The sequence below is a fragment of the Exiguobacterium sp. MH3 genome (assembly GCF_000496635.1).
Taxonomy (GTDB): Bacteria; Bacillota; Bacilli; order Exiguobacteriales; family Exiguobacteriaceae; genus Exiguobacterium_A; species Exiguobacterium_A indicum.
Window position 1 is genome coordinate 1,151,429 of the sequence record NC_022794.1, and the last position, 57,671, is coordinate 1,209,099.

General features: G+C 47.6%; 60 protein-coding genes and 1 riboswitch (2 of these 61 running past the window's edge). Of the genes, 45 read left to right on the top strand and 15 right to left on the bottom strand.

The features are described 5' to 3' along the window. On the bottom strand, nucleotides 1-696 hold the 5' portion of the coding sequence (locus U719_RS05780) for an NAD(P)-dependent oxidoreductase (RefSeq protein ID WP_023467807.1). Its footprint begins 186 nt before the window's first position; only the first 696 of its 882 coding nucleotides appear in the window; the start codon lies at nucleotides 694-696; its stop codon lies beyond the left edge, outside the window. Beyond that, nucleotides 693-2,438, bottom strand: coding sequence for an ABC transporter ATP-binding protein (locus tag U719_RS05785; protein WP_023467808.1), 1,746 nt, complete (start codon nucleotides 2,436-2,438; stop codon nucleotides 693-695). Before U719_RS05785 ends, U719_RS05780 begins: the two co-directional genes overlap by 4 nt. 124 nt (nucleotides 2,439-2,562) lie before the next feature. Between U719_RS05785 and U719_RS05790 the strand changes: the two genes are divergently transcribed. From U719_RS05790 to U719_RS05805, 4 genes are all read left to right on the top strand, one after another. Then, nucleotides 2,563-2,994, top strand: coding sequence for a YaiI/YqxD family protein (locus U719_RS05790; protein ID WP_041255052.1), 432 nt, complete (start codon nucleotides 2,563-2,565; stop codon nucleotides 2,992-2,994). Nucleotides 2,995-3,077: 83 nt separating this feature from the next. Further along, nucleotides 3,078-4,712, top strand: a complete 1,635-nt coding sequence (locus U719_RS05795) for an ATP-binding protein (RefSeq protein WP_023467809.1) — start codon at nucleotides 3,078-3,080, stop codon at nucleotides 4,710-4,712. Nucleotides 4,713-4,744: 32 nt separating this feature from the next. Continuing rightward, nucleotides 4,745-6,499, top strand: coding sequence for an EAL domain-containing protein (locus U719_RS05800; RefSeq protein ID WP_023467810.1), 1,755 nt, complete (start codon nucleotides 4,745-4,747; stop codon nucleotides 6,497-6,499). 61 nt (nucleotides 6,500-6,560) lie between these two features. Next, nucleotides 6,561-6,842, top strand: coding sequence for a hypothetical protein (locus U719_RS05805; protein WP_023467811.1), 282 nt, complete (start codon nucleotides 6,561-6,563; stop codon nucleotides 6,840-6,842). A 72-nt stretch (nucleotides 6,843-6,914) separates the two neighbouring features. On the opposite strand, the gene U719_RS05810 is transcribed toward U719_RS05805, so the two are convergent. Next, nucleotides 6,915-7,880: a DUF4003 family protein gene (locus U719_RS05810; protein WP_023467812.1), complete on the bottom strand. Its 966-nt coding sequence runs from the start codon at nucleotides 7,878-7,880 to the stop codon at nucleotides 6,915-6,917. Nucleotides 7,881-7,934: 54 nt separating this feature from the next. Further along, nucleotides 7,935-8,450, bottom strand: a complete 516-nt coding sequence (locus U719_RS05815) for a DUF1836 domain-containing protein (protein ID WP_023467813.1) — start codon at nucleotides 8,448-8,450, stop codon at nucleotides 7,935-7,937. A 112-nt stretch (nucleotides 8,451-8,562) separates the two neighbouring features. Here U719_RS05815 and U719_RS05820 point away from each other — a divergent pair, with 112 nt between their 5' ends. The 4 genes from U719_RS05820 (at nucleotide 8,563) to U719_RS05835 (ending at nucleotide 12,076) form a co-directional block, all read left to right on the top strand. Beyond that, nucleotides 8,563-9,210, top strand: a complete 648-nt coding sequence (locus U719_RS05820) for a hemolysin III family protein (protein WP_023467814.1) — start codon at nucleotides 8,563-8,565, stop codon at nucleotides 9,208-9,210. Nucleotides 9,211-9,328: 118 nt separating this feature from the next. Beyond that, nucleotides 9,329-11,053, top strand: a complete 1,725-nt coding sequence (locus U719_RS05825) for a M3 family oligoendopeptidase (RefSeq protein WP_023467815.1) — start codon at nucleotides 9,329-9,331, stop codon at nucleotides 11,051-11,053. A 42-nt stretch (nucleotides 11,054-11,095) separates the two neighbouring features. Next, nucleotides 11,096-11,794, top strand: a complete 699-nt coding sequence (rpiA, locus tag U719_RS05830; RefSeq protein ID WP_023467816.1) for a ribose-5-phosphate isomerase RpiA — start codon at nucleotides 11,096-11,098, stop codon at nucleotides 11,792-11,794. Between the two features lie 21 nt (nucleotides 11,795-11,815). Continuing rightward, nucleotides 11,816-12,076, top strand: a complete 261-nt coding sequence (locus U719_RS05835; RefSeq protein WP_023467817.1) for a hypothetical protein — start codon at nucleotides 11,816-11,818, stop codon at nucleotides 12,074-12,076. A 147-nt stretch (nucleotides 12,077-12,223) separates the two neighbouring features. Here the strand turns inward: U719_RS05835 and U719_RS05840 are convergent, their stop codons facing one another. After that, on the bottom strand, nucleotides 12,224-12,793 hold the full coding sequence (locus tag U719_RS05840) for a hypothetical protein (RefSeq protein WP_023467818.1): 570 nt from the start codon (nucleotides 12,791-12,793) through the stop codon (nucleotides 12,224-12,226). Between the two features lie 1,778 nt (nucleotides 12,794-14,571). On the opposite strand from U719_RS05840, the gene U719_RS05855 reads away from it, so the two are divergent. Continuing rightward, a complete protein-coding gene (locus tag U719_RS05855; RefSeq protein WP_023467821.1) occupies nucleotides 14,572-15,126 on the top strand; it encodes a hypothetical protein in 555 nt (184 codons plus the stop codon). A 151-nt stretch (nucleotides 15,127-15,277) separates the two neighbouring features. Here U719_RS05855 and U719_RS05860 read toward each other — a convergent pair whose 3' ends face one another. From U719_RS05860 to U719_RS05865, 3 genes are read right to left on the bottom strand one after another with little or no spacing between them, the layout of a single operon-like run. Continuing rightward, nucleotides 15,278-15,682, bottom strand: coding sequence for a DUF350 domain-containing protein (locus tag U719_RS05860; RefSeq protein ID WP_023467822.1), 405 nt, complete (start codon nucleotides 15,680-15,682; stop codon nucleotides 15,278-15,280). A 13-nt stretch (nucleotides 15,683-15,695) separates the two neighbouring features. After that, nucleotides 15,696-15,863, bottom strand: coding sequence for a hypothetical protein (locus U719_RS16925; protein WP_023467823.1), 168 nt, complete (start codon nucleotides 15,861-15,863; stop codon nucleotides 15,696-15,698). Nucleotides 15,864-15,918: 55 nt separating this feature from the next. Further along, the gene (locus U719_RS05865) at nucleotides 15,919-17,034 is read right to left on the bottom strand and encodes a diguanylate cyclase (RefSeq protein ID WP_023467824.1); all 1,116 of its coding nucleotides are present in this window, start codon (nucleotides 17,032-17,034) and stop codon (nucleotides 15,919-15,921) included. A 239-nt stretch (nucleotides 17,035-17,273) separates the two neighbouring features. On the opposite strand from U719_RS05865, the gene U719_RS05870 reads away from it, so the two are divergent. The 5 genes from U719_RS05870 to U719_RS05890 are packed head-to-tail and all read left to right on the top strand — an operon-like array spanning nucleotide 17,274 to nucleotide 22,102. After that, nucleotides 17,274-18,713 (top strand): GntP family permease, encoded by a 1,440-nt coding sequence (locus U719_RS05870; protein WP_023467825.1) that lies wholly within the window; start codon nucleotides 17,274-17,276, stop codon nucleotides 18,711-18,713. Between the two features lie 25 nt (nucleotides 18,714-18,738). Then, the gene (locus tag U719_RS05875) at nucleotides 18,739-19,440 is read left to right on the top strand and encodes a CoA transferase subunit A (protein ID WP_023467826.1); all 702 of its coding nucleotides are present in this window, start codon (nucleotides 18,739-18,741) and stop codon (nucleotides 19,438-19,440) included. Between the two features lie 13 nt (nucleotides 19,441-19,453). Continuing rightward, entirely contained in the window at nucleotides 19,454-20,116 is a 663-nt protein-coding gene (locus U719_RS05880) for a 3-oxoacid CoA-transferase subunit B (RefSeq protein ID WP_023467827.1), read from the top strand. Nucleotides 20,117-20,121: 5 nt separating this feature from the next. Then, nucleotides 20,122-20,898, top strand: a complete 777-nt coding sequence (locus U719_RS05885) for a 3-hydroxybutyrate dehydrogenase (protein ID WP_023467828.1) — start codon at nucleotides 20,122-20,124, stop codon at nucleotides 20,896-20,898. Between the two features lie 13 nt (nucleotides 20,899-20,911). After that, entirely contained in the window at nucleotides 20,912-22,102 is a 1,191-nt protein-coding gene (locus U719_RS05890) for an acetyl-CoA C-acetyltransferase (RefSeq protein WP_023467829.1), read from the top strand. 58 nt (nucleotides 22,103-22,160) lie between these two features. On the opposite strand, the gene U719_RS05895 is transcribed toward U719_RS05890, so the two are convergent. Next, complete coding sequence (locus U719_RS05895) at nucleotides 22,161-23,096, bottom strand: DUF2268 domain-containing protein (RefSeq protein WP_023467830.1); 936 nt, start codon at nucleotides 23,094-23,096, stop codon at nucleotides 22,161-22,163. A gap of 280 nt (nucleotides 23,097-23,376) precedes the next feature. Here U719_RS05895 and brnQ point away from each other — a divergent pair, with 280 nt between their 5' ends. The 11 genes from brnQ (at nucleotide 23,377) to U719_RS05950 (ending at nucleotide 36,098) form a co-directional block, all read left to right on the top strand. Further along, nucleotides 23,377-24,717 carry a branched-chain amino acid transport system II carrier protein gene (brnQ, locus tag U719_RS05900; RefSeq protein WP_023467831.1) on the top strand — a complete coding sequence of 447 codons (1,341 nt, stop codon included), beginning with the start codon at nucleotides 23,377-23,379 and terminating at the stop codon, nucleotides 24,715-24,717. Between the two features lie 153 nt (nucleotides 24,718-24,870). Next, the gene (locus tag U719_RS05905) at nucleotides 24,871-25,191 is read left to right on the top strand and encodes an antibiotic biosynthesis monooxygenase (protein ID WP_023467832.1); all 321 of its coding nucleotides are present in this window, start codon (nucleotides 24,871-24,873) and stop codon (nucleotides 25,189-25,191) included. A gap of 134 nt (nucleotides 25,192-25,325) precedes the next feature. Next, on the top strand, nucleotides 25,326-26,804 hold the full coding sequence (locus tag U719_RS05910) for an AraC family transcriptional regulator (protein ID WP_023467833.1): 1,479 nt from the start codon (nucleotides 25,326-25,328) through the stop codon (nucleotides 26,802-26,804). A 326-nt stretch (nucleotides 26,805-27,130) separates the two neighbouring features. Further along, nucleotides 27,131-28,825 carry an IucA/IucC family siderophore biosynthesis protein gene (locus U719_RS05915; RefSeq protein WP_023467834.1) on the top strand — a complete coding sequence of 565 codons (1,695 nt, stop codon included), beginning with the start codon at nucleotides 27,131-27,133 and terminating at the stop codon, nucleotides 28,823-28,825. Then, nucleotides 28,782-30,407, top strand: coding sequence for an IucA/IucC family siderophore biosynthesis protein (locus U719_RS05920; protein WP_023467835.1), 1,626 nt, complete (start codon nucleotides 28,782-28,784; stop codon nucleotides 30,405-30,407). Before U719_RS05915 ends, U719_RS05920 begins: the two co-directional genes overlap by 44 nt. Further along, nucleotides 30,394-31,590 (top strand): AMP-binding protein, encoded by a 1,197-nt coding sequence (locus U719_RS05925; RefSeq protein WP_023467836.1) that lies wholly within the window; start codon nucleotides 30,394-30,396, stop codon nucleotides 31,588-31,590. Before U719_RS05920 ends, U719_RS05925 begins: the two co-directional genes overlap by 14 nt. After that, nucleotides 31,578-31,829, top strand: a complete 252-nt coding sequence (locus U719_RS05930) for a phosphopantetheine-binding protein (protein WP_023467837.1) — start codon at nucleotides 31,578-31,580, stop codon at nucleotides 31,827-31,829. The genes U719_RS05925 and U719_RS05930 overlap by 13 nt, the downstream gene beginning before the upstream one ends. Then, a complete protein-coding gene (locus U719_RS05935; RefSeq protein ID WP_023467838.1) occupies nucleotides 31,822-32,820 on the top strand; it encodes a DUF6005 family protein in 999 nt (332 codons plus the stop codon). Before U719_RS05930 ends, U719_RS05935 begins: the two co-directional genes overlap by 8 nt. Then, nucleotides 32,768-33,595, top strand: coding sequence for a sugar phosphate isomerase/epimerase (locus tag U719_RS05940; RefSeq protein WP_023467839.1), 828 nt, complete (start codon nucleotides 32,768-32,770; stop codon nucleotides 33,593-33,595). Before U719_RS05935 ends, U719_RS05940 begins: the two co-directional genes overlap by 53 nt. 94 nt (nucleotides 33,596-33,689) lie before the next feature. After that, the gene (locus U719_RS05945; protein ID WP_023467840.1) at nucleotides 33,690-34,802 is read left to right on the top strand and encodes a glycerol dehydrogenase; all 1,113 of its coding nucleotides are present in this window, start codon (nucleotides 33,690-33,692) and stop codon (nucleotides 34,800-34,802) included. A 147-nt stretch (nucleotides 34,803-34,949) separates the two neighbouring features. Further along, nucleotides 34,950-36,098, top strand: a complete 1,149-nt coding sequence (locus tag U719_RS05950; protein ID WP_023467841.1) for an FAD/NAD(P)-binding protein — start codon at nucleotides 34,950-34,952, stop codon at nucleotides 36,096-36,098. A gap of 224 nt (nucleotides 36,099-36,322) precedes the next feature. Here U719_RS05950 and U719_RS05955 read toward each other — a convergent pair whose 3' ends face one another. Next, nucleotides 36,323-37,060, bottom strand: a complete 738-nt coding sequence (locus U719_RS05955) for a peptidoglycan DD-metalloendopeptidase family protein (protein WP_023467842.1) — start codon at nucleotides 37,058-37,060, stop codon at nucleotides 36,323-36,325. 326 nt (nucleotides 37,061-37,386) lie between these two features. Here U719_RS05955 and U719_RS05960 point away from each other — a divergent pair, with 326 nt between their 5' ends. The 8 genes from U719_RS05960 (at nucleotide 37,387) to U719_RS05995 (ending at nucleotide 42,479) form a co-directional block, all read left to right on the top strand. After that, nucleotides 37,387-37,848 (top strand): NUDIX hydrolase, encoded by a 462-nt coding sequence (locus tag U719_RS05960; RefSeq protein WP_023467843.1) that lies wholly within the window; start codon nucleotides 37,387-37,389, stop codon nucleotides 37,846-37,848. An 88-nt stretch (nucleotides 37,849-37,936) separates the two neighbouring features. Next, nucleotides 37,937-38,812: an SDR family oxidoreductase gene (locus U719_RS05965; RefSeq protein WP_023467844.1), complete on the top strand. Its 876-nt coding sequence runs from the start codon at nucleotides 37,937-37,939 to the stop codon at nucleotides 38,810-38,812. A gap of 13 nt (nucleotides 38,813-38,825) precedes the next feature. After that, nucleotides 38,826-39,014, top strand: a complete 189-nt coding sequence (locus tag U719_RS05970) for a hypothetical protein (RefSeq protein ID WP_023467845.1) — start codon at nucleotides 38,826-38,828, stop codon at nucleotides 39,012-39,014. 152 nt (nucleotides 39,015-39,166) lie between these two features. Beyond that, nucleotides 39,167-39,547: a GntR family transcriptional regulator gene (locus U719_RS05975; protein ID WP_023467846.1), complete on the top strand. Its 381-nt coding sequence runs from the start codon at nucleotides 39,167-39,169 to the stop codon at nucleotides 39,545-39,547. Next, on the top strand, nucleotides 39,540-40,217 hold the full coding sequence (locus tag U719_RS05980) for an ABC transporter ATP-binding protein (RefSeq protein ID WP_023467847.1): 678 nt from the start codon (nucleotides 39,540-39,542) through the stop codon (nucleotides 40,215-40,217). The genes U719_RS05975 and U719_RS05980 overlap by 8 nt, the downstream gene beginning before the upstream one ends. Beyond that, complete coding sequence (locus tag U719_RS05985) at nucleotides 40,214-41,029, top strand: hypothetical protein (protein ID WP_023467848.1); 816 nt, start codon at nucleotides 40,214-40,216, stop codon at nucleotides 41,027-41,029. The genes U719_RS05980 and U719_RS05985 overlap by 4 nt, the downstream gene beginning before the upstream one ends. 55 nt (nucleotides 41,030-41,084) lie before the next feature. Next, nucleotides 41,085-42,107 carry a hypothetical protein gene (locus U719_RS05990; RefSeq protein ID WP_158408685.1) on the top strand — a complete coding sequence of 341 codons (1,023 nt, stop codon included), beginning with the start codon at nucleotides 41,085-41,087 and terminating at the stop codon, nucleotides 42,105-42,107. Between the two features lie 78 nt (nucleotides 42,108-42,185). Further along, entirely contained in the window at nucleotides 42,186-42,479 is a 294-nt protein-coding gene (locus U719_RS05995; protein WP_023467850.1) for a hypothetical protein, read from the top strand. Nucleotides 42,480-42,506: 27 nt separating this feature from the next. Here U719_RS05995 and U719_RS06000 read toward each other — a convergent pair whose 3' ends face one another. Further along, nucleotides 42,507-42,995 (bottom strand): DoxX family protein, encoded by a 489-nt coding sequence (locus tag U719_RS06000; RefSeq protein WP_023467851.1) that lies wholly within the window; start codon nucleotides 42,993-42,995, stop codon nucleotides 42,507-42,509. Nucleotides 42,996-43,122: 127 nt separating this feature from the next. Beyond that, nucleotides 43,123-44,307, bottom strand: coding sequence for an MFS transporter (locus tag U719_RS06005; RefSeq protein ID WP_023467852.1), 1,185 nt, complete (start codon nucleotides 44,305-44,307; stop codon nucleotides 43,123-43,125). Between the two features lie 190 nt (nucleotides 44,308-44,497). Between U719_RS06005 and U719_RS06010 the strand changes: the two genes are divergently transcribed. The 8 genes from U719_RS06010 (at nucleotide 44,498) to U719_RS06045 (ending at nucleotide 50,362) form a co-directional block, all read left to right on the top strand. Next, the gene (locus U719_RS06010; RefSeq protein ID WP_023467853.1) at nucleotides 44,498-44,923 is read left to right on the top strand and encodes an OsmC family protein; all 426 of its coding nucleotides are present in this window, start codon (nucleotides 44,498-44,500) and stop codon (nucleotides 44,921-44,923) included. Next, entirely contained in the window at nucleotides 44,920-46,140 is a 1,221-nt protein-coding gene (nagZ, locus tag U719_RS06015; protein ID WP_035398024.1) for a beta-N-acetylhexosaminidase, read from the top strand. The genes U719_RS06010 and nagZ overlap by 4 nt, the downstream gene beginning before the upstream one ends. Before the next feature lie 56 nt (nucleotides 46,141-46,196). Then, a riboswitch (TPP riboswitch) is annotated at nucleotides 46,197-46,299 on the top strand. Nucleotides 46,300-46,381: 82 nt separating this feature from the next. Continuing rightward, a complete protein-coding gene (locus tag U719_RS06020; protein WP_023467854.1) occupies nucleotides 46,382-46,975 on the top strand; it encodes a thiamine phosphate synthase in 594 nt (197 codons plus the stop codon). After that, nucleotides 46,972-47,916: an FAD-dependent oxidoreductase gene (locus U719_RS06025; RefSeq protein WP_023467855.1), complete on the top strand. Its 945-nt coding sequence runs from the start codon at nucleotides 46,972-46,974 to the stop codon at nucleotides 47,914-47,916. Before U719_RS06020 ends, U719_RS06025 begins: the two co-directional genes overlap by 4 nt. Next, nucleotides 47,913-48,113: a sulfur carrier protein ThiS gene (thiS, locus tag U719_RS06030; RefSeq protein ID WP_023467856.1), complete on the top strand. Its 201-nt coding sequence runs from the start codon at nucleotides 47,913-47,915 to the stop codon at nucleotides 48,111-48,113. The genes U719_RS06025 and thiS overlap by 4 nt, the downstream gene beginning before the upstream one ends. 2 nt (nucleotides 48,114-48,115) lie before the next feature. Then, complete coding sequence (locus tag U719_RS06035) at nucleotides 48,116-48,880, top strand: thiazole synthase (RefSeq protein WP_023467857.1); 765 nt, start codon at nucleotides 48,116-48,118, stop codon at nucleotides 48,878-48,880. Continuing rightward, nucleotides 48,877-49,884, top strand: coding sequence for a ThiF family adenylyltransferase (locus tag U719_RS06040; protein WP_023467858.1), 1,008 nt, complete (start codon nucleotides 48,877-48,879; stop codon nucleotides 49,882-49,884). Before U719_RS06035 ends, U719_RS06040 begins: the two co-directional genes overlap by 4 nt. 121 nt (nucleotides 49,885-50,005) lie before the next feature. Then, complete coding sequence (locus U719_RS06045; RefSeq protein ID WP_023467859.1) at nucleotides 50,006-50,362, top strand: hypothetical protein; 357 nt, start codon at nucleotides 50,006-50,008, stop codon at nucleotides 50,360-50,362. 121 nt (nucleotides 50,363-50,483) lie between these two features. Here U719_RS06045 and U719_RS06050 read toward each other — a convergent pair whose 3' ends face one another. Next, nucleotides 50,484-50,858, bottom strand: coding sequence for a hypothetical protein (locus U719_RS06050; RefSeq protein ID WP_023467860.1), 375 nt, complete (start codon nucleotides 50,856-50,858; stop codon nucleotides 50,484-50,486). Between the two features lie 402 nt (nucleotides 50,859-51,260). On the opposite strand from U719_RS06050, the gene U719_RS06055 reads away from it, so the two are divergent. Genes U719_RS06055 through U719_RS06070 form a run of 4 tightly spaced genes read left to right on the top strand, consistent with a single transcriptional unit; the run spans nucleotide 51,261 to nucleotide 56,969 of the window. Then, nucleotides 51,261-52,382 carry an exonuclease SbcCD subunit D gene (locus U719_RS06055; RefSeq protein WP_041255354.1) on the top strand — a complete coding sequence of 374 codons (1,122 nt, stop codon included), beginning with the start codon at nucleotides 51,261-51,263 and terminating at the stop codon, nucleotides 52,380-52,382. Beyond that, nucleotides 52,364-55,369: an AAA family ATPase gene (locus U719_RS06060; protein ID WP_023467862.1), complete on the top strand. Its 3,006-nt coding sequence runs from the start codon at nucleotides 52,364-52,366 to the stop codon at nucleotides 55,367-55,369. The genes U719_RS06055 and U719_RS06060 overlap by 19 nt, the downstream gene beginning before the upstream one ends. A 13-nt stretch (nucleotides 55,370-55,382) precedes the next feature. Then, nucleotides 55,383-56,174, top strand: coding sequence for an aminoglycoside N(3)-acetyltransferase (locus U719_RS06065; protein WP_023467863.1), 792 nt, complete (start codon nucleotides 55,383-55,385; stop codon nucleotides 56,172-56,174). Nucleotides 56,175-56,231: 57 nt separating this feature from the next. Beyond that, nucleotides 56,232-56,969 (top strand): Bax inhibitor-1/YccA family protein, encoded by a 738-nt coding sequence (locus U719_RS06070; RefSeq protein WP_023467864.1) that lies wholly within the window; start codon nucleotides 56,232-56,234, stop codon nucleotides 56,967-56,969. A gap of 218 nt (nucleotides 56,970-57,187) precedes the next feature. Here U719_RS06070 and U719_RS06075 read toward each other — a convergent pair whose 3' ends face one another. Both U719_RS06075 and U719_RS06080 read right to left on the bottom strand, forming a co-directional pair. Beyond that, nucleotides 57,188-57,541 carry a hypothetical protein gene (locus tag U719_RS06075; RefSeq protein ID WP_023467865.1) on the bottom strand — a complete coding sequence of 118 codons (354 nt, stop codon included), beginning with the start codon at nucleotides 57,539-57,541 and terminating at the stop codon, nucleotides 57,188-57,190. 128 nt (nucleotides 57,542-57,669) lie between these two features. Then, nucleotides 57,670-57,671, bottom strand: a 2-nt sliver of a protein-coding gene (locus U719_RS06080; RefSeq protein ID WP_158408686.1) for a LysR family transcriptional regulator. It continues 877 nt past the right edge of the window; a 2-nt sliver of its 879-nt coding sequence is all that appears in the window; the start codon falls outside the window, past its right edge — the gene reads right to left on this strand; only part of the stop codon is in view: it crosses the right edge, with 2 bases visible at nucleotides 57,670-57,671.

A 57,671-nucleotide genomic window follows, 5' to 3' on the forward strand; every position in this document is an offset into this window, starting at 1 on the left:
GAAGAAACCAGGTGAGTAGTTTTCAGCGATGACGCGCGGAATCAAGTTCTCAAGACTCCAGCTACCGGCAGAACCAGATTTGATCGTCTCGATGAATTGCGTCGGGTCAATCCCGGACCGCGTGACGAACAACAGCATCTCCGCTGTTCCGATCATCGAGCCGGCAATCGCGATTTGGTTCGCGAGTTTCGCTGATTGTCCTTTACCAGGACCACCGAAGAGTGAAATCGATTTTCCCATCGCTTCGAATAATGGCTTCGCTTGCGCGAACGCTGCTTCTTCACCACCGACGAGAATAGCGAGTGTCCCGTTCTTCGCACCGAGGTCACCACCTGTGACAGGTGCGTCCAGTGCCTGAAGACCGCGTGCTGCCGCTTCCTTCGCGATGCGTTCTGCAAGAGCCGGACTGGATGTCGTCATGTCAATCAGAATCGTTCCTGGTGCCGCATGATCGAGGATTCCGTCTTCGAAGTAGATCTGCTCGACGTCTTGCGGATAACCGACGATTGAGATGACGACGTCGACATCCGTGACGACGTCTTGAATCGTATCGACGATTTCGACACCATCCGCTTCAAGGACAAGTCCTTTTTCTTTCGTACGATTGTATCCTTTGACTGTAAAACCTGCCTTGCGCAGATTGCGGACCATGCCTTGTCCCATGACACCTAATCCGATGAAACCGACTGTCTTCATACGTGATTCCCCCTTGCACGTTCCGTGCCGATGAATTGTTGCGTTACGAGCTTATTATACAATGGATTGTCGACGACAAGACGATCATGTGTCCCGATGCCGGAAATCCGACCATCTTCAAGGACGATGATTTGATCGGCATGACGAACTGTCGCGAGACGATGGGCGATAACGAACGTCGTCCGTCCGACCATCAATCGCTCGAGTGCTTCCTGAACGACCCGCTCGGACTCGGAGTCGAGGCTTGACGTGGCTTCATCCAGCAATAGAATTTCCGGATCTCGGAGGAGTGCACGTGCGATCGCAATCCGTTGGCGTTGACCACCAGACAACTTGACGCCCCGTTCTCCGATTTCAGTCGCATACCCTTCCGGAAAACGTTCAATGAACGTATCGGCATTCGCCATCCGTGCAGCCTCACGGATTTTGTCTTCACTGACGTCTTCTGCAAGACCATAGACAAGATTGTCACGGATCGTTCCCGATAAAACAGGTGAGTCTTGGGCGACATAACCAATCGCTTGGCGCCAAGACGATAGCGTCAAATCAGCGATGGATTGATCTCCGAGTCGAATCTGCCCGGACGTCGGTTGATAGAATCGCTCCAGTATCGCGAATAATGTCGTCTTCCCGGATCCACTCGGACCGACGATCGCTGTCGTCTTGCCGCGTGGTAACGTAAAGCTGACATCCTGGAGGATGGGCGTCTCATTGTATCCGAATGATAGGTGATCGACCGTGACGTCCGTAAACGGACGCGGCGCAACAAGCGCTCCAGGTGCTTCCGGTGTCTCATCGAGAAGCTCGATGATTCGCTCTGTCGCCCCGCGAGCCTTCTGTAACTTCGTGATGAATTCAGTCATCGTCACGAGTGGCGTCATGATTTGGAACAAATAGAGTGAGAAGGCGACGAGTTCACCTGCTGTGATCTGGTTCGTCGCGACGCGGTAGGCACCAAAGCCGATGATCAAGATCAACATCGTCGTCAAGGTGACGTTAAAAATTGGCAACAAAAGGGCTTGGATTCGTCCTTCCTTGACGCCATAGCCATAAAGATTCTCAATGCGAGTTTTCCCACGGTCGAGCTCATAGGATTCAGTCGCTTGCGATTTGACGAGTCGGACTTCACCGAGCATCTCGGCAAAAAAACCGGATAATCCTGCGAGTTCCTTCTGAGTCTCACGGGATATCTTATGAAGCTTCCGCACGAGTGGAATGATGATCAATAGCGTCACGGGTACAGCGATGACCATGACGAGTGTCATTTGCCAGTCGAGGAAGAACAGGATCGTGATCGCCCCGATGATCGAGACGAGTGATGTCAGCAGGCGGACGAGTTGCTCCGACAGCAATTGCTGGAGTGTCGTAGCGTCACTATTGAGCCGAGAGACGAGCTCACCTGATTTCGTCTCATCATAGAACGGAATTGACAAGGTCAACAGGTGTTTCCATAGGAGCGTCCGCAAATTAGCGACGATTCGTTGACCGACGATCTGTAACCAATAGATCGATAAGGCGTTTGCGACGACTTGGACGACGAAGACGATCACAAATAAACTGATCAGCTGCGGAGTCAGTCGATCGACTGTAAAACCGTCAATCAACGTCTTTAAGAACCAAGGAATGGCGAGTGCAGCCAGCGCTTGGATGACGGAGACGGAAACGGCAGCGGATAATAATCCGACCGGGGGTTTCGTTTTTTTCAATAACAGGTAAAAAGATTGGAACGTCGCAGCGTTCATTTCAACACATCCTCTCTTTTCCATTGTCCGAAAGAACGAAGAAACGGTCAAATGGGAAACGCGACTTGACAAGAAATCTTTTGGTTTGTGACACTGATAGTGGAACCAACAAGGGAGGATTCAGATGTCTATTTTCGTAGATGCGGACGGATGTCCCGTTGTCGATCTCGTCGTTCGACACCGACAGGGACGTGACGTCTTTTTAGTTTGTGATACAGCACACCAGGTGATGCGGGAGGGGGCGACGACGATCACGGTCGGACAAGGACCAGATGCCGTCGATTACGCGATCGTCAATCGGATGAAACGCGGCGATCTCGTCGTGACCCAAGACTACGGTTTAGCAGCACTCGTCTTAGCGCGAGGAGGCTTCGCGATCGACCAAAACGGTCGTCAGTTTACGAACGAGAATATCGATCTTTTGCTTCATACACGCCATGTCGGACAACAAATCCGACGAGCGGGTGGACGGACGAAAGGACCGAAAAAACGGACGCGCGATGCGGACCGGGCCTTTGAAGAGGCATTTCGTGCATTAGTGCAAAGAAGCATATAAGGAAGACAGTACTCGAACTGTCGATCAAATAGGGACCATGCTATAATTTGTAACAGGAATGAATTTTGAAAGGAGGATACACGTTGAAACGAATCTTACGCGACCACTCGAAGGACCGTCCTTACCGATTGCGCCAAGGAACGGTTCCAGCATCAGCTGAGGCACGACTCACATCACTCGATCAACGTGAAATCAATCGATTACAACAGAATTTACGAGAAGTCGAACTGAAATTGAAGCAACGCAATGAAATCATGGAAGCGTTAGCGACGCAAAATGTCGAAGCGGCCTGTGAGACCGTCCTGACGATCCTGTTGCAACTGCTCGATGTAAAAGAAGGTGCCATCCTCTTGTACCGTCGTGAACAGTTGAATCATTTCGTCGCGCAAGGCATCGACGAGATGGAGCTGATCGAAAAAGATCTCGATCAATATTCTGTCTTACGTCGGGCGTTCGTCATGCGTAAATCGGTTCAATTACCGATTGGCGATCAGTTCGAATCGGCGATTCCCGTCCAATCTCCAAGTAATGGACAAGTCGTCGGGTTACTTTATATACGTCATGCTTTTCCTCAGTTCAATCTAGAGCAAGTCGGGGACTTACTTGATCTATCACGAAAACTCGGAATGACGCTTGAACGCCATCTATTATTCCATCAGATGGAGCATGAAAAGATCAAGACGTATCAGCTCCTCGACTCGATTCGGGAAGCTGTCCTATACATCGAGAGTAGTGGGGAACAGATCTATGCGAACCAAGCTTTGTTGAACATGTTTCCACCGAAGCTCGTCAATCAAGCGCAAGGATTCCGCCACGCCTACGAACGGGCGACGTCGCTGTTTGAACATGTCGATCAGCCAGACGCACTCCATGACTACATCGGTCAACTGATGAATGGAGATATTCCGGGAGAAACGATCGAACTATCAGCGTTTCGGGGGAACTTGCTACTCAGTGCTTACGCCGAGCGGATTGCGATCGCAAACGTCGAGTGGGGCATGATGCTCGTCTTACGGGACGTGACGAAAGATAAGGAACTTGATCTTAAGCAGGCAGAATTCGTCTCGATCGTGTCGCACGAGTTGCGGACACCGCTCTCTTCCATCATGGGCTTCACGGAATTATTGATGAAACGAGAAGTGGATCCGAAGCGCCAAAAGCGATATTTGCAGACGATTCATTCAGAAACCGTTCGTTTGGCGGAATTGATCAATGACATCTTGGAAATTCAAAAAGGAGAAGATTCGACGCATGGGACTCAAAAAGAACCGCTTGATGTGAAACAATTGATGTTCGAGATGAAACCGATGTTTGATCTCGCGAGTCGCGCGCATCGCATCAGTGTCCAGTTCGATCCAGGCACCTATACGATTTCAGCAAGCAGTGAAAAGATGAAACAGCTGTTCACGAACTTGATCATGAACGCGATTAAATATTCACCTGAAGGTGGCGCAATCCGGATCAAAGGGTCAAACCAGTCGGATCAATTACGGATTGAGATTTCGGACGAAGGGCTCGGTATACCAGAGAAAGCCCTACCTTATATCTTTGATAAGTTTTACCGAGCAGATAACTCGGATACACGTAAAATCGGTGGAACCGGCTTAGGACTCGCGATTTGTCGCATGATCGTGCTTGATCATGGTGGAGCTATTTCCGTCCAATCAACGGAAGGAAAGGGCAGTACATTCATCATTCAACTCCCGCTCGACGCATGACCGACAATCGACTGAGAAAGGAGGAAGACACGGTGAATAATTCACACATTCGTTATGAAGCATTGCATCCGCTCGTCGAAGAGATTCTTGAAAAACTGAGTGAACGGATCGGCGTCAACACGTTGTTTTTTGCATTAAATGATTCATATAGCAACTTTGTCGTCAAGGCGATCAATCAAGAGCGACAATTGATTGAAGAAGGCTCGACCCATGTCTTCCAACACGTTCTCTGTAAGCTGGTCGTCGATGAAACGGATGGAAAGGTTTCAATCAGTGAATTGCTCAACGATCCATTGACGGTCAATCATCCGGTCACGAAAGCACTGGGGAACGGAAGTTTCATGGGAGTGGCAATCAAGAATGCTGAGAATGAGAAGATCGGGACGTTGTGCGCCTTCGACGATCAACCATTCGACTTCAAGGAGCAGGATATTGCACTTGTGGAACATTACGCTGACATCATTAGTAAATCAATCAACGTTGAAACGTATGTCATCAAAGACGCTTTGACAGATGTCTATAACGAACGCTATATGAATCGTTTAATTTCGAGTGTGACGATTCATCCAGCTTTCTTGATGGTCTTGAACCTCGACCGTTTTCATGCGATCAATGCTACGCACGGTTACCGGATAGGGAATGAAGTATTGCGTGAAATTGCAAGTCGTCTAAAATATGTACCGTTACCGAATCATGTCGTCGGACGGATGGATGGTAATGAGTTCGTCGTATTGGCAGAACTTGAGCAAGAGCAAGAATTCGAACAGCATGCAATAGACTATGCCCGCATCGTCACGGAAGCAATCGAGCAACCAATTGTTGGTGTCGCGGACGAACCGATTCACGTGACGGCATCGTCTGGGGTCAGTCTCTTGACGGGTGACATGGCGAGTCGTCAGACGCAGATTTATGCAGCGGAAGCCTTGATGCAACAAGTGAAACACGACGGGAAACGACGGACCTCGTTCGTCAATCCGAACCGGCATGCGGAGCAACACCCGTTTGCATCGGTCCTTGAATCAGAGCTGTCACATGCACTGGAACGGGGGCAGTTCGAACTTTATTACCAATGGATCGTCGATGCCAAACAAGAACATTATGTCGCGGTAGAAGCACTTTTACGCTGGAACCATCCAGTGCTTGGCTTTGTCAGTCCGACGGATTTCATTCCGATTGCTGAGAAGATGGAGATTTTTCCGGACATCGGTCGATTTACGATCTGTCAGGCCATCTTGGACCAACGACGGCTAGAAGAAACGTTTGGTCGTAAGATTTCCGTCGCTGTCAATCTATCGGCAAATCAGTTCGAGTCGGATCAACTCTTTTCCGAGTTAATTCGACTAACAGAAGAGTCTTACTTCCCGAATGAGCGTCTCATTCTAGAAATTCGTGAGGAAGTACTGCAAACACGTCGTCGTTTTGCGATCAAACGCTTGGAACAGTTACGCCAAGCAGGCTATCGTCTGACCGTCGATCACTTCGGTAGTCATTATGCGTCACTCAATTCGTTGTTACGCCTGCCTGTTCAAGCGGTCAAACTCGATCCAATCTTTACGCGTCGACTCGTTCAAAATCAGCTGGAACGCTCGATGATTCGCTCTGTTCATTCCTTGACGTCGACGTTGAACATCGCGCTCGTGATTCAGGAAGTCGAAACGCCGTCTCAGCTGCAGCACATTCAAACGTTAGATGAGTTGTTGTATGTACAAGGATACGAGGTTCATCATCCTCAACCGATCGATCAACTGCTCGTCGAGGACATCATACGAGGGCGTGCTGAGGTTTAACCGTTCTTCAGTCGGGAATACCTTAAAAGGTGGAACAAGTACATTTTAAGGGGGATGCCAAATGGCTGATCAACACGATAAAGAAACGGATCCGATTACTTCAGGTAACCGAATGACGAAGGATGAGATTGCGGGGCGTGATCCGCAGAACCATGCGGAGGTTCCGGAAAAATCGAAGGATGAAAAAGAATCGAAGCATCAAGAGCAAGAACAAGATGCTGAGAAAACAGAACGACCAGACAACGATGCTTCGAGTGAAGAGGCACCCGATTTGTCCCATGCTTCAGATGAAGATGGGGATGTCCAGCCGTCTGATGATGACAACCAACAAGATAAGGAATAACTAAAATGAAAGGCAATCGATGTCCGGCAGAAATGCCGGATACCGATTGCCTTTTTTTGATGGAGTAAAAGATTACTCGCCACCCCCGCCGCCGTCACCACCACCATCAAATCCTCCGTCGATCCCGCCGTCTGTCGCATGGGACGTATCGGTCAAATCAACAGGGAAGAGTAAGAACGGAATCGCGTCGGCGCCGTCCGGTGGGAGAATCGAAGATGGGAAGAGTTGTTGCAGGATTGTTTGTTGACTTAAATACAATCGGATTGCTGTCAAATAGACTAAGTCTTTCCGGTACTTAAAATGTAAATCGGAGCGTAACGCCTCTGCCATCCGTTCGAGTGACGAAGCGTGAACATTTGGATCACCGAGTAACGCAAGCATACCGTGAAACGACAGCGGAACATGGTGTTTACGATGTATCTTACGGGATGCCTCCACTTGTGCGATATAGCGATCCCAATCGTCTTCAGGCAATAAAGCGAATATCAAGGCGACGACATACGTCTGTTGAGCGCGTCCGAATCGCCGTTTGAGTCGTTGATAGACCGTTTCGATACGCGAGGCGAGCTCGTCTAACTCACCGCGTGTCGTAGCGTGAAAATAGACGAAAGAAATCAATAGCGGTGACACGATGAACCGATGTTGTTTTTTGAGGCGTGTGTATAATTGTACCGTTCGTTCAAGTACCACGTCCTGCGGAGTAAGACGGCTGATGAACAGGGCAGTAGAATAGGCATTCAAGGGATGCGACAATCGATGCGATTTAAAATAGCCATGAATCGACATCATCTCAGCAATCCGACTCGGTGTGTGGGCGTCAAAGGCATGAATCTTCGAAGCAAGTAATAATGCCTGGGTGGTTTGTGTATGCAAGCGTATTTTCAAGTCATCTGCTGTCTCAAGCAACACACTTGCGGAAACCTGCTCCGTTCCGATCGTTCGGTCGAATGCCAGTTCGATGAGAATACCATCCTGATAGGTTCTGAATTCTGGTCCGATGTGATCCAGCTGTCGCAAGAAAGTCGTCGCGATCTCCATGACTGTTCCTCCTCTGCCTTTTCTTCTAGTGTATCACGCAGTGAAAGCGTTCTCTTATTTTTTCAGTTGGGTGTCAATCAATTGTTCTGCTGCGCGCCGGTACAAGTTACTCATATGAGCCATCGCTAAGATCTGTTCCAGTGGGTCGGTCGTCGAGGCGGTCAAAGCCTCTTGTTCCGTTACGAAGCGAGATGTATTTTGCTCTGCTAACATGAGATAGTCACGGTAAAATCCTTCAAGATCGAGTTGATCCTGTTCGATCCCTTCGTTCAAGGGCGCGAGAATCGTTTTGATATCATTGATCGAAAACGAACTTTTCAATTGATAAATCAAGCTGATCAGAATCAAGTGTTCCTTCGTATACTTTTTATTCGTGACCGGAAAGAATAATTTCTTTTTGGCATAATTGTTGATCATCGTCTTCGTCAAAATCGTCTCATCTGTACTTCGCGTCGTTTCCTCGAATGTCCGCTCGAACAGTTGGATGACTTGATCCATATAGAGATCGATATTCGGGATATCTTCGAGCTGTAATTGACGATCGTGTCTCGTGTCGTCAGCATGTGTCATAAAAAAACCTCCAAAATCGCTAAAATAGGACTTTCTACTTCTCCATCATATGATAGAATACGTATATAACGCCACGTAGTATTCGAAACTACATATCAGGGGAGGAACGAAAATGAAAGCTTATATGAGAGAACCGATTAATGGATTAACGCATCTTGGAGGGGCTGTCTTTGCTTTTGTCGGGTTACTGGCACTTGTCATCAAGGCATCGTTAGAACGGGGGGCATCACTTGCGATCGTTGCAGCGATTATTTTTGGTGTCAGTATGATGGCACTCTATGCCGTCTCAGCGACCTACCATATGGTGCTTGCGAGCGACCGGGCGATCGCAATCTGGCGTCGGTTGGATCATTCGATGATTTATCTGTTGATTGCCGGGTCTTACGCACCGTTTTGTCTCGTCAGTCTGAACGGTCCGACTGGTTGGGTCTTGTTCAGCATCGTCATGTTGATTGCAGTCTCTGGAATCACCTTCAAATTGGTTTGGTTCAACAGTCCACGTTGGTTATCAACGACGCTCTACATCGGAATGGGCTGGATCATGGTATTTGCGATCACACCACTTGCGCAAGTTTTATCACCGCTCGGCATCGGATTGTTGTTCCTTGGTGGTATCTTCTATACGATCGGTGGCATCATCTATGGGCTGAAGCCACGGATCTTATCGTTCAAACATCTTGGATTTCATGAAATCTTCCATATCTTCGTACTACTGGGTAGCTTAGCGCACTTCCTATGTGTCTACTTCTTCGTCTTATGAGGATGTCCTCCTTCAGTCAATGGCTGAAGGAGTTTTTTTCTGTCTGATGGAAAATACAGGAGAAGTCGAGTGTCCTCACGAATGAAAGAACGAATAGATCACGCATAGGGGGAAAAGCATGAAACACACACGATGGCAATTAGAAAAACTCTACACGATTAACGATGTCAAAGCAGGAATTGCTACGATACAAGCCGCGTTGACGAAACATCCGGCTAATGTGGCAGAACAAGTCGAGCGTTATCAGCAAGTCGCGCGCGACGTCGAGGAATGGAGCGACTTCATTTATTGTCTGTACGCTGAAGATGTCACGCGCTCAGAAGTCCATCCATTGCTCGAAGAGATTGAAATCGTACAAGCGATGGTGCGCAGTGAGGCAGCAGCACTCGATACGAAGATCGCTGCACTGTCACAAGAAGAGTGGGAGGAGCTCGTCACGGGTTCACCGTACGTCTTTTTCTTGAACGAACGCCGTGACATCCAGTCGCGTCGTGCACCACTAGTGCAGGAACAATTGTTGCAGGATCTCGGTGTGGATGGGTTCCAAGGCTGGGGACAGCTTTACAAACAGCGTTTCATGGCATTACGCGTCGACTTGGATAATAAGCAGGTCACGATCGGTCAAGGGCTACACGAAGCGATGTTCGCACCTGACCGTTCGGCTCGTTTAGCGGCAGCGACAGCAGTTGACACCACGTGTGCACAAGAAGCTGACCTGTTTGCGACGATTCTGAACCGGATTGCCGGCTTCAGATTGCAATCCTACAAGATGCGGAACTGGAAGCAACCATTGACCGAGTTGCTTGAGCAGAACCGAATCTCGGAAGCGAGCCTAACAGCGATGATGGAAGCACTTGATCAACACCGCGACCTCTTTCACGCCTATTACGCTCGCAAGATTGCCCAGGCGGAGCGGGTGACGGGAGAATGGCATGATTTTGAGACGAACACCTATCGGTCCACGCGTCACGTTCCGTTTGAGATGGCAGAGACCATCGTCACGACACAATTCAAACGATTGAATCCGCAGCTCGGCGCCTTTGCGGAAAACGTGTTTAGTGAGGGATGGGTCGATGCAGAGAATCGTCCTGGAAAAGCAGAGGGCGGATTCTGCGCTGCCTTTCCGATTGCCAAGGAGAGCCGAATCTTCATGACGTACCGCGACAGTTATCCGGACGTCGCGACGCTCGCTCATGAATTTGGTCATGCCTATCATAATTATTTACTGCAAGACGAACCGTATTTAAATCAAGTCAAAGGAACGAGCATTGCGGAGACGGCTTCGACGTTCATGGAGAATCTCGTCCTCGATGCTGCCATCAAAGAGACGACGGAACGGGAGGAAGTGCTTGCTCTGCTTGAAGTCAAGATCCGAGAAGGGCTGAAATATGCCAGCATCGTTCCCGGGATGTTCCGGTTCGAGCAACGGTTTTATGCGGAACGTCAGCAAGGGACGGTCAGTGCCGAACGGTTAAGTGAACTCCTGCAAGAGGAAGAACGGTTAGCCTATGGTCCAGTATTGCCTGAACCGGCGCGCTATAAATGGATGTACATCAGTCACTTGTTCAATCCGAATCTTGCGTTCTACAACATTCCCTACACGATCGGTTATCTGCTCAGCAATAGTCTGTATCAGACGGTTCAAGCGGATCCGAGTCAATTTTCGGCAGTCTTTGAAGCCGTCATGCATGATTCCGGTCAAGCGACGATTGATGAGATCGTTACACGTCATCTCGGCGCTGATCCGACATCTGTCGCGTTTTGGATGGAAGCTCAGCAACCGCTCGTCCAGGCAATTAAGCAGTACCTGACGTTAACGGAATCCTCTCTCTCCGTCGATTGAAGACGAATCGAAACGGGAACAGAAATGTAGGGAGGGATGCGGATGTATGAACAGGAGAAACAATTAGTCGCTGAGGAAGCACTAACTTACGTGAAAGATGGGATGATAGTGGGTCTTGGGACGGGTTCGACGACGGAACGGTTCATCGAGGCGCTCGGTCCACTTGTGCAGGCGGGACTACAGATTCAAGGCGTGGCAACGTCACTTGCGACGGTCCGACTCGCGGAACAGTTACACATTCCGTTGATCGACTTGGAAGAGGGAATGGAAATCGATGTGACGATCGATGGAATCGATCAAATTGACGGACACTTCCAAACAATCAAAGGTGGTGGCGGTGCACTATTTCGCGAGAAAATCGTCGCACTGATGAGTCGAGAATTGCTCTATCTGACCGATTCCTCGAAGTTCGTCCATCATTTAAGCGGACCGTTACCGGTCGAACTGGATCCGTTTGCGTTACCGTATGTGCGGCAACGGTTGCGTGATAAGCATGTCTTAGCAACGCTACGCGTGAAAGACGATCGTCCCTTCGTTACAGATGGAGGTCACGTGATTCTTGACGTCGATGTATCAGCCATCTCGGACGTCCGAGTATTCGCAAAAGAAGTGAAGAGCTGGTCGGGTGTACTCGAGACCGGTTACTTCGAGCGACAGCCCGATCATGTGCTGACGGTCGAAGAGGGCAAGGTCAAACGTATCGCGCATCCACGACTGCGTGACGGTGGTGGGTTGGTTTAAGGAAAGAAAGAAGGAAACCGTATGGGCTTGAAAAAACGATATTTATTCGGAGCGGGTGTCATTGCCGGTGCGAGTCTACTGTTGTTCAGGAAGCGGGAACAGAGCACACAGACCGATGCGTTACGAGACTATTTAGCGCATCTCGATCAGGATCCGAGTCCAGATGCTACGAAAGACCCGGATGAGGTCGGATTGACGAAACTGGATTCGATCTATCGGTCGGAGTGGCAAGCGAATGGTTTTCCACGTTCGCGAACGGAGCTAGAGGAGCTTGAAAAATAACAGCAATTAGCTATTAGGTATTTAAACGGCTTGAGTCCAGGATTTGAACGGGCTCTAGCCGTTTTAATTGTAGTTGCAATAACATAGCTGTATATTTAGAAAAAGTTTTTTAGAATATAAAAGTTTTTTTAATGAATTAGTAGCTCTTTAAACAAAGAAAATCAATTCATCTAACTTCTCTTGTAAGGATTTTGGGGTATACATCGGATCATTAGACATCAAGCGGAATGTGCCATATACGTCTTCCGAAATAAGAACTGTAACACATTCCCTTTCGCTGTTCTCAGTTATAAAAAATCTACCATCTGTTATAAGGGCTTCACCACTCGGAATCTCTAAATTATCGCCTACCGAAAATAAAGTGATATCTCCCATGCGTTCAGTGATTATATTGATTAAGAAAAAACATTTTTTAAATTTTTGAATGCTATCAACGTCTATTTTAGCGAATTTATAGCTATCTCCTTCACCTAGCCAGTGGATAGATAAATTCTGATCTTGGCAGTATTCTGTGACATTTTCCTCGATAAAATAATGAAATCTCATGTAGAAATACAACATATTGATTTGCATTTTTTTCGAAATGAACCGTAGCGATGTTTCATCCATGTTTCCTAAAAAATCCGCGTAATAATCTTCAGGAAAAGAACTATTAGATTTAATCGGTATGCATTGATTGGTTTCGATATCATTTAATGTTTGCAGCTTAATTTTCATTCATTTCTCCTTGCGTATATTTAGTTGAAATGGTGATGTGTTATATCAGGTTGAGGCTTTTTTGTTCGAAAATAATAAAGCTTACGTATAGAATCTATAATGTATAGTATGGAAAAGGAAATAATCATGCTGATCCGTGAGGTAGATATGTGAATAAAGGACTATTAATACGATGTTATATTGCTTGTTTTATACTGTTTATCACGACAATGCTAATTGGTCGCTATGAACTCAACACAAATATTTTTATGATTTTAACATTTGGAGTTATTCTGCTCGTACTTAATTTACCTATCCGGGAGTTGGATCGGTATAACAGACAATCGTTATCTTACTGGGCATTTGTTTTCAAAATGATAACAGGTGCTATTTTAGCGGCTGTTGTATGTTTTTCCGTTATGGTGATGATTACTCCGTAAATCATTTTACGTATCTATCCATTACAATGATGTTTGAAAAGCTAATCATGTACTGTACATATTGAATTCGTTCTTTACTCGAAACATTCATCTCAATAGCGTTAAAATGACCTGATTGCTACATCAGGTCATTTTAACGCTATTGTTTTACTCTAATAAAAGCCCGGAGATGAGTACAGTCGCACATACTAGGAAAGACCAGATTAATATGTTTCTAAGTCGATTAGTTGCGAGGTCATAGGTTACAAATAATATCATATAGATACTAATCGAGAGTGTTTTTACAAACGTGCCATATGTGGCACTATCTTTAAGTATAAAAAGCACAATACTTACTATAACAATAGATAGATTGACACCAATTACTAGGACTCGAAAATTTGGTTGCTCTACTTTTTTTGTAAAGAAAAGAAGGATCGTGAGACCTGCAATAGCAAGATTGGTATACATTAATATTTCGCTCATACTGTCTCCCTTAGTTAGATTTCATTGATATTAATAAAATGGAGTGTTAGAGAACATTTTAGGTACAACGATATAAGATGCAGTCTTTAATTAATATATCATTTTCATCCCGTGGACATCTAAGGATTCTAGTTTATTGAACGACACATTAGAAGTGTGTCATTTAATAGACGTACAAAGGAAGAGTCTTGACCACGATTTAAAAGAGAACTATCTTACTTTAAATATTAAAAAAAGTGAAAAACAGCACTCAAAATCTCTTTTCCTAAAGCACGGTCTGGTAAGATGTGGATTGTATCAATCATGATTCAAGGAAAAACATTGTTTTCGAAAGGGGATTCATTGAATGAAAACCTTTTTAAACATCAACATAGCTAGCTTTTTATATGCCATCGCTTTATTCGTTCCATTACAATTCATGCTAAATATCAATCGAATCATAAGACTTACTGATATGTCTTCAAGTATGTTTTGGACTCTGAATATCATGATCGGATGCATCACTCTAATCAGTATTCCATTTTTAATTAGACGGATCACCTTCACGTCCACTCTACATAAGTCGTTTGAACGAATCATCTGTCTTTCCTGGTTCGTCTACTTTGTTTTATTCACATATCTCATAAGTAGGATTATTCCAGTCACGAATGAAGGAGACATGCCAAGCCCTGGTTTAGGCTTCATTTTAATCACCATTGTATTAACGTATCCATTTTTTGTAATAGTTTCTAAATTTCTTGTCGTGGATCAAAAGTCGATGAAAGATTGAAAAAGTAGCAATTTGAAAGAAATGAATGATGTTATGAGGAGTCTACTGCTCCCGAACATTTTTTGCAGATCTTAATAGAAGGATGTAGGATACATAAAATTCCATAGCATTAAGGAGAGGGTATTTTGAAAAAACGATATTTATATTTCTATTCGACAGTCATTGTATTAATCGGGGGAAGCTTGTATTCGTATCAAGCAGGATATATCCCTTATACAACACCTTATATAGATAAAGAGCATGAGGAGTTGATGGATGCTAAGACCGTCAATTCAGTCAATCGAAAAGACTACATCGATAGATCGATGCGAGATATGGCTAACTTTGCACCTTATTCGACGGGTGATTCCATTACAAAGAATGTGACCATGAATGAACTAAGGTCGAAGATTGATACGATGTACCACATCGAAAAATCTTTCCAATTCAAGTCGAATGATCCAGAATCAAAATCCTTACAAAAAGTAGCGAAGAACTATACTGCTTATATTGAGGCGCTTGAATATGTTGCGAGCAATATGCACGGTAAGGAATCGATGAACGTCGATCAAGCAAACTATCTGAAGAGTGCTTGGAATGAGGTCGTTACACCTGCACAATATATAAAAGATGAGGTCGATCGTTCTCAAGAAGGAGAGGCCGTCATGTTTGAAAAAGAAATTACTTCAGTTTGGAACTAATATGGATGGGGTTTAGGATGGATAAATTTGAATGTTTCGAATGACACAGTTAGATTACGACCTTATAAAGCTAGAATCTATAATATGGATTAAATGATATACAATCTAAACAGCCCTGAATCCTAATGATCCAGGGCTGTTTTCATGTGTCTTAGTATGTAAGCGATCCTGCAATGATCAAACCGATCGAAATCGATAAGAAGAGGAGCAGCAAGCCGACTGCTTCGTTATTCGCATCAATCTCTTTCGTCATGCTCAAACGTGGGATTAGTAAATCCGCGAGATAGAATAAAACGATTTGTAAGACGATTGCGAGTGCACCCCACAACACCATATCGAGAATGCTGACAGAGTTCGAGATACTCGAATAGAGGACGATGGCAAGACCAAGAATACGTCCACCGAAGGCGTAGACGGCCGCTTTCTTCCCGTTACGAATGAGTTCGAGTTCCTTCGATTTCGTCGTCACCTCGAACAGGACGACACCGATTGCAAGGAGTACGGTCGCGACACCGATATACGAGAGCGTTGAAAGGAATAAATCACTGAATGTCATGCTGGTACCTCCATCATGATTTTTTATTTTTTTTGCGTTGTTCGTATGCAACATACAATTCAAGCAATGCTCCGACGAGAATACCTGCTGATACATACAAATAGAAGTTGTCACCAATGAATCCGAACAAGAGACCTAAAATGAGGCCGATCAGGATATAGGGACCTTTTGCTAACTTCATGCCAATCACCTACCTCTTCTTTAAAGGTAGCGGATTTCAGAGGTGGCGTCCATCGTTATTCTTGAAAGCTGACGGCAGATTCTGCATTAGGAGAAAACAGGACGACTTGATTCCGTCCTTGTTGCTTTGCTTGATAGAGAGCAGCATCCGCATCCAGTAGAAGATCGTCGATTTGCAGTGTCGTCTCATCGTATGCGGCTAAACCAAACGATGCTGTGAGCGGTAGCTCTGTCGTCGCTAGTCGGAACGGACTAGAAGCGATCCGCTCGCGTAATTGCTCTGCTAAAGGCAAGACTTCAGCAAGCGGAACACCCTCAAACAGGACCGAAAATTCCTCGCCGCCGTTACGGGATAAATATCCGCTTTCTGCCACTCCATCGCGCAGTCGATTGGCGAACTGCCGTAGCACCTCATCGCCCGCCTCATGTCCATACGTATCGTTGACCTGTTTAAAATGATCAATGTCGATCGTCAACAACACGACCGACTGTTTGGTTAGAATCAATCGCTGTTTGACATCCGTGAAGTATTCATTGAAGGCGCGTGAATTGTTCAATCCTGTCAAAAAGTCGAGTTGCGCTTTTTGCCGAAGCATCCGTAATGATTGTTTGGTCAACCGAATATCGCGGATGATCAGTAGGGCGAGCCAACTACTGACGAACGATGCAGGAATGACGACTGCTATCACTTCAAGTAGAAGAATCTGTTTCGGTAAGACAATCCATAAGACAAGAGCGTGTAAAGCCGTCGCGTAGAGCGTCACGAGTGTGAATGTTCGTTTTGCATAAGGTGGCATTTCGCGAACGATTAAGCTCGTTCCTAAAGCAATGGCGACAATGAAGCCGAATGCGGTGAAGGCTGCTAGATTCGTTCCTAAACTGAAACGATAGATGATGATTGCAATCGTCACAATCGTTGTCGGGATGGCGCCACCAAAATAGGCAGCGACGACGACCGGAATATGACGCAAATCAACCATGACGCCAGGTGCTGCTTCAATCGTCATCTGCATGAGTAGTAACGAGATGACAGTTAGAGCAAGACCGTACAACACGCGTGTCAGCCGTGGGGATTCACGGGTGATCGGGAGCGGTGATAATTTTCCGAGCAGATAGAAACCAGCCATTAATAGCGTCACGTTATGCAAGACGTCAAAAAGGATGCTTTTCATGAAATGTCCATCCTTTCAAATAAAGTACGTTACTTAAAAGACATACGCCATAAAAGGACTAACTCCTGTTCCTTGAAAAAATAATCTATTTGATGCAATTGTGTCTATAATGTGAACTTATGATTTCTATAAGCTGTACTTATAGTTTAACGGAATTTAATTGACCTCTTCGACACTGCGTTGTTAAATGATGAAGAAGCGATATGAAAGCGCTTACTAAAATCGAAGGAGATCTACTTATGGAACTTGTCATCATTCTTCTTGCCTTATCCTTATTGATGTTCGTTGCCTATCGTGGTTTTTCTGTCATCCTATTTGCGCCAATCTGTGCCTTGTTCGCCGTCTTACTGACGAACCCGGATTGGGTGTTACCTTTCTTCTCGAATATCTTCATGGAAAAGATGGTCGGCTTCATCAAGGCGTACTTCCCGGTCTTCCTCCTCGGGGCGATTTTCGGAAAAGTCGTTGAGATGTCCGGTATCGCGGAGTCGATTGCAAAGACGATCATCCGTATGATCGGTGCGAAGCGTGCCATTCTTGCTATCGTCTTACTTGGCGCAATTCTTACATATAGCGGCGTCAGCTTATTCGTTGTCGTCTTCGCTGTGTATCCGTTCGCAGCAAACTTGTTCCGCGAAGCGAACATCCCGAAACGCCTCATCCCGGGAACGATCGCCCTTGGTGCATTCACGTTCACGATGGATGCCTTACCAGGAACACCTCAGATTCAAAACGTCATCCCAACGACGTTCTTCAAAACGGATATCTACGCTGCGCCAATCATGGGAACGGTCGGTGGATTGTTCATCCTAGTCGTCGGTATGTGGTATCTCGAGTCACGCAAGAAAAAAGCCCATCAAGCAGGGGAAGGCTACGCTGGATTTGAAGCAACGGCGGCAAGTGCCGCACCGCAGATGGAGTTGAAGAATGAACCAGAAATGACGCTCGAGACGGATCGTCAACCGGTCTATCGGCAAGTCCTTGCCTTCGTTCCACTCATCCTCGTTGCCGTCATGAACAAAGTCTTCACACTCTCGATTCCGAAATGGTATCCGGAAGGATTTGATTTTTCAGCAATTGGTCTAGAGGCATTCGGAAAGATCGAGACACCGGCCGTTCTTGCGATCTGGTCCGTCCAAATGGCGTTATTGATCGGAATTCTCGCAGCGATGCTGTATGACTTCCCGAAGATCAAGACGAATTTCCAAGCTGGTTTGAACGTCAGTATCGGTGGCGCGCTTCTAGCGGTCATGAATACAGGTGCTGAGTATGGTTTCGGAGGCGTTATCGCAGCGTTACCAGGATTCAAGTCCGTCTCAAGCGGGATCTCAGAGACATTTACGAATCCGCTCGTCAACGGAGCCGTCACGACGACGACGCTTGCCGGCGTTACTGGTTCCGCATCAGGCGGGATGGGAATCGCGTTAAGTGCGATGTCGGATAAATATACGCAAGCCATCACATCAGGCGGCGTGCCACCGGAAGTCATGCATCGCGTCATCTCGATGGCGTCCGGCGGAATGGATACGTTACCGCATAACGGTGCCGTCATCACGTTACTTGCCGTTACGGGGCTGACGCATCGTCAGTCGTATAAGGACATCTTCATGATTACGATTCTCAAGACAGTGACGGTCTTCTTGATGATCGGATTGTATAGTTTGACTGGCTTGTACTAAGGATTTTTAAAGGGGGCATCATTAGATGAAACAGGGGAAAGTATACGCATCATTCGCGGAAGCGACAGCAGACATCTTTGACGGGGCGACGCTAGTCGTAGGGGGCTTCGGACTCTGCGGAATCCCGGAAAAATCAATTACCGCGTTGCAAGAGAAGGGCGTCAAGGATTTGACGGTCGTCAGTAATAACTGTGGCGTCGATGACTTCGGACTCGGTCTCCTCTTGCAGACGCGACAAATCAAGAAGATGATTTCGTCGTATGTCGGGGAAAACAAGACGTTCGAGCAACAATACCTCAGTGGCGAGATCGAAGTTGATCTCGTCCCACAAGGTACACTTGCGGAACGTATCCGTGCCGGTGGAGCTGGCATTCCCGGTTTCTATACACCAACAGGCGTCGGTACACCGATTGCTGAAGGGAAGGAACAAAAAGAGTTCGATGGAAAAACGTATCTGCTGGAAGAAGGGATCGTCGGCGATTTTGCGATCGTCAAGGCATGGAAAGCAGATCGTCTCGGAAATCTCGTCTTCCGGAAGACATCACGCAACTTTAATCCGCTCGTTGCGACAGCCGGAAAAGTAACGATCGTTGAAGTCGAAGAACTCGTCGAAGTCGGTGAACTCGATCCGAATGAGATCCACACACCTGCTGTCTACGTTCAGCGCATCGTCGTCGGAACGGATTATGAAAAACGCATCGAACGCCGGACTGTCCGGGAAGCTTGAGGAGGAGACGGATATGAAAACGACACGAGAGATCATCATTGAACGCGCACTTCAGGAAGTTAAAGACGGGATGTACGTCAATCTCGGGATCGGGATTCCGACATTGATCGCCAATGCGATTCCGGACGATATGCATGTCATGCTGCAATCCGAAAATGGACTGCTTGGCATCGGACCGTATCCGCTTGATCATGAAGTCGATGCCGACGAAATCAATGCCGGCAAAGAAACGGTCACGGCACAATCCGGAGCATCTTACTTCGACAGTGCCGAATCGTTCGCGATGATTCGTGGCGGGCACATCGACCTCGCGATCCTCGGCGGGATGGAAGTCGATCAGAACGGTGACCTCGCGAACTGGATGATTCCGGGCAAGATGGTCAAAGGCATGGGCGGAGCGATGGACCTCGTCAACGGAGCAAAACGCGTCGTCATCATCATGGAGCATGTCAACAAACATGGCGAATCGAAAGTCAAACAGGCGTGTACCTTGCCGTTGACAGGACGCGCCGTCGTCAACCGTTTGATTACGGACCGGGCCGTCTTTGATTTCACACCGGACGGAATGGTCTTGATCGAGACGCTGAATGGTCATACGGTCGAAGACGTCAAACAAGTCACGGAAGCACGATTCACGGTCAGTCCGGAACTCGAGCGCGTGACGGTAGGGGAGTGAAGCAGATGGTTCAAGGAGATATCGTACTCGTCACAGGTGCAGGAAGCGGAATTGGTCTTGAAATCTCAAAGGCGTTTGCTGCGGCAGGAGCGAAGGTCGTCGTAACGGACGTCCGCGCAGAAGCAGCAGAAGAGGCGGCGGCAGCGATTCGCGCAGCTGGTCATGAAGCGGTCGGCATGACGCTCAACGTCACCGATGAAGCACAGGTCGAAGTCGTCTTGAAGCAGACGGTCGAACAGTTTGGTCGACTTGACGTCTTGATCAATAACGCGGGTCTTCAACACGTCTCACCAATCGAAGAGTTTCCGACGGAGAAATTTGAATTGATGATCAAGATCATGTTGACGGCGCCGTTCATCGCTATCAAACATGCCTTTCCGATCATGAAGGAACAAGGCTACGGACGGATTCTTAACATGGCATCGATCAATGGTTTGATCGGTTTTGCTGGGAAGGCGGCGTATAACTCAGCGAAGCATGGATTGCTCGGTCTGACGAAGGTCGCAGCCCTTGAAGGAGCGGAACACGGAATCACCGTCAACGCGATTTGCCCGGGGTACGTCGATACCCCACTTGTCCGCAATCAGATGGAAGACTTGGCGAAGACGCGTCACGTCGAACTTGAGAAGGTACTCGAGGAAGTCATCTATCCGCTCGTTCCACAAAAACGGTTGCTCGCCGTCGAGGAAATTGCGGATTATGCATTGTTCCTCGCGAGCCGCAAAGCAAAAGGGATCACGGGACAAGCGAACGTACTCGATGGAGGATATACGATTCAATAAGGAGATGGAGCAGATGAGTGAAGCAGTCGTCATCGTCAGTGCGACGCGCACGGCGATCGGGAATTTCAATGGGAGTTTGAAGGACGTCAAAGCAACGGAACTCGGAGCGACAGTCATCCGCGCAGCACTTGAAAAAGCTGGTGTCGCAGGAGATCACGTCGACGAAGTCTTTTTCGGTAACGTCCTCTCAGCAGGACTTGGTCAAAATCCAGCACGGCAGGCGGCACTCGCTGCCGGATTACCGGAGACATGTCCAGCGATGACCGTTAACAAGGTCTGCGGATCCGGTCTCTCAGCCGTCCATCTCGCGTATCAGGCGATCAAGTCGGGCGAAGCCGATGTCATCGTTGCCGGTGGGATGGAGAACATGAGCCAAGCGCCGTATGTCCTATCGGGCGCACGGTCTGGGCTGAAGATGGGTGACCAACCGCTCGTCGATACGATCATCCAGGATGGACTTGAGTGTGCGTTTAATGACTATCACATGGGAATCACGGCGGAGAATTTAGCCGACGCCTATGAACTCTCCCGCGAAGCCCAGGACCAGTTCGCGGCGACGAGTCAGCAAAAAGCGCAGACGGCATTAGCGGAAGAACGGTTCGTCTCGGAAATCACACCAGTGTTGATTCCACAACGAAAAGGCGACCCGATCCGTTTTGATCAAGATGAGTTTCCGCGTGCCGGAACATCTGTCGAAACACTCAGTCGTTTGCGCCCAGCATTCAAAAAGGACGGAACGGTCACGGCAGGCAATGCATCCGGCATCAATGACGGGGCTGCCGCACTTGTCATCATGTCCGCGTCAAAGGCACAAGAACTCGGCGTGACACCACTCGTTGAGATCGTCGCGAACGGAACGTCTGGCGTCGACCCGAGCATCATGGGAATCGGTCCCGTCCAAGCGGTCCAAAAGGCACTCGATAAAGCGGGACTGACGCTTGAGGAGATCGATGTCATCGAAGCGAACGAAGCGTTCGCGGCACAATCTCTCGCGGTCGATGCGGAGCTACAGTTCCCGCATGAGAAGCTCAACCGAAACGGCGGTGCAATCGCGCTCGGTCATCCGATCGGTGCGAGTGGGGCGCGGATTCTCGTAACGTTGATCCATGAACTCGAGCGGACAGGTGAGACGCATGGTCTTGCGACGTTATGCGTCGGGGGCGGTCAAGGGGTAGCGACGATCGTCAAAAAATACGAAGACTAACGAATAATGCACGAGACGAAGGAGATGCATGCTCCCGTTGTCTCGTGCTTTATTGATTTTAGCGAATCGTTAACATGTCTTTGTAACTGCTTTTTTCGAGAATTTGCACGGAGGACATCCGTGACCATTCCTTCAAGGAAATCTCGGGATGTTGCTTCACGAAGTCCGAGACGATCATATAACCGAGTCTGTATTTTACGAACGAAGGAATTTGTTTTTCGTAATTTCCAAAAAATAAATCATCCGTCGTCAATCGTTCCGCATTCAGCTCCGAAATCACATGCTCTAAAGTATGGTCAAGTAAAGGGGCAATCGCTTCCGATGATTCCACTGGATAAAGCTTGTGGGCAAAGAATTCCGCTTTTCCTTCGAGAATGATGTAATCGAGCATCGTCGCAGCACGATTCGGTTCATCGAGGGCTACGGTATGATGGTACTCATGCGCCGTCGTGTTGCGTAATGATGTTTCTGAAAAATCCTTCAAGAAGAATAGACTCATCGAATTGTTTCCTTGCGCGACACCGCTGACACCACCATAATGTTTGGCATCATCATGCTCGATTGGTGTCGTCGGGGAGACGAAGACGACGAGCTTTTCATCTCGTGGAAGTTGTTTCATCGAAGTCAGGAGACTGGACTTGATCTGTTTCATGATGCGCTGATGGTGTTTTTTCAAATATGTATTCATCTGCTTTAAGTCCTTGATGTTTTCCGATGGCTGTTCGTAAAGGCTAGGAACGGGCATCGCTTGGAGCTGTTCTTTTTTGATGACGCTATTTTTAGCGCCCAATACATATTTTTTAAATAGTGCCTCATTGTCCTCTGGATGTTTCGAAGCCGCTTGAATGTAATCGTCATACGCCTTGTACAAAGGAACGATTTGAATCTCTTGTTTCTCATGCGTAAAGGAGATGTCATACGTCTTCGGTTTTTCGGCAGCGGGGGAACAACTGGCAAGTAAAAGGGTGGCGCTAAGAAGATAGATAGATTTCATAGAAAAACCTCCTGTTTGATTATCCATATATTTACTTTCTTCATGAAGCCTTTTAATCCTACTACGTCATATGAACTTATGAATCCGGTTTCATGCTTCGACGCACAGACGTAACAAATTCTATAGACCATAGCTCCACCAAACTTTCTGCGCAATTTTCAGAATATTCTCCAGATAAACTCCTAGCACGAGCTCTTAAACGTATGGTATCCTTTCGAACGAAGTACTTCATCTGCTTAGGGAGCGAGATGAAGTCGATCATCATCAGTGGGGGTTTATTATGTCTAAAACTGTTCCAACATCATTTATCATCGTCATCGGCATGATGCTCTTCGCCTTATTCTTCGGGGCAGGAAATCTCATCTTTCCGCCGATGCTCGGACAGCTCGCAGGGGAGCATGTCTGGGTCGCCAATGCCGGATTCCTCGTCACCGGTGTCGGTCTACCATTGCTTGCGATTCTCGCATTCGCGTTTTCAGGGGAACGCGATCTACAAGCGATGGCGTCACGCGTTCATCCTGCGTTTGGAATCGGCTTCTCGGTCATTCTGTATCTTGCGATCGGTCCCTTCTTCGCGATTCCTCGTGCCGGAACGGTCTCGTATGAGATTGGAATCAAGCCGTTCTTCAGTGAATCGACGAGCCACTGGCCGCTACTCATCTTTACGGTCTTGTTCTACACGGTTGCGTGTCTCTTATCATTGAATCCGACGAAAATCGTCGATGTCGTCGGGAAAGTACTGACACCGATTAAAATCACGTTCATCGGTCTGTTGATCGTCGTTGCTGTCCTGCATCCGATCGGAAGTTTTCAGAATCCTTTGAAGACATATCAGTCGAATGCCTTCTTTAACGGTTTCCAGGAAGGATATATGACACTCGATGCACTCGGTGCCTTCGTCTTCGGGATCATCATCATCGCAGCGATCAAGGAAAAAGGTGTCACATCGAAGCGACAGTTGCTGTTGATTTGTACGAAAGCGTCATTGATCGCAGCGGCTTTGCTAGCAATCACGTATTCGGCACTTGCCTTCATGGGTGCTTCAAGTGTCTCGGAAATCGGACAACTGGCGAACGGCGCAGAGATTTTGTCAGCTGTGTCGGATTATTACTTCGGTGAATACGGTGCGATTTTACTCGGTCTGATGATCACGGTCGCCTGTATGACGACAAGCGTCGGCTTGATCACGGCCTGTGCGTCGTTCTTCTCGGCACTCGTGCCAAAAATCTCGTACGTCAAATGGACGATTGGTCTATCGGTCTTCAGCGCACTCGTCGCGAACATCGGTCTGAATCAATTGCTCGCCGTTTCAAAACCAGTCTTGATGACACTTTATCCACTGGCAATCTGTCTCATCTTCCTGACATTCTTGCATCCACTCTTTAAAGGTAAACCAGCCGTCTATCAAGGGGCGCTTTGGATGACATTCGTCGTCAGTTTGTTTGATGGATTGAAGACAGCAGGGATTAACGTCTCAGCTGTCACGAACGTGTTCGACGCGGTATTACCGTTTGCTTCCTTCAGTCTCGGATGGGTCGTACCAGCCATCATTGGTGGAGTGATCGGAGCAGTCGTCGGTAAGAAAACAGCGGAGACACAATCGTCGTCGCGTGTGGCTTAAATTAAATCCCTTCACTCAGATTACACTGGGTGAAGGGATTTTTTTGTAACGATGAAACGTATTCTAACAACAGTTGTTGACAAAAACCGGAGGAATAATGCTATAGTGTTAATGCAAATGATATTCATTATCAATTAGAAGGAGTGATAGGTGATGTTCATCCAATTAAAAACATTTAAAGTCAAAAAAGGAAGTGCTGTTGAAATGATCGAGCGTTTTTCAGGAAAGGGAATCATCGAGCAACAACCAGGGTTCCTCGATTTAAGTGTCTTACATAAGAAGCGTACAAAAGAGGAAGAAGAAGTTCTTGTCCTGATCCGCTGGGATTCGGAACAAGACTGGAAAGCGTGGGAAACGAGTGAGGTACACCTTGCCGGTCACCGAGAAAGAAGGGGGCAACCAGGTCCCTCCTTCATTCTTGACGGTCAGCAACATTACTATGATGTGATTGGATTTAAGACAGCAGATACATGATCGACACAACAATAAACAATCACGTAGGCAAGTGAAAGAAAAGCATCTCGAAGATTCCCTTACATATTGATCAAGATTGAACGGATACGGAAAAGCGTCAGATGGTATATGTGTTTTTTAGGAGTGAGTTGAAAATGACAGAAGCACTGCATGCATTTCGAGTGAGGAAACACGCTTTACAGACAGGAGGACAATTAGCGATACGTCCGGGTTTGATTGTCGTCATACAAGGCGTTGGCATTACCTACACGGAAAGGAAACGTCTAGAATCGGGCGAAGCCTGTTTCATCATGAAATCAGGTGAACGATTCATCGTCAAGGAGGGACATTGTCTCTTGTATCAGTTAGAGGTTGAACTGACGCCATTTCTAGTCTACCGTCAACCAACGAATGAACTAGTGGAGTGTTTAGAACGAATGCGCGGATGTCCAAACACAATGACCGGTTCTCTTAGACAACATCGCTATCTGTATCAACTACTGGAGCAATTAAGTGAACGTCGTCATGAGCAGACGTTTGAGGAAGTGACGTCCCAGTGGTTAAAAGAACTCGGAAAATCAAGAACAGTCAGTGACTTGGCAAGTGAGTTAAACATGTCACTGCCGACGTTTTCCCGCCAATTCAAAAAGCACTACGATCAATCACCAAAGGAACTGATTCATCAATTGCGGATGCAACGGGCGAAGGAGTGGATGATTGCACATCCAGATTGGACGATTGCTGAGATCGCAGAACGTGTATCAATCAATGATGAATTTTATTTCAGCCGTCTCTTTAAAAAACGTGAGGGACTATCACCAAGTCAGTACCGGAAACGGTTGTTTCCACGGGTCGGAATCTGGAGTCAAGCGTTGTTGCAAGATCACTTATTGGCACTTGGCATTCAACCTGTCATCGCACCGTCTTTTCCGACACAATATCGTTCGAACGGTGTGCCAGACTATTTAAGTGAACTCGAAGGTACGCAACTATACGACGCGTCAGCAACGATTTTACCGGAATGGTTTGAGACATCAAATCTCGATCTCGTTTTACGGACACCGATACGAGGTGAATCACCACCTATGTTGACGTCTTGTCCGGTCATCGATATTTCGAAACAAACTTGTTGGAAGGATTACTTGTATGCTGTTGCTACGGCAACCGATACGCTTGAGCGAACGACTGACATCATCAACGAAGTCGAAACGCTTGAAACAATTGTGAAGCAACAGTTCGAATTCAATCGGAATGTGACATGGGCAGTTATTTGGATCAGAGACTCAGAAATCCGACTGTACGGACGAACAGGGCATACGATGTTAGATTTTCTGTTCAGTGAAATCGGTTTACAGCCCGTGGAAGGACTCCCGCACACCGTCTACATGACAATCAGCCTAGAAACATTACAGCAGTTGGATCCGGATGGTTTGTTCATACTGTGGAGTCAACCTGCAGATGTGGAACGAATTCGAGGAACGAGGGTGTGGCAAACGCTTCGTGCCGTTAGGTCGGAGCGTATATTTTACCCAGACAGTGTCGATTGGGATCCGTGGGGACCACTTGGGAGAATGCATATGTTACGTCAATTGCATACATATATCAGCGATAGTAACTGTTTTGTTTGTCCATGAAGAATGAAAAGAAAATCCATGTCACTCATCATTGATAATGATTATCATTACAGATGGAGTTCACGATGAGGCAGAGAAGACTGACAAATGAACCTAAAAAGTCGTCGCCTTGTCGTACGAATATTAGGGAGGATCGTTTTTTTGATTGGTGTTAAATCTCACGACGATATGTGACTTCTGCATTTAATCGATTGTGAAAACGGATTGAAGGAACTTGAAAACGTTTTACTTAAAATAAGTGTGTATACGCACCATCAAAAACGGGGAAACCCGTTTTTCTATTGATGTGGAATGAGAATGATTTTCAATAAGGGGAGGAACAGAGCGTGCGAACATGCGAAGAACAAATCGAGCGATTAGCGACCGAGGTGACGCTTCAATCGTTCATGAACAGCTACATCAGAGAAGTGAACCCGGGCGAATGGGTCAACGAGAGACCGTTTGATGCATCCGAGACATCCTCTTTTTATTGGATGAAGCCGTATCTCATCGAAATCAAACGTCGTTCCATCATCGGACGCCACGAGATTGGAATGATTCGTGAAGAGACAAAAAGCGGATGGCGGGAAGTTTCAGCCATGTCCTGTATCATCACCTGTTGCATCAAGCTTCAACAAAAAGACCCGAATCAAACGGACTTACTCTTTCGCGTTCTTGACAGTCACCGGACAGTGCAATTGATTTTAGAGGAACAGCTGAACGCACAAGAGCAAGAGACGTTCATCGATTATGAACAACGCTTGTGGTGTGGTCATTGGTTCCATCCGACCCCGAAAAGTAGAGTCGGTATGACCGACTGGCAACAAAAGGCGTATGCGCCTGAATTCCGTCAACCGTTTCAACTTCACTATTTTACAGTACATGAGACATTGCTCGAAGAACGTTCAGGTAGCTACGAGACAATCAGTCAGCTGATGGAAAATCAACTGGGTGATTTGATTCAAGTGACAGCGCAAGAGCGACTCGTTCCGATTCATCCACTTCAAGCCGAGTATTTGTTGCGTCAGCCGACAGTCAAGCAATGGTTTGAGCAAGGTATTATCCGTTATCACGGCGCATCTGGATCACTTTATAACGCAACTTCGTCGATCCGGACCGTCGAAGCACTCGACCGAAGTCATATGTTGAAGTTATCCATCCCTGTCCAAGTGACGAACTCAAGACGCGTCAACAAGCGACACGAATTAGAGGCTGGTTATCTGATGCATCGCTTGTTTTGTCATCTGTCTCTGCCGGATACGTTTGACCTTATTCACGATCCTGCATATTTAGCAATCTGGACTAAAGAAGAGACCGGATTCGAAGTCATTTTGCGAGAGCCAGCACCCCACGCGGTAAATGTTGCGGCACTCGTCCAACCGGCATTACCGAATTCAGAATCGCTCCTGCTGCGGCTCATCCGGCAGTCGGGATCAATCGCATCGAAACATGTCACTCGGTGGTGGAAACAGTACCTGGAGTTGACGTTAGGAGCGATCGTTACACTATATGAGGAACAAGGAATCGGACTCGAGGCGCATCAGCAAAATAGTCTCATCACATTCGAAGACGGATGGCCGGTTCGATATCACGTCCGAGATAATCAAGGCTATTACTTAGCAGACACGAATCGAGATTCCTTTACCCTGCTGGAACCGGAACTGAAGCATACGACGTTATTCTACCCAGAAGAAGTCATTGCTGAGCGTTTGACGTACTACATGATTTGGAACCATCTAGCGAGTATCATCGACCGATTGGCAGCAGACACATTATTAAAGGAAGAAGTTGCTATCGCCTTACTGCACGAATGGTGTCAGGTACGAGTTGAAAATCTAGAAGGGCGAGGCAGAGCTTGGCTTTTGATGTTGTTAGAATCGCCGACACTTCCATATAAGGCGAATTTACTAACACGCCTACAAGGACTCGATGAACTTGAAGTCGAGGGGGAACGGGTTTGTTTCATCGACTTGGATAATCCGTTACGGGAGGGCAACTATGCTTTACGACAGCAAAACACGCATCTGCAAACAACTTCTTGAGAGTTTGTTATTCGAGCAGATTCTTCCTTTTACTGAAATGAACAACGGAACGAAGCATCGTTTTACATTCCACATAAAAGATAGTGAAGTGACAGTCGAAGGCAAACGCGGTCCTTTCGACCGAATACGACTCGACATCAAGACGTTACGCTCATCAACGTCATCTGGCGTCAACGATTGGTTTGAGCAACTTTTGACGCAGTTGCCGATCTCGGACGACTTTCAGGAAGAGTTGCGACGGACACATGATTTCGATGACTTGTCGCAGCGACATCGTCTACGAATCCACCGAGCAGGCTTGGATTATGAAGAGTTGGAGCAGACCATCATCGAAGGGCATCCCTACCATCCTTGTTACAAATCAAGGATTGGCTTTTCGCGAGCTGACCATGAGGCCTATGGACCTGAAGCAGGCAATCGATTCCAGTTGCACTGGATTGCCTTACCTTCTACGCTCGTTCAAGGGAATGGAATCTTACCTATTCCACTGATCCTTGGAGAACCGCTCCTACATATGTTTTTAGTCAAACTGGAAGAGCTCAATCAAACCGATTATCAGATTCTTCCGGTCCACCCATGGCAATGGTTACGTATCAAGCAGGAGGTGGCACAAGTCGGAGGTGTCGACTTAGGAGAAGGCGGGATATTCGTGCAAGCGACGCAGTCGATTCGAACCGTTTTTTGTCCAGGTCAGCCCGAACTACCGCATATCAAATTGCCGCTCGACTTGAAGCAAACGTCAGCCGTTCGGACTTTTTCCGTGCCGAATGTCGTGGCAGCTCCTGCAGTATCGGATTGGTTGAAAAAACAGGCGAGTGAATTGCCGATGACGTTGTTATCTGAATTTGCTTCATGCGTCGGCTCGAGCGGTCCACTTGCGGGTCGGGTCGGCTGTGTCTTTCGTGAAAACGTCTTGACGTATGCTCAACCGGGTGAGCAAGTCATGCCTTTGACCGCACTTGCTCAAATCGAGGTGGATGGACGACATTTTTTAGGACCGTGGTTGGAACGATATGGTCATGAACGGTGGCTTCGTCGATTCTTTGGCGTCTATCTCGAACCAGTCATCCGACTCGTGATCGAGAAAGGAATCGGTGTGGAAGCTCACGCTCAAAATACGTTACTTGTCTTGCGGGACGGATGGCCGGAACGGATCATTCTCCGCGATTTTCATGATAGCGTCGAATTCGTCACCGAGTTACTCGACGATCCATCGAATGTACCCGATTTTAAGAGGCTACATCCTGATTTTGATGCACCGCTCAACACCTATTACGAAATGTCACACCCGCTTGCCTTACGCGAGCTGCTGTACGATACATTATTCGTCTATCATTTGACGGAACTAGCGTATCAACTTGAACTGACGGAGAACTTGAATGAAGCGACGTTCTTTGATTGGATGCATCAGACGATCGAGGGGTTGCCGATTGATCGGGACCGACTAGAACGCATCGGATGGTACGAACAAAGAGTAACGGCAGAAGCCTTACTGGCACCACGGTTTGGTTTGACGAATCAAATCGATGTAAAAAATTCACTAGTTCAACGAGGAGAGGAAGACAATCATGCTATGGATTGAGAAAGAATGGGTGACAGAAGAAGAATTGACGACACACGAACTGGTGAAGCAGTCGTTCATAACGGAAGGGAAGACCGTAGCCATCTGTACGTCAGATACAAAAGCGTGGTTAGCTCTCTGTCTTGCGATGCGACGCATGAATGGAACAATCCTTCCCATTCATCCGGATACGCCTGTTTCCGGTGCTGAGCGTCTAGCGATACAAGCCGGATGTGACTATTTGATTTATCAAGAGACCATCGTTCCGCTTCCGGAAGCGGAAAAACGTGCGGGTGGATTGATTCAATTCAGTTCCGGTACGACGGGGCAACCGAAAATCATTCACCGGACATGGGAGTCGATCGAGACGGAACTGAATGCCTATACGAATAGTTTTCCGCTGACGACGAAAGCGACGATCGTTGCTTGTCCGACGTCGCACTCATTCGGATTACTGTGTGGAGTGTTCGCGACTTTAAGACGTGGAGCAACACCAGTCATCTTACAAGATTTCTCACCACGTCATGTGCTAGCAATCCATCGTTTGCATCCGGACGCGATCATCTATACGGCACCGGGACTGGCGTATGCGATGAGTTTGTTCCCGGAATCCGTTCACGCAGTGATGATTTCCGGGATGACATTACCAGAAAAGTGGTTCCGTTCGATTGAACGGAAGACACATCATTTGCTTCAACAATATGGCTGTTCAGAAATCGGCTGTATCGCACTTCATCCGAATCCGCCGAGTCCGCAAGCGATCGGCTTTCCACTAGAGCATCTTGAGATTGAAACTGGAACGAAGGGAAAACCAGCAGAATTAGTCGTTTCGCAACAAGGCGTACGGATTGGTACGAAGGATTTAATGTACGTTGAAGACGGGCTGCACTTTCTTAGCCGACTCGATGAGATGATCAATGTGTCTGGCTTATCTGTCTATCCCGGGGAAGTCGAAGATGTCTTGTATCAGCTGCCGACCGTCGAGGCTGTCGTCGTCTTTAAACGAATGGATGCGTTCCAAGGAGAGCGCGTCTGCGCTCAACTCGTGACGACGGCATCGGAGGAAGAACTAAAACAACATTGCAAGAAGCATCTCGCACCTCATCAACGACCGACGGAGTGGCAACTCGTTGAGCAAATTGAGCTATCTGCGAATGGGAAAGTGAGTAGAAAACGATTGGGGGAACAAACATGTCCCGTTTAACGATTGCGCAATTCGAAGATATACTGACCGAACAGCTCGAATGGTCATCATCTGTCGCTATTTCGACAACAGACTCTCTACGAGATGATCTAGGACTGGATTCGATGCGCTTGATTCATCTGTTGCTTCACCTTGAATTGGAACACGGATTAGTGATTCCTGATGAGCACATGTCAGCCCTTCCCAAAATGCGAGTAGAAGAGTTGATGTCTGTTTTACAGGAGGTCATTCATGATTAAAGTACACTGTCTCGTCAGTTGCGTCTGCGAGACGATCAAACGATCGGACGCGGACCATCGTCCCTATTACTTTGGCGTGTGGGATTCTTCGTTTTCCTTGTCAGCCGATTATGTCCTCTCGCATCATGATGAAACAATCAACCATCAGGAGATGCTTGTTTGGTATGAACGTCTTTACGGAATCCCAGTCGAAGAATGGTACGATCACAAACAATCAAAAGAAGAAAACATCACTCAGCTGATTCAACGGATTGAACAGAAAAATATGGACGAGTCAGTGATCGTCATGTTGGATTTAGCTAGTCTACCTGAGCGCGAAAATAAATTTCACCATGATGTGTTTCCCCACTACGTCATGTTAGAGGCGACAGAAGATCCGGAAATATGGCATATGCTTGATCCTGATTTCCGGTATGAAGGTGAACTAGAAAGAGAACGTATTCTTGCAGCAGTACGCCATCGTGCTGTCGCTGGTGGGTTTGCGTTTCGAAGTACGGATGTTCGAATACCGAATGCGACGACGGTAAGTGCGTATTTCATGAGTTGTATAAACGTACAACATCCATTGACTGAGGCAGTCAAACGTGTTGTGCATCACTATCGTGAACAACCTGAGGGATTACCGAATGCCTTAAAGCAGTTACCTGTCATTGCCATTCGAAAATATGCCTATGAGCATGCATTTGCTTATTTATATGAAGCGATTGGACGCGACTTGCAGACATCTGACTTTGAAGAATGGACGGATGAGGTTGAAACATTAGTCAATCAATACTCTGTCATCCAACATCGGGCTGTCAAATACGCTGTAACGCGCCAACCGGAAGTGTACTTAGAAATCGAACGATTGATCGAAGAACAATGGGCACGGGAGAGTGCAATCAAACGGCAACTCGTCGACACGTTCCATGCGTATCAACGACAGGAGGGAATTGAACATGAAACTCGCACTCTGTACGATCAGCTATCGGCATCATCTGCGTTCATTTAATGATTTGATCGATTTTGCTTCAGAAGAACACTTTGACGCCATTGATATTTGGGGAGTTCATGCTGAACATTTAAGAACGGAAGAAGTCGATCGGCTGAAGTCGTCCCATCTGAACGTCAGTATGTTGAGTCATTATTTAAATTTAAACGCACCGATGTCAAAACTACTTGCGGAGACGAAACGACTCTCGCGATTAGCGACACGAATCGGAACGCAGCGCATCCGCATCTTTGCGGGGAATGAGGCGAGCCATACCTTATCCGATGCCAAATGGGATCAACTCGTTTATCGGTTGAAGGGGATTTGCCGTGTCCTTGATTCTGCAGGACAGCGATTATTACTTGAATTTCATCCGAATACTGCAACAGATACGGTAGAGGCAACGGTTCGTTTATTACAAGCGATCAACCACCCGGCATGTCGGATCAACTTTGACGTCTTACACGTCATCGAATCAAAGGCAGATCCCGTCGAAGCATACTTCAGACTCGCATCGTATGTGGATCACCTACATTTAAAAACAGTGGCGAATGTTGATCAATTTTCAGTCTTTGAACCAACAAATGTCTATGCGGCAAGCGGATCGCGGGAAGGGATGGTTCCATTGTTCGAAGGCATCGTCGATTATCACCAGTTCTTTGAAGACGTTTCAGGTCATCTCGATCACTTGACAGCAAGTCTCGAATGGTTCGGTCCTGATCCAGACAAGCGTTTAAAAAGTGATCGACTTCTTATTGTTCAAGCACTTGAAAGAGTACCCGTTTTGTCAAAATGATTCGAATCGATGGGGTTTAAACGTCAGCAGAAAAGGCAATTCCTCTACTGTATGTCATTGACTATCGTGTCCCTTACAGAAAGGATGTTGAAACATGTCAGAACGTGTCTTCATTAGTCCCTCAAAGTATGTCCAAGGAAAGGATGTCATTGACCGGCTCGGTACATATGTGAGCCCGTTCGGTGAAAAAGCGCTCGTCATCGCGGATGATGTCGTCTGGAAAATCGTCAAGGAACGTGTTGAGCATTCGTTGTCCGGCGAAAACGTCGGCATCGAGAAAGCGGACTTCAGTGGTGAAGCCTCACGGCATGAAGTGAAACGAATCGCTGAGCAAGCACAAGCGGCAGATGTCCGGTTCGTCATGGGTGTGGGAGGCGGAAAGACGCTCGATACGGCAAAAGCCGTCTCGGATGAGCTGAACGTGTCCGTCGTCATCGTTCCGACGCTTGCTTCGACCGATGCCCCGACGAGTGCCCTCTCGGTCATCTATTCTGACGAAGGGATTTTTGAAAGTTATCGCTTCTATAAGAAGAATCCCGATCTCGTTCTCGTCGATACGAAATTGATCGCCCAAGCACCAGCCCGTTTCTTCGCGTCCGGAATCGCCGATGCGCTCGCGACGTGGGTCGAGGTCCGGAGTGTCGTCGCTTTTGGTGGACAAACGATGGCAGGGGGACGTCCGACGATTGCGGCACAAGCGATCGCCAAACGGTGTGAGGAAGTCTTGTTCGAGCATGGTCGCTTGGCGTATGAATCCGTTCAGGCGCAAGTCGTCACGCCGGCACTTGAAGCCGTCGTCGAGGCAAATACGCTCTTAAGTGGACTCGGCTTCGAGAGTGGTGGATTAGCTGCAGCGCATGCGATCCATAACGGGTTCACGGCACTTGACGGTGAGATTCACCACTTAACGCATGGTGAGAAAGTTGCCTTTGGTACACTCGTTCAACTGGCGCTCGAAGAACATCCACAAGAAGAAATCGAGCGGTACATCGCGCTCTACACGGATCTTGGCTTACCGGTGACGCTCGAAGACGTCAAGCTAAAAGATGCGTCGCGTGAAGACATCGTCAAGGTCGGCGAGGCAGCGACTGCTGAAGGCGAGACGATCCACAGCGGTTTTAACGTCACGGCGGACGAAGTCGCGGATGCGATCATCGCAGCTGACCGCTATTCGAAAGCGTATCTAGCGAAACATGCTTCTTCCTGATTGATGCGTTTAAATCCGCTTCCTCTACCGAGAGGAAGCGGATTTTTTATGGGCTTTCGTCGAATGACGCTTGAATTCTTCTTAAAAACACGCTATCGTTATAAAACGTAATGATTACGATTTAATTAAGGTAAAGGAGTTTTTGTGATGACGGATCGATATGAATGGGTGATTGTTGGCGGAGGAATTCATGGAATGACGGTATTCAATGCCTTACGTGAAAAAGGAATCGATCGGGAGATGATACGGATCATCGACCGTCATCGGCAACCATTGATGAACTGGCGGAAACAAACCGAACGGATTGGCATACCTTACCTACGTTCAACTCGTGTGCACCACACTTCGACGAATCCGACGAGTCTCAGGCATCATGCGGAAGAACAGGATTATACACATCAAGCCTTCAAGGATACATACGGACGGCCATCCTTGGAATTATTCAACGACCATGCCCTTCAATTGGCGCAGCAAAATGAAGTGGAGGCGAGCTGGGTCCAAGGGGAAGTCACAGGACTAAGACGAGAAAGCGGAACGTGGATTGTCTCGACAGACGAAGGCGAGTTACGAACAAACCATGTCGTTCTCGCTCTCGGACAATCGGAACATCACGTCATGCCAGAATGGGCGAAATCGGCGCGTCACGTTTTCTTATCGAAGCACGATACACCACCGGTCGTCATCATCGGAGGTGGGATTAGTGCTCTGCATCATACGATTCAATGTGCCGAGCGCTATCCCGGGCAGGTGACCCTTCTTTCACGACGTCCGCTCGAAAAAAGTGCATTCGATGCCGATCGAAAATTCATGGGACCAAAAGGATTGACACCATTCAAGTCCTTGTCGGCTAGCGAGAAACGAGCGCTGATCGTACAGGAGCGTCGCCCGGGAACGGCAACACAGGATTTGATTCAACGTGTCCGTCATCTGATTCGAGAAGGAATCATCAGTCATGTGATTGGTGAAGTCGAGCAGGAAGTCGAAAGCGGAGTAAAGCTGATGGATGGTCGTATTCTCACCGCTGAATCGATTATTTGCGCAACGGGTATCCGTCCGATGGTCGTTGAAGGATCTTGGCTTGAAGCCGTCCAGCAAGAGTTGAAGCTGCCATTATCTCCTTGCCGGACACCATTACTAGATGAAGAAACCTTTGAATGGGGAGAGAATCTATTTGCGACAGGTAGCCTCGCTGACTTAACGGTTGGTCCGTTCGCTCGCTCGATTTACGGAGGACAAGCCGCAGCGCGTGCGATCGCCTCGACGATTGAAGCGAAACAGACAGAAATGCTCGTCTAACACTATATCGCTATCCCCGTAAACATTACGAGAAGTCATGTTTACGGGGATTTTAATGAAAGAAAGACAATCTTATCAATTCAACGAATTAGTCTAGTAAGATTTAACGCTAGTCGCTTGCTATCATCATGAAAGTAAGTTGACTCATTTGGGTGTAATTGGATAAAATGTAAAATTAGATGGAATTCAAAAAAGGTACCCCGGACGGAGTACCTTAAACGTATTTATAGGAAAGCGAGTGGGTTGACACTGCTTGCTGCAGACGAACCGCTGTAGGTGTAGTTTCCACGGTGGATCTCGAAGTGCAGGTGAGATCCGAATGAGTTACCAGTGCTACCGACAGCTCCGATGTTCGCGCCTTTCGGGATTGATTGACCGACAAAGACAGAACGTTTGCTAAGGTGAGCATACACTGTTGTGTACGAAATACCGTTCACTTTATGTTCGACCATGACATGGTTACCATAAGCTCCCTGATATGATGATTTGATGACTTTTCCGGCAGCAGCTGCTTTAACTGGTGCTCCAGTCGGTGCTCCAAAGTCAATTCCGTTGTGGAACGTGTAGCCGTACTTACCGCTAGCATTCCCGTAGCCTTGCGTGATTGGTCCGCTTGTCGGACGCATGAATCCAGTTGATGAAGAGAACGAAGCTTTTTTCGCTGATTTGCTAGAAGTACTGTACTTCTTGACGTAACCAGAATAGACGTAGCGTTTTTCACCTTTATGCATGATTTTCGTCCAGTTCCCTGTCTGACCGAGGTACTTGAATGTTTGACCCGCATTGACGCCGTCGACGATGCGGTGTTTCAACGATGGACCAGTCCGGACGCGAAGTCCGTCTGCTTTAATCTTTACTTTATACGATGAGCCAGAAGAGGCTTCAACTTTACCTGTACCCGTAGCTGCAAAACCTGAAACAACGAGGGCGCTCATTGCTAACGTCGTGATTGTTCGTTTCATGAATGTTCCTCCTAAGTTGAATATCTAGTGTTGTCGTCGGAATGACATCTATAGAAGTGGATGCGTTTAGTGTGTATTGAAGTGAGTGATGCGGTCATTTGACTAACGAGAGTATAGCATTCAACTATCAGACCGTTGTGTTTCAATTCGATTGCTAAAATATATTCTAATAACATTTGTTGTAATATTGAGTGCTCGTTCAATTCGAAAATCCTTTAAAATCAAGATGAATTTATGTTACAACGAGATGAATTTGATGACAAAATAGAATCGTGGGAAATGATGAGAAAGTATGGGAATCTAATAAGAAGAGAGTAGGAAATAAAATGGACTTAACGTTTACAGTAGATCAAAAAAAGCTTAACATTCGCGCAGTGGCGTTGCTCATACAAGATGGACATCTTTTGATTCATCGTCAAGGAGAAGATGATTTTTGGTCATTACCGGGAGGACGCGTCCAGTTCGGTGAGAGTGGTGCAAAAGCAATTGAACGTGAACTAATTGAAGAACTAGGACAATCGATCGAACCACCAATCTTTCGTTTCCTGCATGAAAATTTCTTTGATTATGCAGCGCACCAATTTCACGAACTGGGACTATTTTATGAAGTGACGTGCCGTGAACCATTACCGCTCTCAACGGATGACTTCTATGGACCAGAAGGTGAAGGATTGACATATCGGTTCGTACCGTTCGAAAAGTTAGATCAATATACGTTGTATCCAAGTGAACTCACGCATATGCTCCGAACGAGTATATTCCCGCCCCTGTTGACGAATGACATCTGACTTTTTTAGAAAAGCGTTTACATATACTTCGCAAGGGAATCGTTGAACATATGATTCATTATGTCATCGATGAGGGAGTGAAACGTTCATGAGGGAAGAGCAGTTCGAAGCGTTACATCAGGAAGCACGAGGGCAGACGCAAGAGCGACAGCCGGGCATCGAATATATCATGAAACCGGAGCCGATCTACGATGATCCAGATTATGTCGGTTCAGGTAAGTTAAAAGGGAAAGTCGCGTTGATTACCGGAGGGGATAGTGGAATCGGGCGTGCTGTTGCCGTCGCTTTCGCTAAAGAAGGGGCGAACGTCGCGATCGTTTACTTAAATGAGGGGAAAGACGCTGAAAAAACGGTGGCAACCATCGAATCATACGGCGTCAAAGCATTAAAGATCGCGAAAGATATTAGTCGACCGGAACACGCACAACCAATCATCGATACCGTCATCGCAGAGTTTGGACAATTGAACATTCTCGTTAATAATGCCGGGAAACAATTCCCGCAAGATGACTTTCTAGCCATCACACCGGATCAACTCCGAGAAACGTTCGAGACGAATGTATTCTCGATTGTCTACCTGACGCAAGCCGCATTGCCGCATCTAAAAAAAGAAGACACGATCATTAATACCTCGTCCGTGACAGCATACGCCGGTGCACCAACGTTGATCGATTATTCGGCGACGAAGGGAGCAATCGCGACACTGACGCGTTCACTTGCATCAAGCTTGATTAAACAAGGGATTCGGGTCAATGCCGTCGCACCAGGTCCGATTTGGACACCGCTCATTCCAGCGACGTTCACGAAGGAAAAAGTGGAGGCACACGGGGAAAACACGTTAATGAAGCGTCGGGGTCAACCGTCTGAGAATGCAGCGGCCTATGTGTATCTCGCCTCCCGCGATTCAAGTTACGTCACAGGTCAGACGATTCATATCAACGGCGGCGATTACATTACGTCTTAAGGGGGAGATCAAGATGAAGAAAAATCCGAATGAAGTGCCAGAACGCGAACCGGATCATCAACCGGACGAGGTCCCGCAGACACCACCGAGTGAGGTGCCAGATACGCCACAGGAGGACCCAGTCCGTCAGCCGGAACCGGATACGTTCCCAGAACCAACCGAGATTCCGGATACACCGCAGGAAGATCCGAATCCCTATTAACGAGTGAAGTGACCACCATCCAAAATCGGATGGTGGTTTTTTCGTGATAAAGAAGACAAACTATCTTGACAGTCAAACTGTATGGTGAGTATGATACAGAAGAGAAGTGTATTATTGTTTTAATACATTATACAGGAAAGGGAGGTCTACCGATGCAGTTCGACCAAAGAAGCCCGGTGTACCTGCAGGTCGTCCGTTGGTTCAAACAACGAATCGCGACCGAGGAATTGCAAAGCGGGCAAGAAATCCCGTCCCGCCGCGAAATCGCCGCACAGCTCGGAATCAATCCGAATACCGCACAAAAAGCATACAAAGAGATGGAGGAGCAGCAATTGATTACAACAGAACGGAATGTCCCGAGTAAGATTACACGTGATCCACAAGTCGTCCAAAAAGTACGTGCCGAGATGCTGGAAGAAGCCGTCTCTGAATTCATCGATGCCGTCAAGGCAATTCAAATCCCACTCGATGAGGTCGTCTCGAAGGTCGAGACGGTCTATCAGGAAACGGAACGGAGGAAGATCGATGCTTGAAGTCCATGGCTTACAAAAGAAGTACGGGAAAAAACCGGTTCTTCAAGGAGTATCGTTCTCGGTTCCGATGGATCAACTGACGTGTCTGATCGGTTTGAACGGTGAAGGAAAATCGACGATCCTGAAGGCAATCGCAGGTCTCGTCCCAGTCAACGCGGGAACAGTTCTCGTCGATGGCGATGTCAATCGAAACAAGATCGCCTTCGTTCCGGATATCCAAACGATGCCCGGCTACATGACGGTCGGTGATGCGCTGACGTATATGGCGGATTATTACTCCGACTGGAACCAGGCGACAGCGGATGAACTGATGCGGATCTTCCAGCTGTTATCGACAGATAAAATTACGGACTTATCAAAAGGAAACCAGGCGAAGGTCAGCTTGATTCTTGGTTTTGCGCTCGATCGTCCTTACTTACTACTCGACGAACCATTCGCTGGGATCGATCTGTTTACGAAAGAACAGATCGCAGGACTATTCTCGAGTCACTTCATGGAAGGACGCGGTATCCTGATGACGACACACGAAATTCAGGAAATCGAGCACTTGATCGACCGGGTCGTCTTCTTACAGGACGGTCGAATCATCGATGAACATGAGACGGAAGAGATGCGAGAACTGTACGGGAAATCGGTCCAGGACCGGATGCGGGAGGTCTATCAGCGATGAAACAATACATACAATTGACGAATGAAGAGATTAAGCGGAGTTTTAAGCTTTATGTGATTGTCGTGCTTTCAATGGTAGCAATTGAGCTGGTGTCGGTCGTTGCGCAAGTCATGTATCACGCACGGAAAGTCGAGAATTTCATGGAACTTAATCGAGTTTCCGTCGCAGAAGCACTTAAACAAATTGATACACTTGGATACTCTGAGGCGTCCTCTTTCTTTAGTTATGTGACTCTGATCGGAATGGCGATTGTTGTCATCTATGCGATTCAAATTTGGTATCGAGATTGGTTAGGAGAAACAAAGTATATTTATCGTTTATTGATGCTTCCAGGAAATCGGGCAAGCATTTTCTTCTCAAAATTGACGACAGTCTTTTTAATCATCGTAAGTTTTATTGGCATTCAGTGGTGTGTATTGCAATCAGGTTTTTATCTGTTTGATTGGTTGATTCAGCCGGAATATCAAAATCAAAGTGACTTAAGTCCAGTCCGAAACGTGATGAACGATTTTTATACGATGAATCTGATCGACTTAGGGATCATTCTCGCCATTTCACTATTCATTGTCAGTTTTATTTTCTTGTTGGTTTTAATCGAACGTTCATTCCGTAAAGGAAAAGCCATTATCAGAATTGGACTTGAAATTTTTGTTCCTGTTGCTTTAACGATTGGTATATTAGCGCTTTTAGATGAGACGCGTTACTTACTGGAGACAGAGGCGATGTTTCTTCTGATTGGGTTAAGTCTCTGTTACTTCGTGTACATGATCTGGAAAAGTCTTCGATTACTGCAACGAAAAATTACGGTGTAAGGAGTATACTATGCGAACCTATAAATATATATTGTGTTTGGGAGTCATTTGTATTTTGACACTTGGAGTCTACGCCGTGTACTCTTCTTCAACAGATGAGCCCACATTTACGGTCCAAACGTTACAGGGAACTTCAGATGATCCGTTGGTGAAACAACTTCAATTCGAATTCAATGATCCTGAAAGTTATAAAACAGATTACGAAGTTACGTTAAAAGGAGAAGTTGAAAAAAAGCGAACGAATTATTTGTCTGAGTTCGCTAGAGATTACTCCGATGTGACGGATGCCCCGCGTAGTTTCCGGCATTTCATGAACCAAATCGAATTATCACGATATGAGCAAGACAAAGAGGTATTTGGATTACACGTCAATGAAGATGGATCATGGGATCTACAATCATGGAAACGTGGCACGGAAAAGGTGCAGATTGTTTCTTTACCAAAACCGGCAAAGACTAAAGGGATCTACTATCAACCATTTCAACGAACGAAACAGAAGTTATATGTCAAACGAATTGGCGATGTTATACAAAAACCAGGTACAAATCATATCTACGTGATTGATTTAAAGAAAAAAACAGTCCAACTTATGGATTTACCATTTCAATTAACAGAAGACGATGAGGTACTCGCCATCTATCAGAATCGTGTCTTATATCGACAGATGCCTGACGATTCCAAGACAAGAGTTTATCTGAGAGACAATTCAAAAACGACACGATTAAAGTTGTTTGAAGTTGAAGACATGTGGGATACACGTGTGATAGACGAAGGTACCGTCGTAGGGATGACAGAGAACATGACCGAAACAAAAATCAAATGGTCGACGTTTGACTTACGAACAAAGCAATTCACGCAGCATCGTTATGATTTACCTAAACGAGATGCCAATGAAGTGCAACGACACACATCGGCAATCCTTGAGAACGATTTAGTGTATTCCTTCATCGAAACAAAGAAAAATGGCACATCTATCCTTGTTTTAGATGCACAGACTGAAGAAGTTCGATACGAGGGGACAATCAAATATGACATGCCTAAGAGTGACCTTCAACTCAACGGGATGACAATCAACTGAACTACGAAAAAATAGTAAAATATTTGAAACCTCCCGTTTTCTTTCGACGTATAAAGACTATACAAAGGGGGAACTCACATGCAATTCTTGATTTTTGTTGTCTTCGCAGGTGCTATGTATTGGTTCTACTACAATTTCTTACTCGGGTATCGTAAGAAAAACATCACGATGACGTTCGACGATCGGTTTTATTCACTCGACGAACATGTCGCAGCAATCGAACAAAAACTCGCAACGGATGGGCATTCGGCACGTTATCTCGGTGACCGTCGCTTTGAAGTTGATGGTAAACCATACCTATTCCTCGAGCGTACGGTCTCAGTCGGCGGGACCCCGACACAACAGACGATTCTTGAGCAACAAAAAAAATAACTCTCCCCGTGCGGGAGAGTTTTTTTGTTAGACTGGAATCCGGTCAAGGGGATGCGGTTGCTGCGACGAGCGATACCAGCGGATGATCCAGTAATCGATACCGATTTGATACGCAAAGCGTCCTGCAGCCAGTAAGGCGATTGATGCTGCTAAGAATACTGGATTCAACGCAATCGTCCCAGCGAGTAAGTAATTGAGATTCATGATGCTTCCGACGACCATTGCAGGAACCGTCAACAGACTAAGAATCAACAGGATTCCGACGACGAGTTCCGCGAACGGAATCAAGGCGTTGATCAGCCCGACGTTCGGTAAGGCGAGTTGCTCAATCCACGTCGCGTACCAGGAACTGACGAGTGCGTCTTCGCCCGTTGACTTCGCGAGCGCTCCTTCGAGAAACGGTTTTGCATCAAAGCCATTAATGTACTTACCGATTCCAGCGATGAACCACTGGATTCCGAGCCAGAGTCGGATGATTGTCAACAGACCGAGACCGATGATGTGTAATGCTTTCACTTTCAGACACTCCTCTACTACAACATAGTCCCCATCATACTGAAAAATCATCAGCGAGATGGGGACTATCATCATAACGTCATCGAACCGTCATCGACCTGTTACAAAAAAGGACAAGGTAACGGTTTCATGAGCGTTGATCGAGGCGATGACTGATTGCAGTTAATAAAGCAGCAACGAGCGCGACCAGTCCACCGACGAGTGCCGTGTTCATCATCGGACCGTTCGCATAGACGATGCCACCGAGTGCCGAACCAAAAGCAATCCCGACGTTACTCGCAACCGGCATCAATGAAGCGGCGAGTCCTTTTGCTTCCGGGTTGAACTTTTCAGCGAGGTCAATCAAATAGATTTGTGTCGAAGTCGTCAGTAGAATCGACATCAACGACATCAAGGCGATGTTGAACAGACCAAGCGGAAGGGATGCTGTCGTGAAGTATAATGCAGCAAGAACGACTGCTTGCACGACGAAGACGAACCGTAAGCGTCCCATCGGATTTTTGCTAGCAATCTTGCCGGCAAGGATGTTACTAAAGATTGAGACGACGCCGTAAGCGAGCAAGATCGGACTGATCCACGTTTTCGCAATCCCGAGTTCTGTTTGCAGAATCGGCACGAGATATGTGTAGACGACGTAAGTTGCCCCGAATCCGAACGATGGAATAAAGAAGGCGATCAGGATCCGTGGGTTGGCGAGCAATCCAAGCTGTTCCTTAATAGAACCGGAACCCGTCGATTGCTGGACCGGAACGATCTTCCATACTGCGAGGAACGCAATCATTCCCATGACTGTCGTTAGCCAGAACGTGGCTTCAAAGCCAGCATGTTGCCCGATGAACGTTCCAATGGGGACACCGAGAACGTTCGCGAGTGTAAAACCACCGAAAATGAACGAGACGGCGACACCGCGTTTGGCGACAGGCACACCGTCACTTGCGACGACCATCGCGAGTGAGATCAAGACACCAGTCAAGATGGCTGTCAGAATGCGGGTTGCGAGCAACACTTCGTAACTTGGAGCAAAACTACTGGCAAGGTTCAGTAAGACCCAGGCGAGTAAGAGACGTAGGATCAGGCGACGCCGTTCCAGATGACCGGTCAGCGACATGACGATCGGTGTACCGATTGCAAAGGAGATGGCAAAGGCTGAGACGAGCGTACCGGCTGTTGCGATCGTGATATCAAGGGCTGAGGAGATTTCAGCGAGGATCCCGACGATGACGAATTCGCTTGTTCCGAGTACGAACGTCAGGAGCGACAACGTGGCGATCAAGAGCCAATCGCGTCGACTTAAACGAGTAGTAGGTGACATGGATAATTCCTCAATTCTAGCGCTTGCGCGCGAAACTATGAGTAACAGGATAGCATGAAACGATTTCGTCGGGTATCGCAAAGCGAGATTTCGGGAAAAGAACCATTATTCGAAATAGCGTGTGAATTTCCAGGCGTACTGTTTTTTGCGTATACTACAGAAGAAGACTACTTATAAAGGAGTGGAAACGATGCAAGCGACAGTGACATGGAACAAACAGATGGGGTTTAGTGGACAGACGGAATCAGGGCATCACCTGGCGATGGATGCAGCACCCGAAAACGGGGGTGAAAATCAAGCGCCGCGACCGACTGAGCTACTGCTACATGCCGTTGCCGGCTGTACCGGAATTGATATCGTTTCGATCTTAGAGAAGATGCGCTTGACGATCACCCATTTCGAAATGGATATCGAAGGAGAACGGGCAGAGGACCATCCGCGGCGTTTTACGTCGATCTCGATTCATTACCGGCTCGAAGGAGATCTCCCGGAAGATAAGGTCCGTCGCGCCATCTCGTTATCAAAGGATAAATATTGTTCGGTCTCGCAATCCCTGAACGCTGAGATTTCCGTCTATTATTCGATCAATGGTGTCCGGAGCGAGGATCCTTTGTGAAGAAAGTCGTACTGATCGGTTGCCTGTTGCTTGCAGGGTGTGCGCAGGAGACGACGGAACCAACGAAATCATCACAACCGGAATCGAAACAACCGACAGAAGAAAAGAAACCGAAGCCTGAGCCGACGAAAGAAGAACGACAACAAGCAAAACTAAAGCAACAATTAAAAGCGATGTCGACGTCAGAAAAAATCGATCAACTGCTCTATATCGGAGTCGCCGGCACGGAACTTTCAGCAGCTGACCGGAAATTGTTACAGACGCATGCGATTGGCGGGGTCTTATTGCTCGGCGGAAACATCACGTCAGAAGAACAACTCTTGACGTTCACACGTGCGATTCAAGAGACGAATCAAAAACCGTATGCGTTTGTTGGGATCGATGAAGAAGGCGGACGGGTCAGCCGGGTACCGGATCAACGATTACGTCTACCGACGAGTCAACGGATGGCGCAAGGAGCAGATGATGCGAAAATGGAAGATGTCGGACGTACGCTCGGACATTTGTCACGATTTTATGGCTTCAACATGGACTTCGCACCGGTCCTAGACGTCAACAGTAATCCGAACAATCCGATCATCGGCGACCGTGCGTTCAGTGCTGATCCGAAGACCGTCGCGACGCTTGGTACGGCCCTGATGCACGGGATGCAGGAGACGGGAACGATTCCGGTCGTCAAACATTTTCCCGGTCACGGCAATACGAGTGTCGATTCCCATGTCGGGCTACCGAAAGTGACGGCATCAAAGGAAGAACTGAAGCAGACGGAACTGTTACCGTTTAAAGAAGCGATTCAAGAGGGCGCCGAGATGGTGATGGTTGCCCATATTCTCTATCCCGCGTATGACGATACGAATCCATCCTCGCTCTCAAAGCCGATCTTGACTGACCTCTTGCGTCAGCAACTCGGATTCAACGGTGTCATCATCACGGATGATCTCGTCATGGGAGCGATCACGAAACGATATGGTCTCGCAGAAGCGGCACGTCAGTCGCTCGTCAATGGAGCTGATATGGCGATGTTTTCAGAGGCAGGTGCTTACGCAAAAGTTCATGCTGAAGTGATGCAAGCCGTCAAAGACCAAACGCTGACGCCGGAGATGCTCGATGCTAAAGTAATGCGCATCCTGAAGCTAAAGCAGACGTATGCCGACAGCCAAGAGCAACAGCGACCGACGAAATCGGAGCTGATTCAGCAAGTGGAAGCGCTCAACTAGGACTAGCGAAGCAAAGCGACTCATGCTAGACTAATGGGGCAAGCCAATTAAACACGAAAAGACACTAGGGGAGTCTCCCAGCAGACTGAGACGGAAGTATCCGGACCCTTTGAACCTGATCTAGTTCGTACTAGCGGAGGGAAGTGGCTCGAAACCCTAGATATCCTTAGCGCTTCAGCGCATTTTCGGACCACTCCCTTCAACATCGGGAGTGGTCCTTTTTCGTATGGAAAGGAAGAACATGATGCGTTTACATCTGATTTCGACGGGATCCATTCATCCGCTTGACGAAATAAAGACCTTTCAATCACTTCAACCCTATACGGATCAGCTGCATCTACGTGAACCGAACTTATCGGCGGCAGAATTACTTGATCTGATTGAAGCACTCCTTGGGCATGGTTATTCGCCTGAACAGTTAACGGTTCATGACCGGGTCGACGTCGCCCATGTCGCCGGCATCGGTGTGCAGCTGACGCGCCGTTCCTTGCGTGTCCGCGATGTGCGACGTCATTTTCCGAATCTCGTCATCGGGAAATCGGTCCATTCACTAGCAGAGGCACTGGCAGCAGAAGCGGAAGGAGCCGACCGACTGCTGTACGGTCATATTTATCCGACAGCGTCGAAGCCGGACCTACCACCCCGAGGGATCGACGCATTAAAGCAAGTCGTCACCTTCACGACGAAACCAGTCATTGCGATCGGTGGGATTACACCAGAATGCATGCCTGAAATCGCAGCGACCGGGGCAACCGGAATCGCCGTCTTATCGGGTATTCTCGGTCAATCGGATCCACTCGCCGCCGTCAAGCGTTATCAGGGGGTTCGCGTATGACGAATCACATCATCATCGGCGGTGGAGTCATCGGGTTGACGCTTGCTTATGGTCTCGCCTGTCAGAATGAATCCGTCGTCGTCTTAGAACGTGGAACATGCGGACGAGGAACGAGCCGCGCAGCTGCCGGGATGCTCGCGACGGACATCGAGCTGAGGGCGGAATTGCATGCACTTGCCGCACGTAGTCGTCGTCTGTATCCGTTGCTTGCACGTCGACTCGAGCGAGAGACAGGCATCGATTGTGGGTACCGGGAACAACCGTTTTTGTTAAAACGTAAAGGACGCGAGCATCTGTTTCCAGCTGTCGGTCAAATCGATCCACGACGACTGACGACTGCATTGATGTATGCCTTACACGCACGTGGCATATCGATTGAAGAACAGGTAGATGTCACACGCATCGAAGAGAACGATGACTTCATCAGGATCGAATCGAACGCAGGAACGTGGACCGGACGAACAGTGACGGTCGCTGCCGGACGCGGGTCGCAAGCCTTACTCGATACAGTCGGAAATTCGATCGCGACATATGGGGTCAAAGGGGAGTGTCTCGCCGTCCGTCTCGCGGGTCAGCCGTTACGCTCGATTCTGTTTGATGAAGCCGTCTACCTCGTGCCAAAAGCTGACGGACGGATTTTGATCGGTGCGACCGAACTGCCGCACGACGAGACGGTCGGCGTCAGTGTCGCTGGGATCATGTCACTGCTTCAAGCAGCAGAACGACTGTATCCACCGATTCGTGACGCGGTCATCGAAGAAGTCTGGTCCGGTGTACGACCGCAAACGGTGTCCGGCTTGCCATATATCGGAGTCACCGATTCATCCCGTCGGATCTTCCTAGCGACAGGGCATCATCGGCATGGCATATTACTCGCACCAGCGACAGCGGAAGTCTTGGTAAATACATTACGATTGATTCAGAAGGAGGAAGTCCGATGAACATTACGATTAACGGCAATGACCACACGATCGAACAGATTAAAACGATCGAGGACATGCTCACGCAACTCGGCTTAGGGGAAAAGCTCGTCATCGTCGAACAGAATCGACAAATCATCGATCGCATGGCGTACGGTCAGACAGTCGTTCGGGACAATGACACATTTGAAATCGTTCATTTCGTAGGAGGAGGATAAACATGCTGAAAATTGGAGAAAAGACATTTGAATCACGGTTATTGCTCGGAACAGGGAAATATACGGATGCTACGGTACAGCAGAAAGCAATCGATGCGTCTGCTTCACAAATTTTGACATTTGCCGTCCGTCGGCTCGATATCTTCGACAAACAACAAGCGAATTTCTTGGAGTCGCTTGATTTAGAGAAGTACGATCTACTTCCAAACACGGCTGGTGCGAAGACGGCGGAGGAAGCTGTTCGGTTAGCGAAGCTTGCGCGGGCATCCGGTATGTGTGACATGGTCAAGGTCGAAGTGATTGGTTGCGATAAGACGTTACTACCTGATCCGATCGAGACGTTACGGGCTTCTGAAGAATTACTCAAAGAAGGCTTCATCGTCTTACCGTATACGTCGGACGATGTCGTCCTTGCACGACGACTCGAAGAACTCGGTTGTCACGCCATCATGCCGGCGGCGTCACCAATCGGCTCCGGGCAAGGGATCCTCAATCCGCTCCATTTGCAATTCATCATCGAGCAGACGACAGTCCCGGTCATCGTCGACGCCGGAATCGGTTCACCGACCGACGTCGCCTATGCGATGGAACTAGGTGCGGACGGTGTCTTATTGAACTCCGCTGTCGCCCATGCTCAAGATCCAGTCAAGATGGCGCACGCCATGCGACTAGCTGTCGAAGCAGGGCGCCTCGGGCACGAAGCGGGACGTATCGAGAAGAAACAGTATGCGGTCGCGAGTAGTCCAACGAGTGGATTGATTCGATGAACCGTTACTCACGGCAAACTCGATTTCAACCGATCGGGGAAGCGGGACAAGTACGCTTGGCATCAGCAAGGGTACTGATCATCGGCATGGGAGCACTCGGAACGGCGTCGGCAGAACAACTCGTCCGCGCCGGTGTCGGTGTCGTCCGAATCGTCGACCGTGATTATGTCGAGTGGAGTAATCTACAACGACAACAGCTTTATACCGAGGAGGATGCGCGTCATATCGTACCAAAAGCGATTGCCGCAAAAGCACGGCTTGAAGCGATTAATTCGACGGTGACGATCGAAGCGCATGTAGTAGACGTCGACCGGGCAGCGCTGACGTGGCTTCTCGATGATATCGATCTGATCATCGACGCGACGGACAATTTCGATATTCGTTTGCTGATGAACGACATGGCGTTGATGCGTTCGATTCCGTGGATTTATGGTGGCTGCGTCGGCAGTTATGGGATCACGTTTACCGTCCGTCCCGGGGAGACGCCGTGTCTGCATTGTCTACTCGATCAATTACCGCGTGATCAGGAGACGTGTGATACGGCGGGAATCATCGGACCAGCTGTACAGATGGTCGCTTCCTTGCAGGTGACAGAAGCATTGAAGTGGTTGAGCGGAAAGACGGACGCCATGCGGACGCGCTTGCTTGCGTTTGATGTCTGGTCGAATACGTTTCAACAAATCAATGTCCAGTCACTGAAGCAAACGGAGTGCCCGTCGTGCGGCATCGAACCGTCCTATCCTTACTTATCGGATCAAACGGTTCATTTCACGGCACTGTGCGGTCGCGATGCCGTTCAAATCCGCGGAGACGGACAGCGGGATCTGGAACAGTTGAAACAACGTCTCCAGCCGGTCGCTGCGATTTCCGCCCATAATCCATATTTGCTGGCGTTTACGACGGACGAACATCGGATGGTCGCTTTCCGAGATGGACGCGTTCTGATTCATGGCGAGGCGGATCTCGTTAAAGCGAAGCGGCTCTATCATGCCTATTTCGGCTAACGTTCACAAAACATTAAAACTAATTTTAAATATATATGTTTTAAATGTTTGAAAAACAGGTAAATAAGACTTCAGACGTAAATCGGTCTACAGGTTTTGAACGTGAAGAGGAGTGATTCAGATGAAACAAGAATTCGATCCAATCAAGGATCAAGCACAGACGGAAGACGCCCAAGCAGTTGTTCAGCAAGCCAACTGGAATCCGGATCGGTACCGGACGAACTTGAACCCATTCTATCTGTCACCTTGTAGTGTCGAACGTAGAGAAGACGTGCATCAGGATGCATCGAAAATTCTCGAAGTCGAGACGTCGTCGCCCCTCCAACAACTTTTTGAACACAATCAAGCAACGCATAAATCAGAACAATCGGGCAAAAAATTTAAAACAGGCATCGTCGTCGGCGTCGGTGCGATCATCGGCGGATCGGTTTCTGTGATTCGTTCCGTTCAACGCTTTAGAAAACAACGGACGAAATAACACATTCGTCACGAGAGTGAAAAAAGCAGGAGGCATTCGCCTTCTGCTTTTTTGTATATCCCCCCTTAATCTACAAGTAAAATGAGGGTGATATGCGTTCATTTTTTTATGAAATCAAAAATCATGAACCGGTTACGTTATCGAATACAGCAGATTTACCGTTTAAATAGACGTCGATGATTTCATGCTTAGAATCTAATGTTAATTTAAAGACATGTTGTTTCATTTTCTTACTAGTATCGTTAGATTCGTCCAATTTTATTTTCACTGTATCTTCTTTTGATTCGAGATCAGTAGTAATTGTTTTCTTTGTGTTATAGACAATATAGGCGACATCATCTTTCGTGTTAATCAATTGCAAAGTAGAGTCAGGATTAATTTTCATTTGTACATCGTTAGGTATTGTCTGTAACTCACTCAAACTGAGTTTAGACTCGTTGATGCTACAGGCAGATAATAAAGTACATAACAGAGCTAACAGTATAAGTCTTTTCACGTTTTACCTCCTCATATTTCAATGGATGATCCATAATGATTAAAGTTTACGAGAGTCCTGACATGATTCAATTATTACTTGAGGTATAACGACAATAGCTTAACACAAAATACATTTATTGGATATTGGAAGTGACCGGAAGTAAGGTTTTTCAAAACATCAAAATTTCGTCAGATTTGTTTGAGCATCGTATAAATCATTTAAGAAATTCAGGTGAAAGATAACGCATAGTGCTTCTCTTCAATAATAAAAAGTATACTTTTTATTTCTTCAAATTCATTGTTGAGTCGCTAAGAAATATGATGACTCCTGCTTTTTGTGTTCCAAACGGATGTTCGTCGCAGAACGAACGCTCGCATGCTACACTTAAGCTACTATATTTAAAAAGTGAGTGTGATGAAGATGAAATGGATACATACTGCCGATTGGCATCTCGGCAAAATCGTTCACGGCGAGTCGATGCTCGAGAACCAGCGGGCGGTCTTAGCCGATTTTTTGGGACTCGTCGACCGCGAACAACCGGATGCGATCGTCATTGCAGGTGACTTATACGACCGCGCCGTGCCACCAACGGAAGCCGTTGAACTGCTTGATGAGACGCTCGCTGCCTTGATCCTTGACCGGGATATCCCGGTCGTTGCGATCAGCGGAAATCACGATTCGGCTGAACGGTTAAGTTTCGGAACGACGTTACTCCAACGGGCCGGTCTGCATCTCGTCGGAAAACTAACGCCGGTCATTACTCCGGTCACGATTAAAGGAGTGTCGTTTTACCCTGTGCCATTTGCCGATCCTGCGACCGTTCGGTACGTGTACAAGGACGAAACGATCAAGACACATGATGATGCGATGCGGACGATCCTTGCCGGGTGTAGTCCGGACGGACCGAGTGTCCTCGTCGGTCATGCCTTTGTGATCGGTGGACTCGAGACGGATTCGGAGCGGCAATTGTCCGTCGGAACGGCAGGACAGGTCAGTGCGAGTCAGTTTGCACCGTTTACGTATACGGCACTCGGTCATTTGCATAATCCGCTTGCGATTCAATCCGAGACGGTTCGCTACAGCGGATCGCTCTTGAAATATTCATTCTCGGAAGCCCATCATGTCAAAGGAGTCGATGTGTTGACGTTGAACGATGCGGGTACGTTCGATCGTCGGTTCGAACCACTTGCACCAAAACGTGATTTACGGGAACTGACTGGAAGTCTCACTGAACTGACAGATTCGGCATTCGTCGCGACACAAGACACGGACGATTACTTAAAGATCAACCTAACGGACGGTGAAGCCTTGATGGATCCGATGGGCAAGCTGAAGAAAATCTATCCGAACATCCTGCACCTCGAGCGAATCGGATTCGTCCGCGAGAGTACGCGGGCAGTCAAGGCGTCGCGTGAACAAGTCAAGGATGCATCCGTTGCGGATCTATTCAGTGAGTTCTATGAAGCAGTCCGTGAGAAGAAACCGACGGAAGCGATGCAAGCCGTCCTGAAGGAGGAAGCGACATGCGCCCAGAACGACTGACATTACGTGCCTTTGGACCGTTTGCTGGTGAAGAGACGATTGATTTCACGGCACTTGCCGGACGGACGATGTTCGTCATCTCCGGGAATACCGGAGCAGGAAAAACGACGATCTTTGACGCATTGACGTTCGCCCTGTATGGCGAGACGTCTGGCGGCGAACGGGAAATGAGCGAACTGCGAAGTCATTTTGCCGTGCCCGAGCAAAAGACAGAAGTTGAACTGGAGTTTACGCTGAAAGGGGAACGGTACCGGATCATCCGCCAACCGAGTCAACCGCATCCGGTCAATAAAACGGGCTACTCGCATGAAGCGGAGCTCGCTCGGTTCGACGGAACGACGTGGAAACCGCTCGCGGTCAAGATTCCGGAAATCAAGCAACGGGTTCAAGAGCTGATTCAGCTCGACCATAAACAGTTTTCGCAAATTCTCCTGTTGCCGCAAAATAAGTTCCGCGAACTGTTGATGGCAGAGTCAAAAGACAAACTCCAGATTCTCAAACAGCTGTTTAAGACGGAACACTATGGTGAGTTCCAGCAACGTTTGCACCGACAAGCGCTCGATCTTGCGGCACGCATCAAGGAAACGAAGACGAAGCAATGGGCCAAGCTTGAGGAACTACCTGTGCAAGCGAACTGGAGTGAACTGACGGAAGGCGACATCCGGTTACGGATGGAAGCGTTGACGACCGAACGGGACGAGTGGTTAACGGCTGCACGTCAAGCTGAAGTAGAGACCCGAGCGATTGTCGAGAAGAAAACGACGCAATTGCAACAAGGCGAGCAACTCGAAGCGGTTTTCCAAGAGCAGGAGCGACTTCAACAGACGGAACAGTTGCTAGTGGATCGCTTACCGGAAATCAAACAGATGCAAGAAGAAGCAATGGCGGCTGAACGCGCTCAAATCGTCGCACCGATCTATGACCAGTGGCAACAGGATCAAGAACAATTGACGCAACTCACGCATCGAAAACAGGAAACTGAACAGCACATCGCTCGCTTGAAAGAGCAACAAGAGGTCGTTCAAGCAAAAGTGGATCGATTGCTAGCGGAGGAACCACAGATCGAGCAACTCAGTCGTCGCCTCGAAAAGATTCAAGAAGAACGCGAACGGTTGGAAGCAGAAACGGCTTTACGACAACAACAGCAACAACTAATCGAACGTTCGAAGCTTCTGGACCCAGAGCCATTACGGAAGCAACTCGAACAAGCACGGACGGAGCGTAAGACTGTTCAAGAACAACTGCATCCATTGCAAAACATCGGAGCAGAGCGCTTAAAGGTGCAAGAACGGCGCTTCATCCTGCAACAGCTGGCGACGAAGATGGCGGAACATGACAAATTGGAAGCAGAACGGCAACAGCTGATTGTCCGCGGCAAAAGCGTTCGGGATCAAAAAGAGGCAGCAGCGCGCCAATACGAAGAAGCGCGCAGATACGAACGGGAACAACTGGCTGCTGAACTTGCCAAAGGATTGACGAACGGGACGGCTTGCCCAGTCTGCGGCAGTACGTCGCATCCACAGCATGCTGTCGTCGTCGCAAAGGAACTATCCGTCGATGTAGCACAACAGCGGTTCCTAGAAGCCCAACAAGCGCATCAAGAGTTACAAGCCTCGTACCGAACGGTTGCCGAACGTCTCGGACAACTGACGACCGAGATGCAAAAGACGAGTGAAAACGAGTCATCTCATGCAGATGTTTCAGCACAGCTTCGGGAAGTCGAACAGACGGAAGCCCGATTAGCGTCAGCACAGACGGAAAAAGCGCGTCTTGAGACTCGCCTGCAACAACTCGAGCAATCCATGGATCAGCTACAACTGAAAATCGATGCAATGATCAAAGACCGGACCGTCATCGAATCGGAATTGGCACACTTGTCTGGTCGCCTAAGTCAATCAGGAGCGTCAGAGAAATCGCTATCAGCACTCCGTGAGGAACAACAACAGGCAGAAACACGTATCGAGCAGTTCAAACAAGACAAACAACGCCAGCTACGCGAGAAGGAACAGCTCGATCGTGACTTCGCGGAACACCAAGGTCGATTCCGTCAATTGACTGAGGCATCTGCTGAACAAAGCGACCGATTAACGAACCGCGAAAACGAATTGCAAGCTGTCTTGGCAGAAGAAGCTTTTATGACGATTGAAGCCTTCCGCGAAGCGAGACGGTCTCGTGAAGAACTCCGTCACCTCCAAGAACGTTTGGAACAAGATCGCCTCGAACGGCAGGAATTGAAGCTGAAACAGGAACAAGCCCGTTTGAAGACGGAAGGTCAAGTGCGTCCGGATCTTGAACAGTTGCGGATGGATGTGAAGACGGTGTCGCTCGAACTGACGGAGCAGACCGACCGACGAGTCGGGCTCGAGAAGGAACGCGCACATATCGATCAATTGATGGCGGCCTGGGAAAGCTTGCAACGCCAGATTGAGGACGAGGATGCGAGATACGGCATCATCGGCGAACTCGCTCGCGTTGGTGTCGGGGAGAATGCGCAACGGATGACGTTTGAGACGTACGTCCAGACGGCATACTTTGATGAAATATTGTTCGCCGCAAACCGGCATCTGCACGAGATGACCTCTGGGCGTTTCCAGCTTGAACGGAAAACGGAGGCGGGAAAAGGGCTTAAGAAATACGGGCTTGATTTAAATGTCTTTGACGCTTACACGTCGCAAACACGGCATGTCAAGACGTTATCCGGTGGCGAAAGCTTTAAAGCATCCCTTGCCCTTGCGCTCGGGTTGTCGGAAGTCGTTCAAGAAGCGAGCGGTGGCGTGTCACTTGAGACGATGTTCATCGATGAAGGATTCGGAACACTTGATCCAGAATCACTTGAACAAGCAATCGAGACGTTGCTCTCGATTCAAGCGAGCGGTCGCATGGTCGGGATCATCAGTCACGTCCAGGAACTGAAGTCACGAGTTGACGCAAAAATCGAGGTCAAACAAGGAAAAACGGGGTCGACGATTGCACTAGTCGTCGAGTAAGGAGATAAGATCGATGGAAACACGAAACATGGTCACGAAAACACAAATCAAAGAGGCGTTACACGAATTAGGTGTGACGCCCGGTATGAAATTGTTCGTCCATTCGTCTCTCAAACAAATCGGCTGGATTCCCGGCGGCGTACAAGCGTTGATCGAGGCCTTACAGGAAGTCGTCACGACGGAAGGGTTGATCATGATGCCGGCGCAAAGTACCGATAATTCGGATCCGAAGAACTGGAGTCAACCGGCTGTGCCTGAAGAATGGTGGGAAACGATTCGCCGGGAAATGCCGGCATATGATCCGGCAAAAACGGTCACACGCGGCATCGGTCGTGTTCCGGAAGTTTTCCGGACATATCCCGGTGTCGTTCGAAGCGATCATCCGATGTGGTCCGTGACTGCCTGGGGGAAAGATGCGGCGACATTCGTTGCTGATCATACATTAGAAAATGGCTTCGGTCCCGGTTCACCGATTGAACGCTTCATCGAGGCGGACGGTCAAATTCTGCATATTGGTTCTCCTTGGGATACGACGACCGTTTGGCATTATGCAGAATACGGGTTAAATCGTCCGGACGTCGAGGATGGTTGTAAAGTCAAAGAAGGAACGACGGAACGATTCATTCATTACCGACATCGCCAAATCGATAGTGATGCGTTCGGTCCGATCGGTGAAGGGTTAGAAAGTGCCGATTTCGTCACGTCCGGTCTGATCGGACAAGCGAAATCTTACCGCATCGATGCGAAAGCCTCGATCCCAGTCGTCATGTTGCAATTAAAAGCGCTTGATCAATGGTTATTTTGAAACTTTTTCGGGAAACCTTCGTAGTAGAAAACAGAATCATAAAAAGGAGTGAAAGCAATGGCTTCACGTTTTAAAGTAAACCCGGCATTGCGTCGCGGATTCGATACGGCACGTATCGGAGAACGACCAATGACAAAAAGCGGGACGATGAGCAAGATTTTCTTGATGCTCGCTCTCGTCACGGCAGCAGCAGGGGGCAGTTGGTTCTTCCTCGCAGAAAACCAAGGATTGTTGTTCCCAGCCTTAATCGGTGGATTCGTCATCGGTCTGATCCTTGCCTTGATCATCACATTCAAACCAGCAACAGCACCGGTCCTTTCACCGATCTATGCGTTGGCAGAAGGTGTCGCCGTCGGAGCATTGTCGCTCGTCTTTGAAAGCATGTACCCAGGTATCGTCGGGAAAGCGGTTCTTGCGACTTTCGTCGTCGCGTTTGCGATGTGGTTCGTCTACTCGACGGGGATGATTAAAGTGACGCAACGTTTCCGTTCTGCGGTCACAGCAGCGATTCTTTCGATCTTCGTCTTGTACGCAGTCAACTTGATTCTCTCGTTATTCGGTGTCGATCTCCCATTCATGACAGGTAGCTCACCGCTTGCGATTGGTATTCAATTCGTCATCGTCATCGTGGCATCCCTGTCACTCGTGATGGACTTCGATTTTATCTCGCAACAAGTTCGTGCGGGTGCTCCAAAATCGATGGAGTGGGTTGCAGCATTCGGATTGATTGTGACGATCATCTGGCTCTATATCGAATTACTCGATCTCTTATATCGCCTCGCGGCGCGGGATTAACAGCAACAGACGACGGAAAGTCCGTCGTCTCAGATTGTAGACAAACCCTCATTTCAAAGACGAAATGAGGGTTTGTTGTATGTCATATATAGAAATGGGATAAATCTTCAGAGGTATTCAAGCTCTAGTTCGTAAGCTTTCGAGGCTTGAAAGTGTTTCCTGACACTTCCGATAAAAAGATAACATCGTGTTATATCAGGTAATTACGAGTAAAAGTTTTAAAATCCAGTGATATCAAAATTTGATAAATCTAATTTCAAGCCTTTCAGCTGCTTTATTAAAATATCAAATTTTAAAATATCTTTATTTCTTTTATTCTCAGGAATAGTATCTGGATTAAAAATTTGCATTCCTTCTTCTATCCATTTTTTTCGATACAACTGAAATGCAACTTCTAAAAATTCTTCAGGTATTGTTATAAAACCATGGATGACATCATGATCTTCGCTAAACCCGTATTCAAATCCACAACAAGGACATATTTCATATGTTTTTGAGTATGTCCCATCTATAAAGATTGGTTCTTCTAATCCTTCAAATCCACATACTAAGCATTCATGTAATGTATTCATTTTATAAATCGCACTCCTTTGCGAAAACTTATATCAATATTAATTTTTAAAATAGTTGGTACTTGTCAATTTATTCGGATGTATAAGTTTAAAACAAACGTAACAATCGTATCTGTATCATCGTCTCCTT

Excerpts from the sequence above, each read along its gene's own strand:
- U719_RS06060 (WP_023467862.1), top strand. The coding sequence starts at position 52,364 with ATGCGCCCAGAACGACTGACATTACGTGCCTTTGGACCGTTTGCTGGT.
- U719_RS05950 (WP_023467841.1), top strand. The coding sequence starts at position 34,950 with ATGACGGATCGATATGAATGGGTGATTGTTGGCGGAGGAATTCATGGA.
- U719_RS16925 (WP_023467823.1), bottom strand. The coding sequence starts at position 15,863 with ATGAAGTTAGCAAAAGGTCCCTATATCCTGATCGGCCTCATTTTAGGT.
- U719_RS05885 (WP_023467828.1), top strand. The coding sequence starts at position 20,122 with ATGGTTCAAGGAGATATCGTACTCGTCACAGGTGCAGGAAGCGGAATT.
- U719_RS05945 (WP_023467840.1), top strand. The coding sequence starts at position 33,690 with ATGTCAGAACGTGTCTTCATTAGTCCCTCAAAGTATGTCCAAGGAAAG.
- U719_RS05865 (WP_023467824.1), bottom strand. The coding sequence starts at position 17,034 with ATGAAAAGCATCCTTTTTGACGTCTTGCATAACGTGACGCTATTAATG.
- U719_RS06010 (WP_023467853.1), top strand. The coding sequence starts at position 44,498 with ATGCAAGCGACAGTGACATGGAACAAACAGATGGGGTTTAGTGGACAG.
- thiS (WP_023467856.1), top strand. The coding sequence starts at position 47,913 with ATGAACATTACGATTAACGGCAATGACCACACGATCGAACAGATTAAA.
- U719_RS05810 (WP_023467812.1), bottom strand. The coding sequence starts at position 7,880 with ATGGAGATCGCGACGACTTTCTTGCGACAGCTGGATCACATCGGACCA.
- U719_RS05875 (WP_023467826.1), top strand. The coding sequence starts at position 18,739 with ATGAAACAGGGGAAAGTATACGCATCATTCGCGGAAGCGACAGCAGAC.
- U719_RS05785 (WP_023467808.1), bottom strand. The coding sequence starts at position 2,438 with ATGAACGCTGCGACGTTCCAATCTTTTTACCTGTTATTGAAAAAAACG.
- U719_RS05910 (WP_023467833.1), top strand. The coding sequence starts at position 25,326 with ATGACAGAAGCACTGCATGCATTTCGAGTGAGGAAACACGCTTTACAG.
- U719_RS05880 (WP_023467827.1), top strand. The coding sequence starts at position 19,454 with ATGAAAACGACACGAGAGATCATCATTGAACGCGCACTTCAGGAAGTT.
- U719_RS05985 (WP_023467848.1), top strand. The coding sequence starts at position 40,214 with ATGAAACAATACATACAATTGACGAATGAAGAGATTAAGCGGAGTTTT.
- U719_RS05840 (WP_023467818.1), bottom strand. The coding sequence starts at position 12,793 with ATGAAAATTAAGCTGCAAACATTAAATGATATCGAAACCAATCAATGC.
- U719_RS05860 (WP_023467822.1), bottom strand. The coding sequence starts at position 15,682 with ATGACATTCAGTGATTTATTCCTTTCAACGCTCTCGTATATCGGTGTC.
- U719_RS05980 (WP_023467847.1), top strand. The coding sequence starts at position 39,540 with ATGCTTGAAGTCCATGGCTTACAAAAGAAGTACGGGAAAAAACCGGTT.
- U719_RS06040 (WP_023467858.1), top strand. The coding sequence starts at position 48,877 with ATGAACCGTTACTCACGGCAAACTCGATTTCAACCGATCGGGGAAGCG.
- U719_RS05995 (WP_023467850.1), top strand. The coding sequence starts at position 42,186 with ATGCAATTCTTGATTTTTGTTGTCTTCGCAGGTGCTATGTATTGGTTC.
- U719_RS05935 (WP_023467838.1), top strand. The coding sequence starts at position 31,822 with ATGATTAAAGTACACTGTCTCGTCAGTTGCGTCTGCGAGACGATCAAA.
- U719_RS06020 (WP_023467854.1), top strand. The coding sequence starts at position 46,382 with ATGATGCGTTTACATCTGATTTCGACGGGATCCATTCATCCGCTTGAC.
- U719_RS06035 (WP_023467857.1), top strand. The coding sequence starts at position 48,116 with ATGCTGAAAATTGGAGAAAAGACATTTGAATCACGGTTATTGCTCGGA.
- U719_RS05825 (WP_023467815.1), top strand. The coding sequence starts at position 9,329 with ATGAAACACACACGATGGCAATTAGAAAAACTCTACACGATTAACGAT.
- U719_RS06075 (WP_023467865.1), bottom strand. The coding sequence starts at position 57,541 with ATGAATACATTACATGAATGCTTAGTATGTGGATTTGAAGGATTAGAA.
- rpiA (WP_023467816.1), top strand. The coding sequence starts at position 11,096 with ATGTATGAACAGGAGAAACAATTAGTCGCTGAGGAAGCACTAACTTAC.
- U719_RS05835 (WP_023467817.1), top strand. The coding sequence starts at position 11,816 with ATGGGCTTGAAAAAACGATATTTATTCGGAGCGGGTGTCATTGCCGGT.
- U719_RS05895 (WP_023467830.1), bottom strand. The coding sequence starts at position 23,096 with ATGAAATCTATCTATCTTCTTAGCGCCACCCTTTTACTTGCCAGTTGT.
- U719_RS05790 (WP_041255052.1), top strand. The coding sequence starts at position 2,563 with ATGTCTATTTTCGTAGATGCGGACGGATGTCCCGTTGTCGATCTCGTC.
- U719_RS05905 (WP_023467832.1), top strand. The coding sequence starts at position 24,871 with ATGTTCATCCAATTAAAAACATTTAAAGTCAAAAAAGGAAGTGCTGTT.
- U719_RS05930 (WP_023467837.1), top strand. The coding sequence starts at position 31,578 with ATGTCCCGTTTAACGATTGCGCAATTCGAAGATATACTGACCGAACAG.
- U719_RS06005 (WP_023467852.1), bottom strand. The coding sequence starts at position 44,307 with ATGTCACCTACTACTCGTTTAAGTCGACGCGATTGGCTCTTGATCGCC.
- U719_RS05925 (WP_023467836.1), top strand. The coding sequence starts at position 30,394 with ATGCTATGGATTGAGAAAGAATGGGTGACAGAAGAAGAATTGACGACA.
- U719_RS05920 (WP_023467835.1), top strand. The coding sequence starts at position 28,782 with ATGCTTTACGACAGCAAAACACGCATCTGCAAACAACTTCTTGAGAGT.
- U719_RS05960 (WP_023467843.1), top strand. The coding sequence starts at position 37,387 with ATGGACTTAACGTTTACAGTAGATCAAAAAAAGCTTAACATTCGCGCA.
- U719_RS05820 (WP_023467814.1), top strand. The coding sequence starts at position 8,563 with ATGAAAGCTTATATGAGAGAACCGATTAATGGATTAACGCATCTTGGA.
- U719_RS05970 (WP_023467845.1), top strand. The coding sequence starts at position 38,826 with ATGAAGAAAAATCCGAATGAAGTGCCAGAACGCGAACCGGATCATCAA.
- U719_RS06065 (WP_023467863.1), top strand. The coding sequence starts at position 55,383 with ATGGAAACACGAAACATGGTCACGAAAACACAAATCAAAGAGGCGTTA.
- U719_RS06055 (WP_041255354.1), top strand. The coding sequence starts at position 51,261 with ATGAAATGGATACATACTGCCGATTGGCATCTCGGCAAAATCGTTCAC.
- brnQ (WP_023467831.1), top strand. The coding sequence starts at position 23,377 with ATGTCTAAAACTGTTCCAACATCATTTATCATCGTCATCGGCATGATG.
- U719_RS05955 (WP_023467842.1), bottom strand. The coding sequence starts at position 37,060 with ATGAAACGAACAATCACGACGTTAGCAATGAGCGCCCTCGTTGTTTCA.
- U719_RS05965 (WP_023467844.1), top strand. The coding sequence starts at position 37,937 with ATGAGGGAAGAGCAGTTCGAAGCGTTACATCAGGAAGCACGAGGGCAG.
- U719_RS05870 (WP_023467825.1), top strand. The coding sequence starts at position 17,274 with ATGGAACTTGTCATCATTCTTCTTGCCTTATCCTTATTGATGTTCGTT.
- U719_RS05940 (WP_023467839.1), top strand. The coding sequence starts at position 32,768 with ATGAAACTCGCACTCTGTACGATCAGCTATCGGCATCATCTGCGTTCA.
- U719_RS06025 (WP_023467855.1), top strand. The coding sequence starts at position 46,972 with ATGACGAATCACATCATCATCGGCGGTGGAGTCATCGGGTTGACGCTT.
- U719_RS05805 (WP_023467811.1), top strand. The coding sequence starts at position 6,561 with ATGGCTGATCAACACGATAAAGAAACGGATCCGATTACTTCAGGTAAC.
- U719_RS05815 (WP_023467813.1), bottom strand. The coding sequence starts at position 8,450 with ATGACACATGCTGACGACACGAGACACGATCGTCAATTACAGCTCGAA.
- U719_RS05975 (WP_023467846.1), top strand. The coding sequence starts at position 39,167 with ATGCAGTTCGACCAAAGAAGCCCGGTGTACCTGCAGGTCGTCCGTTGG.
- U719_RS05890 (WP_023467829.1), top strand. The coding sequence starts at position 20,912 with ATGAGTGAAGCAGTCGTCATCGTCAGTGCGACGCGCACGGCGATCGGG.
- U719_RS06070 (WP_023467864.1), top strand. The coding sequence starts at position 56,232 with ATGGCTTCACGTTTTAAAGTAAACCCGGCATTGCGTCGCGGATTCGAT.
- U719_RS06045 (WP_023467859.1), top strand. The coding sequence starts at position 50,006 with ATGAAACAAGAATTCGATCCAATCAAGGATCAAGCACAGACGGAAGAC.